Source organism: Arthrobacter sp. MYb227, from assembly GCF_002975435.1.
In the GTDB taxonomy this organism is placed as follows: domain Bacteria; phylum Actinomycetota; class Actinomycetes; order Actinomycetales; family Micrococcaceae; genus Paeniglutamicibacter.
The window spans coordinates 1-47,467 of the sequence record NZ_PCPT01000019.1; the positions used below are offsets into that span (position 1 = coordinate 1).

General features: G+C 56.0%; 44 protein-coding genes and 3 tRNA genes. 28 read left to right on the forward strand and 19 right to left on the reverse strand.

Going from position 1 to position 47,467, the window contains the following annotated elements; translation table 11 throughout:
• The first annotated feature begins 381 nt into the window (after positions 1-381).
• From CQ018_RS19290 to CQ018_RS19300, 3 genes are all read left to right on the forward strand, one after another.
• A complete protein-coding gene (locus CQ018_RS19290; protein WP_105551684.1) occupies positions 382-2,211 on the forward strand; it encodes a phosphoenolpyruvate carboxykinase (GTP) in 1,830 nt (609 codons plus the stop codon).
• A 210-nt stretch (positions 2,212-2,421) separates the two neighbouring features.
• Entirely contained in the window at positions 2,422-2,949 is a 528-nt protein-coding gene (locus CQ018_RS19295) for a PadR family transcriptional regulator (RefSeq protein ID WP_105551641.1), read from the forward strand.
• Positions 2,946-4,070 (forward strand): alpha/beta fold hydrolase, encoded by a 1,125-nt coding sequence (locus tag CQ018_RS19300; RefSeq protein WP_105551642.1) that lies wholly within the window; start codon positions 2,946-2,948, stop codon positions 4,068-4,070. The genes CQ018_RS19295 and CQ018_RS19300 overlap by 4 nt, the downstream gene beginning before the upstream one ends.
• Before the next feature lie 155 nt (positions 4,071-4,225).
• On the opposite strand, the gene CQ018_RS19305 is transcribed toward CQ018_RS19300, so the two are convergent.
• From CQ018_RS19305 to CQ018_RS19320, 4 genes are all read right to left on the reverse strand, one after another.
• Positions 4,226-5,407, reverse strand: a complete 1,182-nt coding sequence (locus tag CQ018_RS19305) for a globin domain-containing protein (protein ID WP_105551643.1) — start codon at positions 5,405-5,407, stop codon at positions 4,226-4,228.
• 224 nt (positions 5,408-5,631) lie between these two features.
• Positions 5,632-6,078, reverse strand: coding sequence for an Rrf2 family transcriptional regulator (locus CQ018_RS19310; RefSeq protein WP_308729282.1), 447 nt, complete (start codon positions 6,076-6,078; stop codon positions 5,632-5,634).
• A 189-nt stretch (positions 6,079-6,267) separates the two neighbouring features.
• A complete protein-coding gene (locus tag CQ018_RS19315; protein WP_105551645.1) occupies positions 6,268-6,750 on the reverse strand; it encodes a hypothetical protein in 483 nt (160 codons plus the stop codon).
• The gene (locus CQ018_RS19320; protein ID WP_105551646.1) at positions 6,747-8,168 is read right to left on the reverse strand and encodes a phosphomannomutase/phosphoglucomutase; all 1,422 of its coding nucleotides are present in this window, start codon (positions 8,166-8,168) and stop codon (positions 6,747-6,749) included. Before CQ018_RS19320 ends, CQ018_RS19315 begins: the two co-directional genes overlap by 4 nt.
• A gap of 126 nt (positions 8,169-8,294) precedes the next feature.
• Between CQ018_RS19320 and CQ018_RS19325 the strand changes: the two genes are divergently transcribed.
• Positions 8,295-10,430 carry a RecQ family ATP-dependent DNA helicase gene (locus tag CQ018_RS19325; RefSeq protein WP_105551647.1) on the forward strand — a complete coding sequence of 712 codons (2,136 nt, stop codon included), beginning with the start codon at positions 8,295-8,297 and terminating at the stop codon, positions 10,428-10,430.
• An 82-nt stretch (positions 10,431-10,512) separates the two neighbouring features.
• Positions 10,513-11,517, forward strand: a complete 1,005-nt coding sequence (locus CQ018_RS19330; protein WP_105551648.1) for a hypothetical protein — start codon at positions 10,513-10,515, stop codon at positions 11,515-11,517.
• Between the two features lie 204 nt (positions 11,518-11,721).
• Here CQ018_RS19330 and CQ018_RS19335 read toward each other — a convergent pair.
• Together CQ018_RS19335 and CQ018_RS19340 are read right to left on the reverse strand one after the other, a co-directional pair.
• A tRNA-Ser gene (locus tag CQ018_RS19335) sits at positions 11,722-11,813 on the reverse strand.
• A 107-nt stretch (positions 11,814-11,920) separates the two neighbouring features.
• Complete coding sequence (locus CQ018_RS19340; protein WP_105551649.1) at positions 11,921-14,083, reverse strand: prolyl oligopeptidase family protein; 2,163 nt, start codon at positions 14,081-14,083, stop codon at positions 11,921-11,923.
• 125 nt (positions 14,084-14,208) lie between these two features.
• Here CQ018_RS19340 and CQ018_RS19345 point away from each other — a divergent pair, with 125 nt between their 5' ends.
• Together CQ018_RS19345 and CQ018_RS19350 are read left to right on the forward strand one after the other, a co-directional pair.
• Positions 14,209-15,306: a type I restriction endonuclease gene (locus tag CQ018_RS19345; RefSeq protein ID WP_374954224.1), complete on the forward strand. Its 1,098-nt coding sequence runs from the start codon at positions 14,209-14,211 to the stop codon at positions 15,304-15,306.
• A 103-nt stretch (positions 15,307-15,409) separates the two neighbouring features.
• Entirely contained in the window at positions 15,410-17,422 is a 2,013-nt protein-coding gene (locus CQ018_RS19350) for an FAD/NAD(P)-binding domain-containing protein (protein ID WP_105551651.1), read from the forward strand.
• Between the two features lie 167 nt (positions 17,423-17,589).
• On the opposite strand, the gene CQ018_RS19355 is transcribed toward CQ018_RS19350, so the two are convergent.
• Positions 17,590-17,677, reverse strand: a tRNA-Ser gene (locus CQ018_RS19355).
• A 156-nt stretch (positions 17,678-17,833) separates the two neighbouring features.
• Between CQ018_RS19355 and CQ018_RS19360 the strand changes: the two genes are divergently transcribed.
• The 5 genes from CQ018_RS19360 (at position 17,834) to CQ018_RS19380 (ending at position 22,853) form a co-directional block, all read left to right on the forward strand.
• Positions 17,834-18,811 (forward strand): NAD(P)H-quinone oxidoreductase, encoded by a 978-nt coding sequence (locus tag CQ018_RS19360; RefSeq protein WP_105551652.1) that lies wholly within the window; start codon positions 17,834-17,836, stop codon positions 18,809-18,811.
• Positions 18,812-18,929: 118 nt separating this feature from the next.
• Entirely contained in the window at positions 18,930-21,173 is a 2,244-nt protein-coding gene (locus tag CQ018_RS19365; RefSeq protein ID WP_105551653.1) for a carbon starvation CstA family protein, read from the forward strand.
• Positions 21,174-21,175: 2 nt separating this feature from the next.
• Entirely contained in the window at positions 21,176-21,424 is a 249-nt protein-coding gene (locus tag CQ018_RS19370; RefSeq protein ID WP_105551654.1) for a YbdD/YjiX family protein, read from the forward strand.
• 155 nt (positions 21,425-21,579) lie between these two features.
• Positions 21,580-22,296, forward strand: a complete 717-nt coding sequence (locus tag CQ018_RS19375) for a proteasome activator (protein ID WP_105551655.1) — start codon at positions 21,580-21,582, stop codon at positions 22,294-22,296.
• Between the two features lie 89 nt (positions 22,297-22,385).
• Positions 22,386-22,853: a hypothetical protein gene (locus CQ018_RS19380; protein ID WP_105551656.1), complete on the forward strand. Its 468-nt coding sequence runs from the start codon at positions 22,386-22,388 to the stop codon at positions 22,851-22,853.
• A gap of 71 nt (positions 22,854-22,924) precedes the next feature.
• Here CQ018_RS19380 and CQ018_RS19385 read toward each other — a convergent pair whose 3' ends face one another.
• Both CQ018_RS19385 and CQ018_RS19390 read right to left on the reverse strand, forming a co-directional pair.
• The gene (locus tag CQ018_RS19385; RefSeq protein WP_105551657.1) at positions 22,925-24,097 is read right to left on the reverse strand and encodes a hypothetical protein; all 1,173 of its coding nucleotides are present in this window, start codon (positions 24,095-24,097) and stop codon (positions 22,925-22,927) included.
• Positions 24,094-24,621, reverse strand: a complete 528-nt coding sequence (locus CQ018_RS19390) for an RNA polymerase sigma factor (protein ID WP_219844093.1) — start codon at positions 24,619-24,621, stop codon at positions 24,094-24,096. The genes CQ018_RS19385 and CQ018_RS19390 overlap by 4 nt, the downstream gene beginning before the upstream one ends.
• Positions 24,622-24,790: 169 nt before the next feature.
• Between CQ018_RS19390 and CQ018_RS19395 the strand changes: the two genes are divergently transcribed.
• Complete coding sequence (locus CQ018_RS19395) at positions 24,791-25,636, forward strand: aldo/keto reductase (protein WP_105551659.1); 846 nt, start codon at positions 24,791-24,793, stop codon at positions 25,634-25,636.
• Between the two features lie 81 nt (positions 25,637-25,717).
• Here the strand turns inward: CQ018_RS19395 and CQ018_RS19400 are convergent, their stop codons facing one another.
• The 4 genes from CQ018_RS19400 to CQ018_RS19415 all read right to left on the reverse strand — a co-directional run bounded on the left by CQ018_RS19400 (position 25,718) and on the right by CQ018_RS19415 (position 28,584).
• The gene (locus tag CQ018_RS19400) at positions 25,718-26,287 is read right to left on the reverse strand and encodes a GNAT family N-acetyltransferase (RefSeq protein WP_105551660.1); all 570 of its coding nucleotides are present in this window, start codon (positions 26,285-26,287) and stop codon (positions 25,718-25,720) included.
• Positions 26,288-26,297: 10 nt separating this feature from the next.
• Positions 26,298-26,801, reverse strand: coding sequence for a MepB family protein (locus CQ018_RS19405; protein ID WP_105551661.1), 504 nt, complete (start codon positions 26,799-26,801; stop codon positions 26,298-26,300).
• 178 nt (positions 26,802-26,979) lie between these two features.
• Positions 26,980-27,052, reverse strand: a tRNA-Thr gene (locus tag CQ018_RS19410).
• Between the two features lie 104 nt (positions 27,053-27,156).
• Complete coding sequence (locus CQ018_RS19415; RefSeq protein ID WP_105551662.1) at positions 27,157-28,584, reverse strand: MFS transporter; 1,428 nt, start codon at positions 28,582-28,584, stop codon at positions 27,157-27,159.
• Positions 28,585-28,671: 87 nt separating this feature from the next.
• On the opposite strand from CQ018_RS19415, the gene CQ018_RS19420 reads away from it, so the two are divergent.
• Entirely contained in the window at positions 28,672-29,346 is a 675-nt protein-coding gene (locus tag CQ018_RS19420) for a TetR/AcrR family transcriptional regulator (protein WP_105551663.1), read from the forward strand.
• A 72-nt stretch (positions 29,347-29,418) separates the two neighbouring features.
• Here the strand turns inward: CQ018_RS19420 and CQ018_RS19425 are convergent, their stop codons facing one another.
• From CQ018_RS19425 to tmk, 3 genes are read right to left on the reverse strand one after another with little or no spacing between them, the layout of a single operon-like run.
• Positions 29,419-30,990 carry an alpha/beta hydrolase gene (locus tag CQ018_RS19425; protein WP_105551664.1) on the reverse strand — a complete coding sequence of 524 codons (1,572 nt, stop codon included), beginning with the start codon at positions 30,988-30,990 and terminating at the stop codon, positions 29,419-29,421.
• Between the two features lie 49 nt (positions 30,991-31,039).
• Complete coding sequence (locus CQ018_RS19430; protein ID WP_105551665.1) at positions 31,040-32,188, reverse strand: DNA polymerase III subunit delta'; 1,149 nt, start codon at positions 32,186-32,188, stop codon at positions 31,040-31,042.
• Complete coding sequence (gene tmk / locus CQ018_RS19435) at positions 32,185-32,865, reverse strand: dTMP kinase (protein WP_258142788.1); 681 nt, start codon at positions 32,863-32,865, stop codon at positions 32,185-32,187. The genes CQ018_RS19430 and tmk overlap by 4 nt, the downstream gene beginning before the upstream one ends.
• Positions 32,866-32,997: 132 nt before the next feature.
• On the opposite strand from tmk, the gene CQ018_RS19440 reads away from it, so the two are divergent.
• Positions 32,998-34,140 carry a PLP-dependent aspartate aminotransferase family protein gene (locus tag CQ018_RS19440; RefSeq protein WP_105551667.1) on the forward strand — a complete coding sequence of 381 codons (1,143 nt, stop codon included), beginning with the start codon at positions 32,998-33,000 and terminating at the stop codon, positions 34,138-34,140.
• Positions 34,141-34,178: 38 nt separating this feature from the next.
• Positions 34,179-34,487, forward strand: coding sequence for a DUF2516 family protein (locus tag CQ018_RS19445; protein WP_105551668.1), 309 nt, complete (start codon positions 34,179-34,181; stop codon positions 34,485-34,487).
• Positions 34,488-34,611: 124 nt separating this feature from the next.
• Here CQ018_RS19445 and CQ018_RS19450 read toward each other — a convergent pair whose 3' ends face one another.
• Positions 34,612-35,463 (reverse strand): SAM-dependent methyltransferase, encoded by an 852-nt coding sequence (locus CQ018_RS19450; RefSeq protein ID WP_105551669.1) that lies wholly within the window; start codon positions 35,461-35,463, stop codon positions 34,612-34,614.
• 86 nt (positions 35,464-35,549) lie between these two features.
• Between CQ018_RS19450 and CQ018_RS19455 the strand changes: the two genes are divergently transcribed.
• From CQ018_RS19455 to CQ018_RS19475, 5 genes are all read left to right on the forward strand, one after another.
• The gene (locus CQ018_RS19455) at positions 35,550-36,296 is read left to right on the forward strand and encodes a phosphoglyceromutase (protein WP_105551670.1); all 747 of its coding nucleotides are present in this window, start codon (positions 35,550-35,552) and stop codon (positions 36,294-36,296) included.
• A 190-nt stretch (positions 36,297-36,486) separates the two neighbouring features.
• A complete protein-coding gene (locus CQ018_RS19460) occupies positions 36,487-36,762 on the forward strand; it encodes a hypothetical protein (protein WP_105551671.1) in 276 nt (91 codons plus the stop codon).
• 2 nt (positions 36,763-36,764) lie between these two features.
• Positions 36,765-36,974 (forward strand): hypothetical protein, encoded by a 210-nt coding sequence (locus CQ018_RS19465; protein WP_105551672.1) that lies wholly within the window; start codon positions 36,765-36,767, stop codon positions 36,972-36,974.
• Positions 36,974-37,273: an ArsR family transcriptional regulator gene (locus tag CQ018_RS19470; RefSeq protein WP_105551673.1), complete on the forward strand. Its 300-nt coding sequence runs from the start codon at positions 36,974-36,976 to the stop codon at positions 37,271-37,273. The genes CQ018_RS19465 and CQ018_RS19470 overlap by 1 nt, the downstream gene beginning before the upstream one ends.
• A 187-nt stretch (positions 37,274-37,460) precedes the next feature.
• A complete protein-coding gene (locus tag CQ018_RS19475) occupies positions 37,461-37,763 on the forward strand; it encodes a DUF4193 domain-containing protein (protein ID WP_105551674.1) in 303 nt (100 codons plus the stop codon).
• A gap of 102 nt (positions 37,764-37,865) precedes the next feature.
• Here CQ018_RS19475 and phoU read toward each other — a convergent pair whose 3' ends face one another.
• On the reverse strand, positions 37,866-38,525 hold the full coding sequence (gene phoU / locus CQ018_RS19480; RefSeq protein ID WP_105551675.1) for a phosphate signaling complex protein PhoU: 660 nt from the start codon (positions 38,523-38,525) through the stop codon (positions 37,866-37,868).
• A gap of 182 nt (positions 38,526-38,707) precedes the next feature.
• Here phoU and CQ018_RS19485 point away from each other — a divergent pair, with 182 nt between their 5' ends.
• Both CQ018_RS19485 and CQ018_RS19490 read left to right on the forward strand, forming a co-directional pair.
• Positions 38,708-39,928 carry a cell wall metabolism sensor histidine kinase WalK gene (locus tag CQ018_RS19485; RefSeq protein WP_105551676.1) on the forward strand — a complete coding sequence of 407 codons (1,221 nt, stop codon included), beginning with the start codon at positions 38,708-38,710 and terminating at the stop codon, positions 39,926-39,928.
• Positions 39,925-40,605, forward strand: a complete 681-nt coding sequence (locus CQ018_RS19490) for a response regulator transcription factor (protein WP_105551677.1) — start codon at positions 39,925-39,927, stop codon at positions 40,603-40,605. The genes CQ018_RS19485 and CQ018_RS19490 overlap by 4 nt, the downstream gene beginning before the upstream one ends.
• A gap of 198 nt (positions 40,606-40,803) precedes the next feature.
• Here the strand turns inward: CQ018_RS19490 and CQ018_RS19495 are convergent, their stop codons facing one another.
• Entirely contained in the window at positions 40,804-41,334 is a 531-nt protein-coding gene (locus CQ018_RS19495; RefSeq protein WP_146111962.1) for a hypothetical protein, read from the reverse strand.
• Positions 41,335-41,642: 308 nt separating this feature from the next.
• Here CQ018_RS19495 and CQ018_RS19500 point away from each other — a divergent pair, with 308 nt between their 5' ends.
• The 5 genes from CQ018_RS19500 to CQ018_RS19520 all read left to right on the forward strand — a co-directional run bounded on the left by CQ018_RS19500 (position 41,643) and on the right by CQ018_RS19520 (position 47,236).
• Entirely contained in the window at positions 41,643-42,125 is a 483-nt protein-coding gene (locus CQ018_RS19500; protein ID WP_105551679.1) for a CarD family transcriptional regulator, read from the forward strand.
• Positions 42,126-42,267: 142 nt separating this feature from the next.
• Positions 42,268-43,581, forward strand: coding sequence for a 2-C-methyl-D-erythritol 4-phosphate cytidylyltransferase (gene ispD, locus CQ018_RS19505; protein ID WP_105551680.1), 1,314 nt, complete (start codon positions 42,268-42,270; stop codon positions 43,579-43,581).
• A gap of 59 nt (positions 43,582-43,640) precedes the next feature.
• On the forward strand, positions 43,641-45,110 hold the full coding sequence (gene cysS / locus CQ018_RS19510) for a cysteine--tRNA ligase (RefSeq protein WP_105551681.1): 1,470 nt from the start codon (positions 43,641-43,643) through the stop codon (positions 45,108-45,110).
• Positions 45,111-45,214: 104 nt separating this feature from the next.
• Positions 45,215-46,216 (forward strand): 23S rRNA (guanosine(2251)-2'-O)-methyltransferase RlmB, encoded by a 1,002-nt coding sequence (gene rlmB, locus CQ018_RS19515; RefSeq protein WP_105551682.1) that lies wholly within the window; start codon positions 45,215-45,217, stop codon positions 46,214-46,216.
• 249 nt (positions 46,217-46,465) lie between these two features.
• Positions 46,466-47,236: a hypothetical protein gene (locus tag CQ018_RS19520; protein ID WP_105551683.1), complete on the forward strand. Its 771-nt coding sequence runs from the start codon at positions 46,466-46,468 to the stop codon at positions 47,234-47,236.
• Positions 47,237-47,467: the final 231 nt, after the last annotated feature.

The following is a 47,467-nucleotide window of genomic DNA, read 5'->3' on the forward strand; positions in this document are numbered from 1 at the left end:
CGCCCAAAGGGATTCGAACCCCTGACCTTCTGTTCCGTAGACAGACGCTCTATCCAGCTGAGCTATGGGCGCATATTTATTTAGGTTCTTACCTTGCGGCTCGACCTCGAATAACTATACAGAGAAAATTGGTACACGCAAAATCGCAGGGTGGGTCCCTGTGGCCTCATTCTGGCGTCTCAAATATTGAAGTATACCGGTACACGTGTCCTTCGTCACATTATAATCGAGTTAGGTGAAGCGAAAACCCCTGCAACTCAATGTTTTCAGGAACCGTTCATCTGTTATTAGCCAATTCGGGCGATCTGAGTCACAGGAAGCGTCGCGGTTCGGAACCTAGCATCGAACTATTGCAAATTCAGCCCAATGGAGGGAATGGACATGAGCGAGAGCTCGGACCAGAAGGTCATCGACGCAGCACCGACCACGCACGCAAAGCTAGCAGCTTGGGTGCAGGAAATCGCGGAACTGACGAAACCTGACCATGTCTATTGGGTAGATGGTACGCAGGAGGAGAACGATCGCCTCACCGCCGAACTGGTTGCCACCGGCACCCTGAAGAAGCTTACGGATCCTTCGTTCCCTAATTCCTTTGCTGCCTTCTCGGACCCCAAAGACGTGGCCCGTGTAGAAGAGCGCACCTTCATCTGCTCGGAAAACGAGAAGGATGCCGGCTTCACCAATAACTGGATGGACCCGGCCGAGATGAAGGAAAAGCTCAATGGGCTTTTCGACGGCTCAATGCGCGGACGCACCATGTACGTGATCCCATTCGTGATGGGACCGCTCGATGCAGAACAGCCACAGTACGGTGTTGAGCTCTCCGACTCGGCCTACGTTGTTGCCTCGATGCGCATCATGGCCAAGATCGGTAATGAAGTATTGCGCAAGATGGAGGCCGAAGATGCGTTCTTCGTTCCGGCGCTGCACACGGTAGGCGCCCCGCTGGTAGCTGGCCAGCAGGACGTGGCTTGGCCGTGCAACGAAGACAAGTGGATCGTGCACTTCCCCGAAGAGCGCTCCATTTGGTCCTACGGCTCGGGCTACGGTGGAAACGCCCTGCTGGGCAAGAAGTGCTACGCACTGCGTATCGCCTCGGTGATGGCCCGCGACGAGGGGTGGCTTGCCGAGCATATGCTCATCCTCAAGCTGACCAACCCGGAAGGCAAGAGCTACAACGTTGCAGCTGCCTTCCCTTCGGCCTGTGGCAAGACCAACCTGGCCTTGCTGGATCCAACCATTGATGGTTGGAAGGCCGAGACCCTGGGCGATGACATCAACTGGATGCGTATCGGTAAGGAAGGCGAGCTTCGCGGCGTCAACCCGGAATACGGCCTGTTCGGCGTGGCACCGGGCACCGGTTGGTCAAATAACCCCAATGCGATGAACGCCATCACCAAGGGCAACTCGATCTTCACTAACGTTGCGCTCACCGATGACGGTGGCGTGTGGTGGGAAGGCATGACGGATGAGGTTCCGGCACACCTGATCGACTGGCTTGGAAATGACTGGACCCCGGATTCCGGCCGCGTTGCAGCCCACCCGAACTCCCGTTTCTGCACTCCGATCGATCAGGTCGACATGCTTTCGCCCGAGTACTACAACCCGGATGGTGTGGAAATCCACGCAATCCTCTTCGGCGGACGTCGCAAGACCACCATCCCGTTGGTCACCGAGGCGCGCAGCTGGGCCCACGGCATCTTCATGGGTTCAACACTTTCCTCGGAAACCACAGCAGCAGCAGCCGGTGCCGTGGGCGTTGTGCGCCGCGATCCTATGGCAATGCTGCCGTTCATTGGCTACAACGCCGGTGACTACCTGAACCACTGGGATTCGATCGAGTCCAAGGCCAACCCGGAGCGTCTGCCCAAGATTTTCTTGGTCAACTGGTTCCGCCGCACCGCCGACGGCGGCTTCGCATGGCCTGGCTTTGGGGATAACTCCCGGGTGCTGAAGTGGGCCATCGATCGCATCGAAGGCAAGGCAGATGCTGTTGAGACTCCGATCGGCTTTGTGCCAACCGGAGAATCTGTGGATCTGACCGGTCTGGACATGACTGCCGCCGATGTTGAAGCAGCCGTCAAGGTTGATGAGGCAGAGTGGGCCACCGAGTTGGAAAGCATTGAAGAATGGTACGCCAAGTTCGGCGAAGCTCTTCCGGATTCATTGCGTGCGGAACTTGATGGAGTCAAGGAACGCTTCAACGCCTAAGAGCCGCGAACTCAAAGTACGACCCCCTAACGGTGGGCCGGGTATGGATCTTGATCCGCACCCGGCCCACCGTTAGTTAACATGGCTTATGCCATGTGGGGCTATATATAACACCCAAATAACACCAATGTAACGGCCGCCGAACCGCAGTACAGTTGCAATTGCGTGGCTAGTCGATCAATCAACCGAGAAATGTGTCAGGATAAAAGCATGATTCTCGCGCGTTTGATCCTCGGGCTGCTGAGTTTATCGCCCATGACCGGATACGAGCTGAAGAAGCACTTTGATTCTTCAATCAACCATTTCTGGAATGCGGATAAGGCCCAGATCTACCGCACCCTAACCAAGCTGGTGCAAGACGGCCATGCAACGGTGACGGTAATCCGGCAAAGCAACTACCCCGACCGCCAAGAACACCACATCACCGAGCTCGGCCGCGAAATGCTTGTGCAATGGCTACAAACGGATGTCACGGCACATATTCCCCGTGAACCGTTTATGGCCCGGCTCTTCTTCGCTGCCGAGCTGGACCGCACGGGAGTTGTTGACTTGGTTGAGGCCAGACGTGTAGCCACCCAGGACCTGTTGGATGATTACCTCTCACAGCGTGAGGATATTGATATGCGCGCAGCAGCAGATAGGCGCAGCTTCCTCATGGCCGCCACCTTGGATAACAGCATTCGCCACCAGGAAGCCGAACTCCAGTGGCTTGAGGCAGTTGCGGAGCACCTGCCATGAGCCAGCCCAGCGCAGCTACACCCAAGGAGCCGGCACTCGCCAAGGAGCCTACGGCCCCGGTGAACGCGGCAGCAGCCCAGCGGACAATCCCGGACGCCACTACCCCGGTCACGCAGCCGCAGGCTAAGCCCGCCAAGCCCGCAAGGCCACCGCGCGCCCCAAAATCGGTGAGGGAGAAGGCCGTTGCCCCAGTCTCCGGGCCGGACGAAAAGGCACACACAAACACCGTCGAGTCGAAGCAGCAAGATCCTGCGCGGAGTTCGGCCCCGCAGAATACCGAGAAGCCAAGCCCGAGCGCGGTGCGTGACCCCGGGGGATACCCGGAATTTCATGCACCCACCCGTGTCCGCAACGATGGTAAAGCAACACAAACGATTGTGTTCTTGCACGGCGGTAATGTGGCTAACTGGAGCTGGGATCCGCAGGTGCGTGCCTTTAGCGATTATGAGGTACTCACTCCTCACCTGCCAGGGTTTGGGGCTCGTGCGGCAGAAGACTGGGCGGGGTTGGACTCCGCCGCTGATGATGTTGCTGCAATCATTGCCGATGAGGTCTCAAGCGGTGGCGTACACCTTGTAGGACTCTCGCTCGGCGGCGTGGTTGCCTTGCGTGTCGTGGCCAGGCACCCGGAACTTATTGATTCACTGATGCTCTCTGGGGTGCCCGCCATTGGGGTCTCCAGTTCAATGCGCAAGCTCAGCCGCATGCAACTCAAGCTCTTTAGCAGTGAATGGTTCTGGCGCTTCCAAGCCGGTGCCTACGGCATGATTGCCGATGAAAAGGAACTCTTCACGGACCATGGAACCAAGCTGCGGGCAGATAATATGCGCGCAATCATGGACGAGGTAGACCCCGGTGGTCTTCCGGCCAAGCTTGGAGACTACAAGGGTCCGGTCATGGTGGTTGCCGGAGGTAAGGAGCCCAAGCTGGTCTCCAAGTCCTTTCCGACGCTGGGCAAGGTTTTACCCCAGGCCCAATTCCGTACCGCTGTGGGACGGCATCATCAATGGAACATTGAAGATCCGATCCTCTTTAACGCAACGGTGCGCTCCTGGATTGAAAAAGGTATCGCGCATCCGCGGCTTCAGGAAACCGGTGTTTTAGAAACCGACGAATTCTAAGCTCGGAACGAGTCGGTGTGGAATCGCCGAGACCGATTCTAAAAAGGTAAGGTCCGTGAACCGTTACAACAGTTCACGGACCTTACCTTTATTCACCCGCCGCTAGATGCCTATCTTTTGGCGAGTCCCCCAATTTACTAGGTCCTCGGTGGGACTTAGGCCGCGAGCCAGAGATCCGGGCCGAAGACTTCGTAGTGAATGTTGGTTGCCGGGATGCCGGCGTCGATTGCCTGCGAACGCACCGCGCGCATGAACGGCAGCGGGCCGCAAAGGTACAGACGAGCATCCGCCGGAAGCTCAATGCCCTTCAATGACATGTAGCCCTCGGTGGCCTCGGTGTCAGCGGCCTTGGCGTTGATGTCTTCAAGCCAGAGCTTCAATTCGGCGTTGGGCAGTGCCTCGATTGATTCGCGCATCTGCTCCTTGAGCGCCCAAGCCTCCTCGGTTGCTTCGGCGTGCAGCACCATGACCTGGCGATCCGAGCCGGCCGCGGCAAGAGTTGCCAGTGCCGAGGCGCTCGGGGTGCAGCCAATGCCTGCTGTGGCAAGGATGATTGGTGCGCCGGTGGTGTCGATGGTCAAATCGCCATACGGGTTGGAAAGTTCAATGACGTCTCCAACGTTCAGGTGCCCATGCATGAAGGGGGAGACTTCGCCGCCCTCGTCAAACTTGGTGGTGATGATGCGCTCGGTGGTGGAGGTTACCGAGTCGCTCAGAGTGTACTGGCGGCACTGGCGCACACCGTCAAGCAATGGCACGCGGACCGAGACAAACTGGCCGGCCTCGGCGACGGTCACCGGGGTGTCATCTGCGGGCTCAAAGCGGAAAGTGATCGAACCGGTTCCGGCTGCTTCCTTGGACACGAGCTTCCAGTCAGTCCAGATCTTGTTGTTTGCCTGCTTGGCGTACAGGCCCTTTTCGATCTTAATCAGGGCATCTGCCATGAGCCAGTAAACCTCGGTCCAGGCATCGGCAACTTCTGGGGTGACCGCATCGCCAAGATCCTCGACGATGGCTGCGAAGAGGTGTTCGTACACGATCGGGTACTGTTCCTCCGCGATGCCCAATGAGGTGTGCTTGTGAGCGATGCGTGCCAAAACGGCCTCCGGAAGAGTTCCCGGGTTGTTCAGCAAGTGTGTAGCGAAGGCGGCGATGGAGCCGGCAAGGGCCTGCTGCTGGGTGCCGTTCTTCTGGTTTGCCCGCGAGAAAAGCCCGTCAAGGAGCTGTGGGTGAGCAGCAAACAGCCGCGCGTAGAAGTTCGGCGTGATGTGCGAGATACGCTCACCGATGATTGGAAGGGTGGCTTCAATGACCGGGCGGGACTTCTCGGAAAGCATGGTGTGGCTCCTTGACGAAGATATTGGCTCTTATCTTGCATTTGAAATGCAAGATTGATACTTAAGTTCTACGGCATGTAGAAGTTGGATGCAAATCGTGGCGTGTTAGCCGGCGAAATGAAATGGCGTTTGGAGTCGGGGCATGGCCGGGGCGTTGCCCTGAGTGCTCTCGGCGCGCACGGTCAAGTGACACTTGACTAGGTGAAGTATACAACTTTTGGGACTTAGCGGAAAATCGGGAAGGGGAGTAGTCGAGTGCTCGAAGCTCCGGTGAGATCCTCGACACGCAAGGTGTCAAGTTCGGCGTAAAAGGCCTCTCGAGCGCGGCGCAGCGCCGACCGCAGGGTGCACATTCCAATTAGTGGGCAAGGTACTCCGGACTCGGAAACGCAGTCGACAACGTCATCTCGGGTGTCGAGCTCGCGCAAAAGAGCGCCCACTGCGAGCTGCAATCCATGGGATGTAATTTGTGAGCCGCCATAGCGGCCGCGGGTAACCTCAATGGCCTGACGATTGCGCAGCTCCAGAACTGCCTTTGCCACATGGTTGTAGGGTACGCCAATCTCCTCGGCGATATCCCGTGTGGTGATTTGATCATCGCGACGAGACCCGAGCAGCATCAAGACGCGTAGGCACACATCGGCAAAGGAACTGAGTTTCACGTATTTCATTCTCGCAGGTATAAACCGACATAGCCTGTGAAATGTCCGATGGGAAGCAAAGGTTGGCTTCCTGGCTAGTGCGCGCTACCCGTATTTCAGGAGATAATTTGCCCGCATGACGGACAAGAGGGCCCGGATATCGAAGCTTTTGCTTGGATACCTGGGCCCTCCGGTAAGCGTTTCTCAAGAAGTGGGGTGTTAGACCCAAACCTGGATTTCGCCGGACTCGGCGCTGGGCTCGGTAAAGTCCCATACACCTGTCTCCGGGTCCGGAGCGACATATGGCTGCACGATAGCAACGGCGCCACCATCACGGTGTTCGGCAACCACATGGATTGCATCCTTGGCCTCATCGAGCAAGGTGACATCGGAGACGAAGGCAACGGCGGTGAAAGAATCTCGCTGGGATTGCAAGAGTTCCACCAGCTCATTCATCATGGCTTCTGCATCAATATCGGCTTCCGGGTCTTCCATATCCTCGGTGGGCTGGACCGCCAGCAAGCGCAGCTCCGGCTCGGCATTTTCTTCGGTGGCCGGCTCAACAGCGATGGCGAAAGGCAGGAATACGCCCTGCTCCTCGAGCTGTTCGCGGGCAACACCCAGGGCGGTGCCCAGCACGCGGTTTAGATCAAGCTGGGCAGCTTCGCCGAGCTCGGTGAGTTTGTTTTCGGGAGTGCTCATGCGTTGTTCCTTACGATATTGAGGACTGAGTCACGGATAGATTCCATGGTCTTTTGATCTACTGCCTCACCGTTGAAGCGCAGGAAAGGCTCGGTATTTGAAGGGCGCAGGTTGAACCAGAACGAACCATCGGTTGCTTTAACGGTAGTTCCATCCATATGGGAGACCTCAACAGGTTCCCCATCATAGGAGGCAAGCACGCGATCGACCGCACCGGCCTTATCCTCAACCTCGGAGTTGATTTCACCGGAGGAAACATAAGGCTCGTACTCTGCAGCGAATTCACTGAGCGGGGTTTCCTGCTGGCCCAGGGCAGCAAGTACATGCATTGCAGCAAGCATTCCGGTATCGGCATTGTAGAAGTCACGGAAGTAGTAGTGAGCCGAGTGTTCCCCACCAAAGACCGCGCCTTCGTCGGCCATAACTGCCTTGATGAATGAGTGACCCACGCGGGTCACCACCGGATGGCCACCGGCCGCGCTAACAGCCTCGGGCACCGCACGGGAGGTGATCAAGTTGTGGATGATCACAGGGGTTGTTTCACCAGCGGCCTGGGCACGAGCGATCTCGCGCACAGCCACAAGTGCGGTGATTGCCGAGGGAGACACCGGATCCCCCAATTCATCGATGACGAAGCAACGGTCGGCATCCCCGTCAAAGGCCAAACCAATATCGGCACCATGTTTGATGACAGCCGCCTGCAGGTCGCGCAGGTTTTCTGGTTCCAGCGGGTTGGCCGGGTGGTTGGGGAAGGTGCCATCAAGCTCAAAGTACAGGTCAATGATTTCCAAGGGTAGCCCGGGCAAAATTGAATCGCCCAACACCGCGGGGGTGGTCAGTCCGCCCATGCCATTACCGGCATCAACAACAACCTTCAGCGGGCGGATGCCCGAAAGATCTACAAGTGAGCGCAGGTAGGCCGAGTAATCGGCAAGTACATCGAGTTCGCTGATGGCTCCCTCGGGAGCCTCGGTGGATACGGGAAGGCCTTCGTCTAGGTAAGACTGGGCAAGATCACGAATATCGTACAGACCGGTGTCCGAGGACACCGGCACAGCACCAGCCTTGGCCATCTTGATGCCGTTGTAGGCTGCCGGGTTGTGACTGGCGGTAAAGACAACACCCGCACAATTTAACGAGCCAGCGGCAAAATACAGCTCATCGGTGGAGATAAGACCCAACATTTTGGGGTTAGCGCCGCGGTAGGCGGCACCGCGGGCAAAAGCCGCGGAAAATTCGGGGGAAGAAGGACGCATATCGCCACCCACCAAGACGTCTTGGCCAGCAAGGCCTAAAACGTCTACAAAGGCGGCGCCGATTGCCTCGACGGCCTCGGCGGTAATGGTGGCCCCGACGATGCCGCGCACATCGTAGGCCTTGAAGGACTCTGAAAGATCGATTTCCACACTCACAATCAAGAGCTTAGCGGTTGAGCCAGTCCAAGCGCCCGATTGCTACAGCGAAGGTGAGGAGCGCCATAGCTAGCTACGTGTTTGTGTCCAGCGAACATCGAATCATGGGGGATCACTGGAATACTGGGGCTCATGGAAGCAAACCTTGCAAGCACTCATACGGATCTTCGCGCCCGTGCCACCACGATCCTGCGTGCCCTGGTGGGACGCGAGGACGCAGACTTCCATGAGGGCCAATTTGAGGCAATTGAGGCACTGGTTGCAGGTGGACGCCGAGCACTGGTGGTCCAACGCACCGGTTGGGGAAAGTCAGCGGTGTACTTTGTTGCCTCACTACTTTTGCGTGCCCAAGGTTCCGGTCCAACACTTATTGTTTCCCCGCTGCTAGCGCTAATGCGTGATCAGGTTTCAGCTGCCAGTCGTGCCGGGGTACGCGCCGAAGCAATCAACTCGGCAAATGCCATGGACTGGGAACAGATCGCCAGCAAACTGGCCAACGATGAGCTGGATGTGCTGTTGGTTTCCCCGGAACGACTGAACAACCCGGTATTCCGCGACACCCAGCTTCCCGCATTGTTACAACGCATGGGTTTGCTGGTGATCGATGAGGCGCACTGTATTTCCGACTGGGGGCATGATTTCCGTCCCGATTACCGCCGGATCAAGGATCTCATCTCCGCATTACCAAACAGCATTCCGGTGCTCGCCACCACCGCAACCGCCAACGAGCGCGTGGTCCATGATGTTCAAGAACAGCTGGCCGTCGGCGGTGCCGATGTTTTCACGCTTCGTGGGTCTTTGGCTCGCGATTCCCTGCGCTTGGGAGTGCTTCGCTTAGCGTCCCCACGCTCGCAATTCGCATGGTTACTTTCCCACCTCAATGATTTTCATGGTTCGGGGATCATTTACACACTTACTGTTTCCGCGGCCGAGGACATTACCCGGCTGCTGGCCGAGGCGGGACATAAGGTGCTCGCCTACTCCGGGCGTACCGATACCGAAGAGCGCCACCGGGCCGAAACGGCACTGAAAAACAATGAGGTGAAGGCGCTGGTTGCCACCAGCGCCCTAGGGATGGGCTTTGATAAGCCGGATTTGGGGTTTGTGATTCACGTCGGTGCTCCCAGCTCCCCGGTTGCTTATTACCAGCAGGTTGGTCGTGCCGGACGTGGCAGCATCAACGCAGATGTGCTCTTGCTGCCGGGCCCCGAAGACCGAGAAATCTGGCGTTACTTTGCTACAAGCAGCATGCCGGATCAGGAACGCGCCAACGCTGTGCTCCAAGAACTTGGCGCCGCCGGGGGGCCGCTCTCGGTCCCGGCTCTGGAATCAAGGGTCAATATTCGTCGCACACCGCTGGAACTATTGCTCAAGGTCTTAGCCGTTGATGGCGCAGTAGAACGTGTTTCGGGTGGTTGGATTCGCACATCCCAACAGTGGTTCTACGACGCAGAACGTTACACCCGGGTGGCGGCCGCACGTGTTGCAGAGCAAAACTCAATGATTGATTATGAGAACTCGCAGGCTTGCCGCATGGAATTTCTGGCCAAGGCGCTGGACGATCCGGCGGCGGCACCGTGCGGGAAATGCGATAACTGTGCCGGAGTGTGGTTTAGCGCCACCATCGAAGAAACAGCCAAGGATTCGGCACAAACAGCACTGGGTCGGGTTGGTGCGTTGCTTGAAGCCAGACGCATGTACCCCGGAGGTATGGAAAAATTGGGTGTTCCGCTCAAGGGAAGAATTAAACCCGAATTCCAGGCCAGTGATGGCCGTGCCCTGGCACGCCTGACCGATTTGGGCTGGGGCGGACGGCTGCGCGCATTATTGGAAAACAGCACAGAACCCGACGCTCCCATCAGCCAAGCGATGCTCGATGCCTGCGTCAAGGTACTCAGCGAATGGAAATGGGAGACTCGCCCCGTGGCAGTCATCTCCATGCCCTCACGCAAACGAGCCCAGCTGGTTGGATCATTTGCCCAAGGAATTTCGCAGATCGGCCGGCTCCCCTACCTGGGTCAGCTTGAATACAAACATGGCGGACCACGCGGAGAATCCGGTGGTAACTCCGCGTTCCGCTTGGCAGCGGTGTGGGACCAATTTGTGGTTCCAGAAGACATGGCTCAAGCTCTGACGGGTGCTCCGGGTCCGGTCCTGCTCCTCGACGATTTAGCAGATAGCCGCTGGTCATTGACCGAGGCCGCCAGGGTGCTTCGTGAGGCCGGTGCACCCGGGGTGCTTCCCTTTGTTTTGGCGCAGGCAGGCTAAAGCAGTCACGGCTGTGCCACATGGTGGAAGTTCACACGTCGCCGGCTTCGTCCTGTGCGTCTAAGCGCCGTAGTCTAGAGGTATGGAAACACTGCTCTGGGTCGTCATTCCGCTGCTCGTTCTTGGCCTTGGTTGGCTCTGGATACGTCAGTTGCGCATTAAGAACTCGGCAGATGTTGCTGCCTCAATTACCCCTGAGACAGCTGCGCGCGCGGCAGCACAACTCACCGGCGAGGGACACCGAGCCGTCTATAAGTCCTTGGCGCAGGGCGATCTGATGGCTGCGGTGCAAAATTACAAGGCCATGACCGGTGAAGGATTCAAGGCAAGCATTATTGCCGTGCGTAGCCTTGAACGATTCCCGCAGGTGCGTACCGAACCCACTAACGCAACAACAATCGCCCAGCAGTTAGAAGCCGAACGTCAAGGCGAACAGTCCGCCGCTCCCGGTGCCGAGCACCAGCAGGCGGATCAAGCACAGAATGCTGCCGCCAAGCTACCTTCACTTGCGGATTCACCTGCCGTGGTACCTGCCGAGGTCTCCCCGCAAGAAGCACTTTCGATTCCGAGCGCACCTTCAATTAGTGATGATGAAGCGTGGGTAGTACCCACCGAATGGGCCGAAGAATTTGGAAGTGACGCCGAGAAAACCTCGACTCAGTTCAAGGTCTCCTACCTGGTTGATGGAGTTCCACACGAATTTGCCAGCGAGGATCTTCCGCCCGCCGAATACGATCAGTTTATGTCGCTGGTTCGTGACAAGGACTTGCCCGGTGCTGCCAACTTGATCTCCAAGCATTCGGGGCTTGAGCAAGAAGAAATCCTACGCATGCTTGTTGCATCCCCGCTCAGCGGTGCCGGGGGAGCAAACGCAAACATCGCTGATTTTAGCTTTGAGGGTCAGGGCCCGGACGGCGCAGTTCACTTCAGCATCGACGATCTGGTTGAGCCCGAACGCACCGAATTCCTAGCTCACCTTCGTCTCGGTGAGCTAGACGAAGCCACCACCATCGTTGCGCGAGCAACGGGACTGCCCACCGATATGGTCAGAACCTTGCTCAATGCGTTTGGGGATGGAGATAACTAAGCTCCTGCTGGCCTAGGCCAGGTCCAAAGAAACCGCGTAGTCTCATTCCCTGCTTTGGCCGGGTTGGGAACTGCGCGGTTTTCTTATTTCAGGGCGCATTCTGGCGCCACACACTGTTCATACCTATAAGCCGTATTCCCACGTGGGAGGGGGCCGGGAGAGGCTCTAAGACGCAAAAAGCCCCCTACCGAAGTAGGGGGCATCTGGCGGACGCGGAGGGATTTGAACCCTCGGTCGAGTTTAACCCCGACACTTCATTAGCAGTGAAGCCCATTCGGCCGCTCTGGCACGCATCCATTTTGCTGTTTCCAGCTCCCCTAGACTACCCAAAGCTGGCCCCGCATACAAAACGAGGTCAAACTCCGGACGGGAATCCTTGAATTCTAGGGGAAAATGTACGTTTTTAGGATGCGATATGGCGCCATAAAAACTCGTAACTGGTGGCCAGCATCGTTGCAGAAGCCGAATTATCAGATGCACCAGCATGCCCGCCATCTAATGATTCGTGATATCTCACCGAGGAAACACCCATGTCCATCATTTTGGCAGCCATCTTCCGAGCCTGAACCGGACCGACCCGGTCATCGCTGGTGGCACTCCAAATGAGTGAAACCGGGTATTTGATACCTTCCGGAAGTGAATCGTCGAGGCGGTGGTACGGAGAAAACGTGCGTACAAACTCCCAGTCTGAGGGAACATCAGGATCCCCATACTCCGCAATCCACGAGTGTCCCGCCGAAAGCTGGGTGTAGCGACGCATATCCAAGAGCGGAACACCACATGAGATAGCACCGAAGAGCTCCGGGTAGCCAGTAATCATATTGCCAACCAACAAGCCACCATTTGACCGTCCGGTAGCCGCAAGATGCTGTGCCGAGGTGACTCCACGAGTGATCAAGTCACGTGCGATAGCCGCGAAGTCCTCATAGGCGCGGTGCCGGTTCTCGCGTAGTGCTGCGCGGTGCCAGCGCGGACCGTATTCACCACCACCACGAATATTTGCCACGACGTAGCTGGCCTTGCGTCCGTCGGAGCTGGTGCGAGCCAACCAGCCAGGACCCAACGCACCAAGATAGCCGGGGGTCAGGCTGGTTTGGAAACCTCCGTAGCCGTTCATGAGCACCGGGTTGGCACCATCGAGCTGCAGATCTTTCGGCGAGACCTGGAAATAGGGCACCTTGGTTCCATCATCCGAGGTAGCAAAATGTTGGGAGACTTCGAAGCCATCTGCATCGAATCGCGCAGGGGGACTTTTGACGGTGCTTGGGGCAGTATTCGAAGCATTGAGGGTGCCGCGTGCGAGTGTCGTTGGCGTGAGGAAACCGGTAAGGGTCAGCCAGTAGTCGTCTTCGCAGGCAGGGTCCAGATCATCAACTGCCGAGATGCTAAAACTATGTAGTGGGGCACCTGCCTCCAAGGCAGTGAGCGCGAAGTCTTGGGACGGGTCACAGATGAGAATCTGTGAGGATACGTCTTCGAGGATGTTCAACAGCAGGTAGTTAGCGGTGAAATCTATTGATTGCAACGAATTATTCTCGGTGGGAACAAATATTTTGCGAAGCGAAGCTGTGCCACGCATAAATTCTTCGAGATCCGCAAGCAACAACGATCCCGGAATGTAAGTTGTATCCCGATAAGTCCAAGGAGTTTGCGGAGAGAAAATAACCCATTGCTTGTGCAATGAAACGCCGACATCGGTAGGGACATCAATGTGTACCCAGTCCCCGCCTCGGCGAAGGAACGTTTTGGAATTGTAGAAATCGATAACATCGTGTGCCAGATCGCGTTCAAAACCGGGTGTTGGATCGTGTGACACGTAAGCCAAAACATGTGATTCGTCGATGGCAAAAATTTCTTTGGCATCACAGAGCTGTTGGTTACGCGAAAGGGAACGCACGGTGCGCGCGTAAGAAGAACGCGTTAAGGAACCACCATCCACGCCTGTTGCCACATGCAAGGTATCTTCACCTGCCCACGAGACATTCGTTTTAGCCACAGGAATATCAAAGCCACCGGGAACAAAGACGCGAGTCACTAGATCAAACTCGCGTATCCGTACTTGATCACCGCCATCAGGTGAGAGCTTGATCAATGCTCGGACATGCGGTTGTTGCGGTGCAGGACGCAGCATCTGAGCACCGGAGAATACCCAGTCAATTCCGTCCTGTGCGGCAAGCGCATCAATGTCTAGGAGTACATCCCAGTCCGGTTCCTCACTTTGGTACGATTCCCAGCTGGTACGGCGCCATAGACCCTTGGGGTGTTGGGCATCGCGCCAGAAGTTGTAATAGTGTTCCCCGCGCTTGGTCACCATGGGGATGCGGTCGGTGGCATCGAGTACCTGGAGAATTGCCGCACGGTTTTCTTCATAGCGGGTATCGAAGAGCTCGGCTTCGGTGCGTTTATTTTGGGCAAGAACCCATTCCATGGCTTTCGGAGAATCAATATCTTCTAGCCAAAGCAGCGGATCGGTAGGTTCGGCAGGTACTGTGCCAATACCTACTCCCTGAGTGCTAATTGGGGTTTCTGTGGTTGCGGAAGCATGCTGTGAAGAATTGGGGCTCATGGCTTCAGTCTAGGGAACTGTGCGAGACACGGCTCAAGATTTCACGTAATAACTTGTGAGAGCGTCAAATTGGGTGCGCCGATGGATATGTTAGTGAGTACGAACACATTCAAAGGGGGATTATTGTGCAGTTTGGAGAACGAATCGCTGCTTTGGCAGTAAAGGTTCAGCAGCAGCGCGGAATTATCGAGACAGAAGAAGCTACGAAGAACGCGTTTATTATGCCGTTCATTTCCACGATTCTCGGATATGACGTATTCAATCCGATGGAAGTGGTTCCCGAGTTCACCGCAGACATAGGAATCAAAAAGGGCGAAAAAATTGATTATGCGATCGTCCGAGATGGCGAAGTCCAGATTCTGATTGAGTGCAAAAAATCTCCTGCTGGTCTGAAATTCGAGCATGCTTCACAGCTGTATCGTTACTTTGCTGCGACGAATGCCAGAATTGCCATTTTGACCAATGGCGAGGTCTACCAGTTCTACACGGATCTGGATGCACCAAATAAAATGGACTCGAAGCCGTTCCTAATTTTGGATATGAACGATATCGACGAAACCCTGATCCCAGAACTTAGAAAACTCTCAAGAGACGCCTTCGATCTGGAGTCCATCGTTAGCGCTGCTGAAGAGCTCAGATATATCGGTGAGATCAAACGCGTAATTGCGTCAAACTTCCAAGAACCAACTTCAGAGTGGGTCAGGTTCTTGTCGGCAGGAGTCTACGAAGGACAATTTACTCAACGGGTACGAGACCAATTCACCGGGTTGGTGGCCAAAGCCTCCAAACAATTCCTTACTGATCAAGTAAACGATCGGATCAAGGCAGCCTTGGGCGAACCGAACGTGCCTTCGATCCCACGGCAAGAACTGGTTGCAAGCGTAACGAGCGAACCCGTTGTCGAAGCCGATCTGGAACCAGATGATGGGATTGACACGACGTTGGAAGAGCTAGAAGGTTTCCATATTGTGCGAGCCATCGTATGTAAAGAGGTCAAGGCCAATCGTGTGGTTTATCGTGATGCTAAGTCATACTTCGCGATTCTTCTTGATGACAATAATCGAAAGCCGATAGCTCGTCTGCACTTTAACCGTGCACAAAAATACCTTGGACTGTTTGACGCAAACAAGGTGGAAACTCGTATCCCTATTCAAACCCTGGATGAAATTTACGAGCACGCTGAACAAATGCGTGCAACAGTTCAGTTGCAGATGGCTGCCTGATCTCTGAGTCAGAAATATAGGGCGTGCCCGGGGCTTTGAATGTTTTTTGTCAGATACTAACAATCACCCCGGGCGCGGCTTCAAGTCGTACTAGGCTAAAAGCGTGAGTGAGCAGCAGAATTTCGGTAAAGACCCCTACACTATCGCTGTAGTTGGTGCGGGCCCGCGCGGCACATCGGTCCTTGAACGGATCGAAGCTGTCCTCAAGGATTCCCAGCACAGGGGTCGAATGCTACGGGTTCTGATCTTTGAACCTTTTGAACCGGGTGCAGGCAGGGTTTGGTCTACCGCACAATCGCGCCTGTTTTTGATGAATACCCCCGCGTTGTTCCCAACGGTTGCCCCCGAGCGTGTGCAGGATGGTGAACCTGGTTTGAGCTTTGAACAATGGCGCGCTTTGGGTGGCGATGGTGCCCTGTTAAGCAGCGTTGAATCCGAAGAACTAGCTGGCCTGAGCCGTGGCTCCTATCCACCTCGTGCCTTGTACGGACGATACCTGCGCCACGTCTTTGACACGGTAATTTCAGCGCTGAAAGTGCTTCCACAAATTGCTGAGGTACAAATTTTGCGCGCCGAGGTGCGCCACCTCGAGCAAACCGACTTAGGGTATGAGCTTCGTGCCCAACCCATGAGCACGCAATACCCGCATCCAGCCGTTGAAGGCGAAGTCGAGAACTTCACTGTGGATGCCGTGGTGTTGGCGCTGGGTCATGTCCCTGCTCATCTCAATCCGGCGCAGAGCGTTATTGCTGCTGCTGCGCAAGATGCCAACCTTAGCTATCAAGGCCCAAATGTTCCTAGCGATGTTGCGTGGGAACGGATTCGTCCGGGACAACGCGTTCTAGTACGTGGGCTTGGGCTGAATTTCTTTGACGTCATGGTCGCGTTGACTGTCGGGCGTGGGGGAGAATTCCGGCAGGTCAATGGTGGACCCGGGCGCGAGCTTGAGTACTGGTCCTCGGGAAACGAACCCAAAATCATGGCTGCTTCCCGCCGGGGGACACCCTACCGGGCCAAATCTTGTATTGATGATTTCATTGCCCCCTCGGTGAAACTTGAATACTTTGACAGCGAAGTGATAATTCAAAAGATCGCTGAGCAACGTGCAATAAACCCCGATGCTGCAGCTAGCTTTGAAGCCCATGTGTGGCCTTTGCTCCACCGTGATGTGTTACTTGCTTACTATCGAACTGCAGCAGAACGAGTTCCGGGTCGGTTCCTTATTGACCCTCAAGAATTTGTCAGCAGACTCATTGCCGTACTGGACGCCGAACATCAGGAAGGCTCCAAGGTTTGGGTTTCCAAGGCCCAACGGTTGGTCACGGAATTTGCACCGGAGCTTGGGTTCCTTGATGTGCAGGGACTTGGCCACCCATTTGCAGGCCGCGGGTTTACCTCTGCCAAGGAGTATCAGAGGTCCGTCCGGGAATATCTCGAGGCGGATGCACTGGCCTCTGCCGGAGGCGAGAAGGACCCGCTGAAGTTGGCCATTGGTACGTTGAACGCCGGCCGTATGGTGCTCAAAAACATGATTGCCGAGGGATTGATCAGCGACGCCTCGCGCTTGAGCGAAGTACAAGGATGGTTTGAACCGTTGGTTGAGGGACTGGCCTCTGGGCCTCCTGTACAGCGTATCGAAGAACTCGCGGCTTTAGCGCGTGCAGGGATCGTTGAATTTATAGGCCCGGACCCAGAGTTTGGAATTGACCCGGTTTCACAGGTGTTCACTGCGGCATCCCCTTGGGTTGATGCGCCGAACTACACGGCTCCAGCCTTAGTTGAAGCGATGATGCCAGCCAATCGCGTGCTACAGACGGCATCGCCGCTGCTTCGCCAGCTGCTGGATGATGAGTTGGCATCCCCGTTGATCATGCGTAGCACCGAAGGCGAACCAATCCAGGGGCAGGGTCTGGACGTGGTGGGAACTCCCTACCGGATGGTCGATGCTCATGGTTTAGCACATCGAGCGATCTTCGTGATTGGTTTGCAGCTTTCCTCGGCCCAATGGGGAACGGCAATTGCCGCGCAGGCGGGAGCCGCATTTGATGATGCGGCACGTACCTTGGGTGACGCCCAAGATATTGCTCATGAACTGGTAAGGCTGAGCCAAATCTAGGGTCAGATAGGGTTTTGGTGCGGTGCACTGTTCGCACCAAAACCCTCCGTGATGCTTGTAGGCCATTGAATTTTGTGTGTTCAAGATGTGCCCAAACATCACTACCTGTTAAACAAGAAAAGCCTTGCTTCCCTTTATTTAAAGGGAAGCAAGGCTTTTATCTTGAGCGGATGGTAAGAGATTTGAACTCTTGGTACGGGGTTACCGCACACTGGTTTTCAAGACCAGCTCCTTAGGCCGCTCGGACAACCATCCAGACCTGAAAAGTATACTCCAGCAAAAGCATGCTTGCAGACCAGATGCTGCTTTTTGGCTCTCAGCGTGTCGTAAATCGCGATTCGGTGAGTCAAAATTGCGAAGATGCAATCATGGGAGTTGCTATGCGGTGCATTCAAACGAAAGAGGACAAACATGCGTGCCATTGAGTACCAGGGTGCCGGTGGAGTTGACGTCTTGATGGAAGTTGAGCGGCCCATGCCGATCCCTGGACCCGGTGAGGTGCTGGTTAAGGTCGCGGGTTTCGGACTGAATCGCGCCGATATCCAACAACGGCTTGGTGTTTACCCGCCACCTCCCGGCGCTAGTGACATTCCCGGGCTTGAAGTTGCAGGAATTGTGGAAGCTGTGGGCCAAGGTACTGATGAAAGTCTGATTGGGCAGCGGGTTTGCGCGCTACTTGCCGGCGGCGGCTACGCCCAGTACGTTGCGGTCCCTGCCGGACACACCCTGCAAATCCCAAAGCACATCGATGTGGTGGACGCTGCCGGATTTATGGAAGTAGCTGCAACTGTCGTTTCGAATCTTTTCCTTGAAGCAAAGCTTGTTGCGGGTCAAAATGTGCTGATCCACGGAGGGGCTGGAGGCATTGGATCCATGGCGATTCAGTTATGTGTCGCAGCTGGAGCAAACGTTATTATCACCGCCTCAAGCCCCGAGAAGATTGCTCATTGCCTCGCGCTGGGGGCACACCACGGAATCAACTATCGTGAAGAAGATTTTGTTTCCAGTGCTAAGGCGCTAACCGGAGGCAATGGCATTGACGTCATTCTTGATGTTGTTGGAGCCAAATACCTTGATTCAAATATCAAGGCCCTGGCGCTGGATGGAACCTTGGTGATCATCGGGCTCATTGGCGGCGCGCGAGCAGAGCTGAATATCGGATTGTTGATGGGCAAACGTGCTCGCGTTATTGGGACAACGCTTCGAGCGCGTCCGGCAGCTCAAAAGAGCGCCATTGTTGCCGAAGTAGCGGCACGAGCAGTGCCCCTACTTGAAGATGGAACGTTAGATTTGGCAATAGATCGTCGTTTTTCCTTCACGGATATCCGCTTGGCGCACGAATACTTCGATTCGGGGACTCATACGGGAAAAATCGTCGTAATGACCTGATCTTGGTTTTCTCATGGGTTAGCGTGGGCAGTGAGCGCTTGATATCACACGTTGTTGCATGCGATGCTGGCGCTCACAACTCGCGCCACCCTGAACCGTCATCGTGAGAGGAACCCCCATGAGTCAGCACAGAGCCGAGGTACCTCAATTACCTCCAGCGGGTGTAGCCCCGGATGTTATTGAGGCCGAAGAGAATAAGTGGACCCCGATCAAGATCGCCATTTGGGCTGCGATCGCATTGCTCGGTGGAGTTGCTTGGGCATTCCTCGCGTTTTCCCGTGGTGAAACCATCAACGCCATTTGGTTTGTTTTCGCGGCTGTCTGTACCTATCTGATCGCCTACAGGTTCTACGCGAAATTCATTGAACGTAAGCTTGCCAAGCCCAATGATTTCCGTGCGACCCCGGCCGAATACAACAACAATGGCCGCGACTTCATGCCCACCGACCGCCGGGTGCTCTTTGGCCATCACTTTGCGGCGATCGCTGGTGCCGGACCGTTGGTGGGCCCGATTCTGGCGGCCCAGATGGGCTACCTGCCGGGAACCATTTGGATCATTATTGGCGTGGTGCTTGCCGGTGCTGTCCAAGACTACTTGGTCATGTTCTTCTCGATGCGCCGTGGGGGACGCTCGCTGGGCCAGATGGCCCGGGAAGAACTCGGTGTCATTGGCGGTACCGCAGCACTTATTGCAACGCTGGCCATCATGGTCATTATTGTTGCCATCCTGGCCTTGGTCGTTGTCAATGCGCTGGGTGAATCTGCCTGGGGTGTGTACTCGGTAGGCCTGACCATCCCGATTGCCTTGTTCATGGGTATCTACCTGCGCTTTATTCGCCCGGGTAAGGTCATGGAAATTTCTGTCATCGGTTTTGTTCTGCTGATGTTCGCAATCATTTCGGGTCGATGGGTTGCCGAATCCGCATGGGGAGCCGAGTTCTTCCACATGGATCGCACCACTCTTGCATGGTTCATTATCATTTACGGCTTTATTGCGGCTGTGCTTCCGGTATGGCTCTTGCTGGCCCCACGCGACTACCTTTCAACATTCATGAAGATTGGCGTCATTGGTTTGTTGGCAGTTGCCATTATCGTGGTCCGCCCGGAAATTTCTGTTCCTGCGATTTCCGAATTTGCTAACACCGATAAGGGGCCGGTTGTTGCCGGGCACCTGTTCCCGTTCCTTTTTGTCACCATTGCCTGTGGAGCGCTCTCCGGCTTCCACGCGCTGATCTCTTCGGGAACCACACCAAAGATGGTTGAGAAGGAACGCCAGACCCGCTTCTTGGGTTATGGCGGCATGCTCATGGAATCCTTCGTGGCGATCATGGCATTGGTTGCAGCGATCTCGATTGACCGGGGCATCTACTTTGCGATGAACTCCTCCGCAGCTGCAACCGGCGGTACCGTCGAGGGCGCGGTGGCGTTTGTGAACTCACTGGGCCTGACCGGGGTAAACCTAACCCCAAGCATGCTGACCGATTTGGCAGCTGGTGTTGGTGAAGAATCGGTTGTTTCACGTACCGGTGGGGCGCCCACCTTGGCCGTGGGCATTGCACACATTATGCAGCAGTGGTTTGGTGGAGCGGCGATGATGAGCTTCTGGTACCACTTCGCCATCATGTTCGAGGCACTATTCATTCTCACGGCCGTTGATGCAGGTACCCGTGTTGCACGCTTCATGCTCCAAGACACTATTGGCAACTTCATTCCTAAATTCAAGGACACCTCATGGCGTCCCGGGGCCTGGGCATGTACGGCGATCATGGTCGCTGGGTGGGGGTACATCCTGATACTTGGCGTTACAGACCCGCTGGGCGGAATTAACACCTTCTTCCCACTCTTTGGTATTTCCAACCAGTTGCTTGCGGCAATTGCGCTGGCAGTTGTCATGACGATCGTTGCCAAGCGTGGAAATTTCAAGTACTTGTGGATCGTGGTTCTACCCTTGGCCTTTGCCACAGTGGTCACCGTATACGCATCATTCTTGAAGATTTTCTCCCCGGTTCCTGCCGTTGGGTACTTCGCTCAGCACAATCTCTACAGGGACGCATTGGCACGCGGGGAAACCAGCTTCGGGTCCGCCAAGAACGTTGAGGCCATGGAAGCAGTGGTGCGCAACACCGGTGTCCAGGGCTGGCTCTCGGTCATCTTCCTGGTACTTTCGGTCATCGTGATCTTCACCGCCGTGGTGGCAACCATCAAGGCATACCCCAATGGTGGGAACAACACCGAAGATCCGGAAGTTCCATCTAAGTTCTTTGCGCCGAGTGGAATTATCACCTCGCCCGCGGAAAAGGAGCTTGAGGCGGCTTGGAAGCAAGTTCCCGTGGAACACCAAGTGATTAGGGGTGGACACTAGCCATGAGCTCAACGCCAAAGCAGGCTGCACAGGTTCGAACTTCCTCGTTTCTGCGGGGCAACCTGAAGCTGTGGAGCTGTGCCAAATCCTTGGTGCGATACTTCGAGGCTGTGCTTGGCGCTGATAAATATCGTGTGTATTTAGAGCATCAGGCGCGCACTTATCCCGGTGTTGCTCCGATGAATGAACGGGACTTTTGGCGCGACTACAACGACTGGCAGGAGATGAACCCGCAGGGTCGTTGCTGCTAGGCATGATAGGTACATAATTAGGAGGTTCCCTTCTCGAGATATTGGGTAGATGCATTCGATCCCATATCTCGGGGAGGGCCTTTTCCTCCTCCTTCCAAAACAACTCTGGGGTAATGCTCTGTCCGCTGAGCAGATGAACATGGCAGGATGGTGCCATGAGTGAGCACAGCGAAAAGGTTCCCGGTGACCGAGGGGCAACAAACTCGTCATCAACATCGAATAATCCACCGTGGCCGCAGGCTCCCGGGATTGATAGTGAGAGCATCTTGGCTGCCAATGCGGGATTGCCACGACAAGGTACACCTAAGTCCGAGGGTCAACCTGCCCCGGCACCCGGGGCACCCAGCGAAGCGGTGCAAATTATGGGTGTTGGCGAACCGGGGAAGCTGATGCGTATTGGCGGGATGATCAAGCAGCTGCTTGACGAGGTTCGTTCGGCACCGCTTGATGAGGAAGCTCGTGCGCTCATGGCAGATATTCATGAACGCTCGGTTCACGAACTAGAAACCGGTCTGTCCCCGGAACTCGCGGCCGAATTGCACAGGATCCGCTTGCCATTTGCGGACGGAGAAACTCCCAGCGCAGCAGAGCTCCGTGTGGCACAGGCGCAACTAGTGGGCTGGCTAGAAGGCGTCTTCCACGGCTTGCAGGCAGCAATGGCGGCCCAGCAATTAGCTAACCAACAGATGGCGCAGCGTTTGGCCATGCGTCAGCTGCCACCGGGCACCCAGGTAGCCCCGGGAATTGTCATCAACGAACAAGGCGAACCCGAACGCATGAGTGGACCAGGTCCACAAAACGCGCCTAATGCAGAGGGTTCTGAAACTCAACAGACCTCCGATGGAAATAATGGATTCGGCCAATACCTCTAATACACTTGGATTGCTAATGAAAGCGGTCGACTAACCGCCAAGGCATGGCGCCTTGAAGCCTAAGGTAAGAAGCAAGGGTAAAGACGCAGATGGGGTTGTTCTCCACCGCACGTGCAGCACGCCGTGATGCCAAGGAACTTGGTGACGGGGTTTGGCGTCGCGCCCACGACAGGTTTGGGCGTTCGCTGGACCGTGTCCACCAAGTTCTTGAGGGCATTGAAGATGATGATCTGCACAACGCATTGATCATGATTGCCAACCACTTAGCCGAGCTACAAGACCGCGTCCGGGCCGTGTGTGTTGCCGCGCAAGCGACGAGCCCCAGCACCGGGGACAACGTTCCACACGAGCTCTATGCGGTACACCGCTACCTATCCAAGGCCGCAAACGATCTAGCAACAACCTCGCAGGTCGCCGCCATGGCTCGACTCGATGGTGAACGTTGGGGATACGCCTCCGCTGGGCTAGAAAATGTTGCGATGCGTGCAGACCTTGTAGCCACAGGGATCAGCGCTGCCGAAGCCGAGATGGCTAAGCACCAGCAAATGCACGACTAATTCACGTACCGAGTAGTGGTGCTGTTCGAAGGATTTTCCCCCGAACAGCACCACTACTGATTGTTTGATAACTACTTGCTTCGCCCAGCGAAGTTGATGATTTCACCTGTCAATCCACCGCAGGCACCGGCCTCCCCAGTGGGCCAGGCCTTGAACATTGCATCAGATTTTGTTCCGGTGTCTAGGATGAACGTCGACTCATCGCCCTCGATGAACCAGCCATGCTTGGGCATGATGCGTAGTGGACTGTGCGCTACCAGATCCTTATCCAACCATTCTGTTTCGATAGATGCTGCTGCAGTGGCACCCACGGGAAAAGCCAGAATCTTAGTTTGTGAGCCAATTGTTGCTGCGATACACGATTGAGCATCCGAACCAGTGTACGAATCGAATTCTTGTGCCGTGAAAACAATTGGTTTGGATGCGGGAATTGAAACGAAGGTATCGCTGAGCCCGAACCTCGCAAATTGAGCAAGTATTGCTCCGTTGAATGGTGTATCGATATTTTCAAGGGGGTTTCCCTCCAACGTCGTAAGGCTCGATGAATCTCCAAGAGTGCTTGTAGCTAATTTTTGTGGATCCGAGACCATAATTCCGTACGGTCCAGCAAGTGGTACAACTACACTCAAATCCGATTGCTTCGTCAAAACAACTACGAGATCGGTAGCATCGGGGCCCCCGCCCAACCTTGAAATATCACGCCCGGATAAATCAATGGGAGCCCAAGGCCCCGCGGCGTGATCAACTGTCTTACCCGTCCCAGCCACAGTGAAAGTGTTTATCAACCACCCGGTGTGTCTAAGCTCGGGGGGATCGGTGGGAAGCACAGCTCGCACAAATCCCGTGATGCGCTTACCCCCAGTTGCTTGGAATGCCGCTAGTTGGGCGGGGTCATTGATATTGAATTCACTACTGCTTGGGGTGCCGCCCACCTGCGGCCGTGAGGATGCAGATGGGGCCCCATCACCCCAGGGGACAAACACGGACAGGCTCATAATGATTGCTGCGGATGCGGCCAAAGCAAAGACGGTTCCCCAGACACGTGCCTTGGGCGCCGATTTGTGCGTGTGTGTGAGTTGAGAGATTGGCGGTACATAAGACCCTCGTGGAATCGTCGAACTTTGTAAACGGCTGTGTTCCATGAAGTTGTTCTGCAGCGCATCAAAGGGATCTGCAGACTTCAGCAGCTTTTCGACCACTGGATCGAGTTCGTTAGTTGGGGGTTGCTGCGAACGTGTACTCATGATTGGGTCGCCTCTCCTAAAGAACTGTTGCGCAGTGGATATGAACCAATGTGCTCGGCAAATGATCTGCGGGCCCGGTGCAGGCGCACTCGAACAGCCCCGGGGCTGGATCCAAGGATCACGGCGATCTCTTCGGAGCTGAAGCTATCCCAGTAGCTAAGCAAGAGAAGCTCCCGCTCGTTCTCCTTCAGAGCCGTCAACGCGCTGGCCACCAGGGGATTGTCAACCGTTGGCCGTAGATGTTCTTGGGCAAGTGCCAACCGTAGCTTTGACGCCTTGGCTGACGCCTTGTAGGCGTTACGCAGCAAATTCCTTGCAATGCCCACCACATAGGCGATTTCAGGTTCAGAACCTGCCCGTACCTTTTCCCACACGATCATGAATACTTCGCCGGTAAGGTCTTCGGCAAGATGCGCCGGAATGATCCGCCGGGCCAGGTACCTGTAAACGGTGTCATGGCATGCGGCATGCACCGCGGCAAAACGTTCCTCGGGCGCCAACCCTGGAGACGGAGGCATCATCATTTGATCCATACTCCCTCTATGGTCAAAAAGTGCACGAGTGTTACACGAAGGAGAAAGATTTATTCATCAAACTCAAAACAACCCTGAAATGGTTGCTCAATATTTCGCCTACCGCTGATAGCTGCCCAAACGTGCCAGCGCTCACAGTTAGCGGTGGCAGGATAAAAGCATGACCAACCTTGTTTCCCCAACACTGACATTCCACGACGGCAATACCATCCCGCAGCTGGGCTACGGCGTATGGAAAGTCGAAGACACCGTGGCAGCCGATGTCGTCCAGCAGGCCTTTGCCGCAGGATACCGTCACATCGATACGGCACGCATTTACGGCAACGAAGAAGGCGTAGGTCGCGCCATTGCCGCAAGCGATGTCCCACGCGAAGACATGTTCATCACCACCAAGGTCTGGAACGCGGACCAGGGCTACGACGCAACACTCGCAGCCTTCGATGCCTCCATGGAACGTCTGGGACTCGAATACCTAGACCTCTACCTGATCCACTGGCTTCAGCCCAAGCAGGGCAAATACGTGGATACTTGGAAAGCCCTGATTGAGCTGCAGAAATCCGGTCGTGTAAAGTCCATCGGCGTCTGCAACTTCACCATCGAAGCGCTCGCCGAACTCGAAGAGGCCACCGGTGTGCTTCCAGTGATTAATCAGGTTGAGACTCACCCGTACTTCCCGCAGACAGCGCTGCGCGAATTTGAAGCATCCAAGGGCATCTTGCACCAGTCGTGGTCCCCGTTGGGCCAAGGTAGTGAATTGCTTTCTGATCCGGCGCTCGTGACAATTGCCGAAAAGCACAGTGCTTCGGTTGCGCAAGTTGTTATCGCCTGGCATCTGGCAGTTGGCAACGTGGTGATTCCTAAATCGGTAACCCCATCGCGCATCGTTGAGAACTACGCGGGTCTCGGCGTGAAGCTGGAGGCTACAGATGTTGAAGCAATCAATGCGTTGGATAAGGGCGTAGAAGGCCGCATTGCCGCGGATCCGGCAGTGAGTGACTTCGCCTAAATTCTTTGCTTAAGAAATGTAGTGGCAGTGCAAGTTCCGGGTAAGGGAACTTGCACTGCCACTACATTTTGTTCGAGGGCATTAAGCGAGAATCGGCCAATGGCTTTCGCTACGTTCATCACTTGCCAACAGGCTTGCACCCCAGTCATCACGTAGTTCTCCGCGCAATGCTGAACCCAGTCGTGCGGTTCCCTCAAAATGGAAGCCAAGTTTCTGGGCGACTCTGGCCGAACCAAAGTTTCCGGCGTACGCGTTCCAGCCAAGACGCACAATTCCCAGCCCCTGCGGTGCCTTGCTGAAAGCGAATTCAATTACTGCGTTGCAGGCCTCGGTAAGCAAGCCCTTGCCACGAAAATCGGGAACCATCCAGAACCCCAGATCTGCCGAACCATTGGCCACTCGGTAAAGTCCCACGATGCCGGCCAACGTACCGTCGGCCCGAATGGTCCAGGTGTACTCGGTATCCTCTTCCCACGTTGTGATGCTGTGCGTGGTGACTGATTCATGAGCGTGTTCACGAAGATAGGGGGATGGGATCGGAACCCAGTTTTGGGTTTCCGGATCCTGGCAAGCAGCGAAGACAGCGTCTTCATCTTCCGGGGTTGGCGGTATTAGTTCAAGATTCGCTGTGCACAGGGAAATTCGTTCCATGAGCTACAGACTATCGTTCCAAGACCGTGAAGAATTTGTGCTGCCATGCCCACGCTTTGGTGGCGCTCGAATTTAGATTTTCATCCCACGGTGTGTAGAGCCGAAAACCCCGTTTGCCGGGCTTCTTAGTTGATCTTAGAACGCCAAAGTTCTCCAATGCGTCAGCAGCGAACCTGAAAACCCCGTAGCCACGTTCGGTTTCGGCGCTGATCCAGAATTCATCGATGGAGTCCGCAGCGGTGTACGGACGCGTCACCCCGGCTGAGTCCCGTTTCCAGAGCGTGACGAATAATCCGGCCTTGGTTGGAGTCACCTTGGCTGACCGAAATACGATTCGTGCGATGCTGCCCGAATCGTTGGTCAGCGAGAATTCGCAGCCCGTGTAGGCCCTGGCCTCAGGGTTAGGATCGAGAGCAAAATCTGAAACCGTGCGTCCAGCAGCAAGCTGGCTTGAACCGAGGACTTCGGCAAGGACGCGAGGCATTCCTACACTGAAAGGATAATTCTGGTGCATGAGGATTCCTTGAACTGGTCGTAGCCGAACGTCATTGGCTACCAACCGCGAGCTTCATTTGGATCATTCCGTGATGTGGAAGGTCGGACCTTAAGCTGGGCAGCGGTTATGGCTACAGTTACGCCGCCGTTGGCGCCCTTAGGCACGAAAAAGCCCCGGTTTCCCGGGGCTAGATCCGAGCCCCCTGCCAGAATCGAACTGGCGACCTTTTCATTACGAGTGAAACGCTCTACCAACTGAGCTAAGGAGGCACCGCAGTGTAATAACACCACAAGCGTCTACTTTATAGGAACGAGAGGGAAGCGGTCAAAACGGAGTGTTGAAACCCAACCCAGGAACGTCCTTTATCTTGCAGTTAGCGACGGGAACTAATGCGCAAGGTAAGAGCCAGTACCGTGCCGAGGATACTTGTTGCCACGGAAACCATGAAAAGTACCGAATAGGAGTTCAAGGTGGCGGCCCCGGAATTCGAAAGTGCAACCGAAGCCAAGATGGTGGTAGCGACGGGTGTTCCCAGTGCCGAGCCAACGGTTCGTACAACACTGTTCACACCCATAGCGGCCGCAATTTCTTCTTGCGGAGCCATTAGCGCTACAAGGTTGGCCAACACGGTAAAGCCAAATCCGTTTCCTAGGCCAAAGATTGCAAAGAAGCCAATGATCATTGCCAGGTTGTTCGGGGCGAGGGCAATGCCCAGGCTTCCGATTGCCATGATGAGAAGCGCAATACAAGCTGTTGCCTTAACACCTAACCGAGTGATGAGCGCCGGGGCGAAACGCCCACCGAAAAAGACCAAAAGTGCACCGGGCAATAGCGCCAGACCGGTTTGTGTCACGGTGAATCCGTGGCCGATGCCAGGAGTTGCGGGAGACTGCAGGAGTACTGGCAGGCCGATGTAGAAGGTGTAGGGGATGAAGCCAATAAATAGCGAGATTCCATGGGTGATCGCTAGTGCTGGTCGAGCCAGTGTTCGCATGTCGATAAGTGGTGACTCGGTGCGCAACTCAACGAACACCAAGCAAAGAAGCGCGATGGCACCTAGGAGGAAAAGGCCGAGGATTTCAAGCGAAGCCCAGCCCCATTTTCCGCCCTGGGAGATGGCTAGTAGGAAGGACACTAGCCCGACGACCAGAAGTGCGGTACCAGCCCAGTCGGTGCGACCTGGCTTTCCGCGTCCGGAAGTGGGAACAGCAATGATTACCAAAATCAGGGCCAGCGCGCCCATGAACGCACCGGTGACAAATAGCCACTGCCATGAAGATGCTTCAAGAACTAGGCCGCCAACCACCAGCGCCACACCTGCTCCCAAGCCAACGACTCCGCTGAGCCAACCGAATGCTGCGCGTTGTGGTGCGCCAGAGAGGTTCAGGCGCACGATAGCTAGTGCGAGTGGGAAAGTTGCGGTACTAGCGCCCTGCAACACCCGGCCAATCAGTAGCACCATGAAGCTATTGGTCAGGATCGTGATAACGCTGCCTGCCAAGAAAATGGCCAAGGTTAAAATCAGCATCTTTCGGTGCCCAAAGCGGTCACCCAATGAGCCCAGAATAGGTGCGGCTACGGCGCCGCAGAGTAGGAAGCTTGTCAAGATCCAGCCGGCAAGCGCCGAATCGATATCAAATTCCACCATGAAGCTCGGCAATGCTGGCACCAACAAGGTTTGCATCATGGAGAAGGCCAGGACAGCCAGTGCTAGGGCGGGAACCAGCAGGCGACTCGTTGCTGGCGGTAGTGCGGGCGCATCACCTTGCGGACGGGCGGACTGGGATATCGAGGTGGACATCGGGGACCTTGTTTCTAAAAAGTTTGAATCGGAACGGAATGGTTCGTTCCGATAGGAGTGTACAGGAAACGCCGGTAACGTGTAGCTGTGACCACTTCCAATCCCGCCACATCCCCATTGCGTGGACGTGAACGCGAAGCCCAAAGTAACGACGTTTCAATCTTGCGCGCAGCTCGAGAAATATTCTTCGAGTATGGGTGGGGTGCCCCAATGTCGCAGATCGCCACCCGCGCCGGAATTGGCGTGGCGAGCATATACAGGCGCTATCCCAGCAAGATGGCCTTGGTTGATGAACTCCGTGTGAGATCCCTTGAACACGTGATTGAGCTCGCGGATGCCTGTGCACGGGCGGCAGGGGAGCGCGGGAAACGTGAATCGGCCATGGAGCTATTTCTGCGTCGTATGATCGTGGAAGCTTCAGTACCCTTGGCTCCCACGGTTGGCAGGCATGTGGAAACCACCCCGGAAATCGATGCGCTTTCGGTCCAGCTGGCGACCGCCCTAGAAAGAGTGCTTGAAATCGACCGCCAGCTAGGGCTAATCCCTAGCTACTATGGTCCGGCTGACCTTCTACTAACGCTCACTCACCTGCGTCCAAACCTCGCGATAAGCAGAGAGCGCGCAAACGAGATCCACTTGCGCGAGCTTCATTACGTGCTGATCGGACTTCGCGCGGTGGCCACCATTGGAATAGAGCCCGAAGGTAAAAAGTCGAGCTGGCAGGAGTGGTTGCAGATTAACAGCACCAATGCTGGAAGATAGAGCTCGGTAGCGTGGGTGCCCGCAGAAAAGAATGCAGCCCCTAAATATCCTTCTAAACGTTTGGCAACGGACCTAGCAGGTCAGGCCATCGCTGGGAACCGTGCCTTCAAGGAAATAGGATTCCACCGCATTGGAGACACATTCATTGGACCGGCCATACGCCGTATGGCCGTGTCCCTCAAAGGTCACCAGGGAAGCAGATTCAAGCTGCTCTGCGAGCGCTTCGCTCCACTCGTAAGGTGTTGCCGGATCGCCCGTGGTACCAATAACCACGATTGGTTGCGCCCCTGCTGCCGTGATGACTCCGGGCTTACCAGTCGGGGGGAACTTCCAGCTTTCACAAGTCACGGCACCGTAGGCCAAATATTTGCCAAGCGTTGGCGAAGCCTTGAGAAGCTCCTCGGCATTGGCGCGCATAACACCGACGCTTGCATCCATTGGATAATCCAAGCAGTTAATGGAAACGAATGCTGCTGGAGTATTTCCGGTGTAGGTTCCATCGTCCTCACGGCCCGCGGAAATATCGGAGAAGAACTGGATGTTGTCGACGTCTCCGGCGATAACATCACTTAGCGCGCTACTGAGCATTGGCCACATGGCGTCATCGTAGAGCGGCAGGATGAACCCATTGACAAAGTCGATGATCGGTACCGTACGTCCATCAGAAGCTACCAGTGGCTCCTTCTCAACCTGGGACAGCAAATCACGTAGCTGGCTCAAACCATCGTCAAGAGTTCCGGTAAACGGACAGTCACCGGAAGCGAGGCAATTTTGCATGTAGGCGCGAACCTCACCCTCAAAACCTGCTGCCTGGCCCAAAGTAATTTCGTCGTTGCTCAGCGAAGGATCTATTGCGCCATCAAGCACTAAACGCCCAACATTCTGTGGGAATAGCTGGGCATAGTGTGCCCCTAGCGAGGTGCCGTAGGAATATCCAAGGTAGTTCAGCTGCAGATCTCCAAGTGCTGCGCGCATGACATCGATATCGCGTGCCGCGGACTTGGTATCAATGAAACCTAGCGAATCTCCCGTACGCTCGGCACACTGCGCGGCAAACTCGGCGCTGAGCTTTCGGGCCTGAGCAAGGCCGGCATCGGTGCTGGTATCTACGGGTAGTTGGCGGCTGGCGTCTTGTTGCTCGGCAGTTTCACACTTCACAGGGGTTGAAGACCCAACACCACGGGGGTCAAACCCAATGATGTCGAAGTTGCGCTGCAGATTGCGGCCAAGAATTACTGTCGCGGAGTCCTTGACAAACTCAAGACCGGAGGCACCAGGCCCCCCGGGGTTAAGCAGTAGCGATCCCTTGACGTTCTTTCCGGGACGTTTGTTCATGGAAATGCTAATGCTTGGACCCTCGGGGTGGGAGTAATCCATCGGAACCGAGAGTTCTGCGCACTGAAGAACCCCACCACAGGCCGACCATTTAAGTTCTTGAGCGTAGAACTTTTCAAGACCTTTAGGCACGCCACCGGGTTTCGGCAAGGAACCCGAAGCTGATGGGCTGGTACTTGGTACGTTGGCGCTTTCTTGGGTGACGGTAACCGAAGGCTCTGCCGGCGCCTGGACCGAGCATGCACCAAGCAGCAGGACCGCGCCAGCCAGGGCAGCAATCAAGGACATCGGGCGGCGGAAAGCTCTCATCTGCTCGGGGGTCTCCTAGCGAGGTGGTATGTGGGTTTTGAGGAAATATTTATTTTATTGGTCGCAAGGCGACCATCATCGCTTCTATTGCCAAGAGTGGGGCAACGTTTGCACCAATTCGGGTGCGGGCCTCGGCAATTGCATCAATCTTGGCAATGGTTGCCTCTGGACGCGAGGCCGCAGCATAGGAACGCAACTCTTCGGATAAGTAGTCATTGACTAATTCGGTGCCAGAGTCTAGCTGGAGCACCAAAACATCACGGAAAAACGTTGTGAGATCAATCAGTGAGCGATCAAGCGCATCGTGGGTTGAGCGCCGTGCACGGCGCTTAGCGTTTTCTTCGAGTGCCTTGAACTGGCTGCGCTGCTGAGACGGAACTGGAGCATCTTGTGCAATGCCCAGTGTTGCTCGCAATGCGGTTGCCTCGGCCTCTGCTCGTTCGGTGGATGCGGCTGTTGCCTCTGCCGTGGAAAGCTCAACGAGGTCTCCGGCCGCCATCACGGCAGCGGTGACACCCTGAACGCGCAAGGGCAGACGAACTATGCGATCCCGACGAACCCTGGCATCCTCATCACGAGCCAAACGACGTGCAATCCCAATATGAGATTGGGAAACCCGTGAAGCAAACTCCGCTAATGCCTCGGAAAGACCATCGCGGCGGACCAAAAGTTTTGCAACCGATTCCCGGGTTGGCACCGAAAGAGAGACCGAACGACACCGCGAACGAATAGTCACCAAAACATCTGCAGGCGAAGGCGCACACAAGATCCAAATGGTGTGCGGGGGAGGCTCCTCGATGGACTTGAGCAGCACATTGGTGGTGCGCTCGGTCATCCGGTCGGCGTCCTCCACGATGATCACCCGCCACGGGGCGGTGGACGGTCGATCCTGAGCCTTGGTAATGAGCTCACGAACATCTTCGATCTGATAATTGACCTTCTCCGTTGCTATCAGCGCAACATCTGGGTGCGTGCCGGCAAGCACCGTCACACAGGCCTTGCACACCCCACAACCGCGAGCGCCCGGATCCTTTACCTGGCATTGCAGCGCCGCGGCGAAGGCGCGCGCCGCATTGGTGCGCCCGGAGCCTGGGGGGCCGGTGAAGAGCCAGGCATGTGAGGGGTTGCCCTCGGTGACCGCGCGCGTGAGCGCGGCAATGGTTTTGTCTTGACCCGGCAGGTCATCCCAAACACTCACGGGGTTTCCGTAACTGGTACAAGCAAGGGGCCGAGCGCTGAGGCAATGGCTCGAGCAAGTTCTTCGATGCTTTGTGAGGCATCGAGGACTAGATAGCGTGCGGGTTCACGCTTGGCAAAGTGCAAGAACGCGTCGCGAATGCGTGAATGGAATTCATCGGGTTCGGATTCCAGCCTGTCTTCGGCAACGGATGCCCCATCGGCACCGACGGTACGGCGCGAACGTCCGGCGATCGGGGTGACATCAAGCAGGACCGTAAGATCGGGGCGCAGCCCACCTGTAGCAAACTCATTAATGGAACGCACAGCATCTTCGCCAAGTGCACGCCCCACTCCCTGATAAGCAAGGGAGGAGTCGACGAAGCGGTCGCAGATGACCATGGTTCCGCCATCAAGGGCAGGACGGATGACCTGTTCCACGTGGGCCGCGCGTGCCGCTGCATACATCAGCGCCTCGGTACGCGCATCGACGGTTCCTTGGCCATGGTCGAGGACCAATGAGCGTAACTTCTCACCAATCTCGGTGCCCCCGGGTTCGCGGGTTTGCAGCACTTGGTGGCCATTTTTGCGCAGCGCCTCGCACAATAGTGCTGCCTGGGTAGATTTACCGGCACCATCACCGCCTTCAAATACGATGAAGCGGCCTGCTGTTTTGGGGTTCTGCTGCGTCAAACTCACGTTCCCTAGCCTATCGTCAAAGCAGGTACACGCGGGGGAGTCCCCACCACGACGGCATCGGGGGTCGTCATAAGAGAGCCCCGATCGTCATCCAGCTTCGGAGCCGTGAGGGCGCGGAGTAACCTGAAAAACATGACTGCTGGCAATAACTCTTCTTGGGCTCCGGAGACCATTGTGGTGGCCTCCGGGCGACCACCGCACAAAACCGATGAACCCGTAAACCCACCTATAGTGCTTTCCTCAACGTTCTATTCATTGGGTGAATCAACGGCCGGTGAAAAAGTTTATGGGCGTTTCACGAATCCCACCTGGGACCCGCTGGAAGAAACAATTGCAAAGCTTGAAGATAGCCAGCTTCCGGCCCTGGCCTATGCCTCGGGCATGGCAGCGGTAGCGGCCGGGCTTTCATTGATACCGGTCGGTGGGACCATTGTGATTCCACGCCACGCCTATAACGGCTCGCTCGCGTTAGTTGCAGAACTAGAAAAGACGCTGAATCTCACGGTGCGCCGGGTCGAATTGGCAGATACCCACGCGACACTCAAAGCCTTTGACGGTGCGGATGTGGCTTGGTTGGAATCTCCCACCAACCCCATGCTCGAAGTAGCCGACCTTCCGGCACTGTTGGCCGGTGCCAAGGAACAGGGCGTGCTCAGCATCGTGGATAACACTTTCTCCACTCCGCTGCTCCAGCGCCCTTTGCAACACGGCGCAGATGTTGTTGTGCATTCGGCAACAAAATATATGGGTGGACACTCGGATGTGGTGCTCGGCGCAGTGGTGACCCGCAGCCCGGATTTACGAGCCAAACTTCACGGTATGCGCACTCTGCACGGTGCGGTCCCCGGCCCCTTTGAGGCCTGGCTGACGTTACGTGGCATCCGTACCATGGCGTTACGACTCGAAAAGGCCGAGGCCAATGCGCGAGAGCTTGCCCGGCGCCTGAGTGAACATCCCGCAATATCAAAGGTTCGATACCCAGGTCTTGAAACCGACCCCGGGTATCAGCGGGCCAAATCCCAGATGGATGGCTTTGGCTCAATCTTGTGCATCGAAATCACAGGTGGTGCGCAAGCCGCGGATGAGATGTTGGCTCGCTTAGAACTGTGGACCCCAGCTACCAGCCTGGGTGGAGTCGAATCGTTGGCCGAACGACGTCGCCGGCACACCGGGGAACCGGAGAGCGTGCCAGAAAACCTTGTACGCCTAAGCGTTGGCATTGAAAACGTCAATGATCTCTTCGCCGATCTTGATTTGGCCCTGAAGAGTTCTTAATACAGCGTGTGGGGTGCTGCTGACGCTAAGCTAAACATATGGGATTCGCATTGCTGTTTGAGGTCTACTTGTTTCGAGCGCTGAGCCTTGTTGCTGCGGTCATTGCCGTAATGGCATTGGTTGATGCTGTTCGCCGTCCTGCGGCGAATTTTGTACGCGAAGGCAAACGGACCAAGCCGTTCTGGATGGCATTGACCGCTGCCGCAACCTTAGTCTGCGGACTGACGGCGCTCTCGGGCAGCGGTGGCGGCGGAATTTTTCAGCTGGTTGCTGCCTGCGTTGCCTGCGTATATCTCGCAGATGTAAAACCTGCGGTATCCGGCAAGGGCGGATACTACCCGTACTAAAAACTAGGCAGTGAAGCCATAAGGCTCGGTGCTGGCACTAAATTTGATGGTGGTGGCCGAGGAAATCCTACACAGGGAATTCCTCGGCCACCACCGATTTTTAACACAACAAAAGGCTAAGGGATCAGTTCGGATGCGCGAGATCACCGCTGCGCGGGGCAACTGCTTGCCATCGCACGGTCATTTCACCTAGGCGCCAACGCGAGGCAGAATCACAAATGGGCCATCCATTAGAGCGTAGGGATCGGCACATGGCAACAAAACGTTGTTTATTGCCAAAGGAGGCAAGCGGGGCGGCGGCAAGCCATGCGGCGTCGGCGGCCTGCAAAAATTCGTGGATACGCTCACCTGCCACATTTCGATGAATCAAGGCCTTGGGTAAGCTCTCAGCAACATCGGAGGGGAGCTCAAAAGCTCCAAAACGTAAAGAAATACTGAGGGTTTGCGGTCCATCTTTGGTCACCGCAACCCAGGAGCTGCGCCTGCCAACCTCATCACAGGTGCCTTCGATGAGTACACCAGTATCGGTGAGGCGTGAGCACATGGTTGACCAGATGCCTGCAACGTCTGCCTCGTCGTATTGACGTAGTACGTTGAAGGCGCGAATCACTGTTACCGGGGATTCGACCGGGATTTCAAAGCCACCCAGACGGAACTCGAGACCATTGACGTCTAGAGCGGTTCCGCGAGCCACACGTTCGGGTTCAATCTCAACGCCAAAAACGCGTGCCTGTGGGGAAACGGCGCGTACGCGTTCAAAGAATTCGACAGCGGTTCTGGGGGATGCACCATATCCAAGATCCACGGCTATGGGTGGGGCTCCGGTGGTGGATGGCCTGAGCCGCCAGCCTTGGGGACCGGTCAACCAGCGGTCAACCCGCCGCATCCGGTTCGGATTAGTAGTGCCACGGGTGGTATGCCCCAGCGGGCGACCGGTACGCGACCGTCCGCCAAGCCGAGTCGCTTTCTGAACCATTGCTTTAATCCTAAAGTGTCCAACACCGCCTCTAGCGCACGTCATGAAGGAAAGTAAGGCACTTCACGCGTCCTAGAATGGGATGTATGACTTACACCCTGATCCTGCTGCGCCATGGGCAAAGCGAGTGGAACGAAAAGAACTTGTTCACCGGTTGGTACGATGTCACGCTCACCGAGCAGGGCCGTGCCGAAGCTACCCGCGGCGGCACGCTGCTCACCGAGGCCGGTCTGGCTCCGGCAGTACTGCACACCTCACTGCTCAAGCGCGCAATCATCACCGCGAACCTGGCTCTAGAGTCCGCAGACCTGTCCTGGATCCCGGTCAAGCGCAGCTGGCGTTTGAACGAGCGCCACTACGGGGCCCTGCAGGGCAAGGATAAGGCACAGACCCTGGCCGAATACGGTGAAGAGCAGTTCATGGAATGGCGCCGTAGCTACGACACCCCGCCACCTGCATTGTCCGACGATTCGGAATTCAGCCAGATCAATGATCCGCGCTATGCGGACCTAGGTGACACTGCCCCGCGTACCGAGTGCCTCAAGGATGTTCTTGAGCGCATGCTCCCGTACTGGGAAGGCGAGATCAAGCCGGACCTTGCCGCAGGCAAGACGGTTCTTGTCACCGCACACGGCAACTCACTGCGCGCACTGGTCAAGCACCTCGACGGCATTAGCGATGAGGCAATCGCGGGCCTGAACATCCCTACGGGTATCCCGCTGGTCTACGAACTCAATGAGGATTTCACCCCGGTCACCCCGGGCGGCAAGTACCTTGATGAGGCGGCTGCAGCCGATGCCATCAAGGCAGTTGCAAACCAGGGCCGCCACTAAGTGTTTCTCATTTCTCGGTGATTGCGCCGAGAAACTCTCAGGAGGTTTGGGGCTTTCCAGCCATGGAAAGCTTCAGGCCTCCTTTTTGGCTTTGATTGCTAGATTGCTCAGCGAAGATGCACATGGAATATTTTTATTACATGTGCGATGCTTGTGACTACCCACCACTGATAATCAGCAGGAGCAATCGATGAATCCGCTTCACATACTTGCCCAAGGAGCCGGTACAAACCCGTTGCTTCCCAACGGCTGGGAAATTACCGTTACGGTGGTAGGAATTTTGTTCTACGCGGCGTTGGTAGTTGCGGTGATCATGCTGACCTTCAAGCTGTTGACCGGAACCAAAACGCGCACAGCCACCTCTGCCAGCCGGGAAAGTCTTCAAGATGAGATAGCCCGCCGTACGGACTCGATCGAAAATCGCCTAGGCAATATCGAACGCACCTTCCAGAACGTGGGGGAGTAATCGTGGATTCCTCAATTTTGGTTCCGTTCCTGCTGCTACTTTCGTTTGCGGGAATTTGCGTCGCGGTGCTCTTACTGCGCAAGGGTAAGCGAAATGCCCCGGCAATTCTCGATGAGGCCCTGGTCCGGGACCGGGAGCAGCTTGAGCGCCTCGAAGAAATTGACCAGCGCTTGGAACGTCTGGAAAAGACGCTTCACGACCTACCCTCCTGATGAGCCTCGCAGAAGGCCCCGCGGTATCGCTTGCCAGCAGACTTGCCGCATTGGGTAGTGAGCCGCGATTACGTATTTTGGCGGAACTTTCCCGGGGCGAATTGCACGTTTCCGAGCTGGCGCGACGCGTGGGGATGAGTCGACAGTTACTGTACCTGCACCTGGCAAAGCTTGAGGAAGCCGGATTTATCTCCGGTGTCGCAGACGTTGCCCCCGATGGGAAAGCCCTCAAGCTGTATTCGCTCAAAGAATTTGATCTGCGTATCAATATGGCAAGGATCTTGCAGGATGTGTCCTAGGCGCCGTCGGCGAAACTTCTATTGAGGTTCACTCATAAGAGCAACACCGGGTGCATATTTCCTAGACGCAAACGGGAATGGTTTATGCGCTGGTAAAGAAACTTTCAAAATATGGTTGTACTCACATCCATATGCGGTACTCTGCTGTCTCGACGCACGTAACTGAATGACGTAAGGAATGCTTTTCGTGGCAACTGATTATGATGAAGTTCGGCCGGACGTAGCCGAGGCTCGCAAGGCCTCACTAGACGCGGTGAAATCCGCAAATGCACCAGACGCACGCAGCGTCGCGGCAGACCTCGACGAGGCCGATACCTCAGATGGGGTAAACCTGCCGGGCGCAGATCTAATAGAAGAAGACCTCACGGTCACGGTTCTTCCACAGGAAGATGATGAATTTATTTGCGGATCTTGTTTCCTGATCCGACACCGCTCCCTACTAGCTAGAGAAGCCAACGGTGTTGCTTATTGCAGGGACTGCGAGAGCTAGAAACGCCACAGAGAATAGAACAACGCCGATGCTCGAATCGCCACACACATAATATCGTGGCACTTCGGGCACCGGCGTCTAGTTTTTAAGTGCCGTGTGGTGCTAGAAACCCTCGGTTGCCGGCTCCCACTCACCGGTGACAAGGTAGGAGACCTTGCGCGCCACAGATACCCCATGATCACCGAAGCGTTCCAGGTAGCGGCTGGTCAAGGTGACATCGGCGGTTGTCGGTGCCGATTCATTCCATTCTTCGGTGGCAACAATCTTGAAGATCGAGGCGTGCAGCTTATCGATCTGGGTGTTAAGCTCGATGATCTCGCGCGCAACCGTGAGATCGCGCGTATCAAGCAGTCCTCCCAATTTCTTGGCGATGGCAATATCAAGATGGGCCATCTGGGCAAAAATTGGTGCCACTGAGGCCGGAACTACCTGCTGCGGGAAACGCAGACGTGCCAACTGGGCAACGTGGCGAGCCAAATCGCCCATGCGTTCCAGTGAGGCACTCATGCGCAACGAACCAACGATCATGCGCAGATCCGAGGCGACGGGACCCTGCAACGCCAAAACATCGATCGCACGCTCATCGAGCTGAGTTTGCAAGAAATCTATCTTGGCGTCCTCGGCGATGACTTCCTGGGCCAGCTCTATATCAGCGTTGCTGAAAGACTCATATGCCCGTTCCATGGCCGCGGCCACTAGCTGCGACATCTGGATCAGCTCTTCACCGATTTGCTGCAAGTCGGCCTGGAAAACCTTACGCACGCGGGCGTCCTTTCGTGAGGTAACACCGTAACCCTCAATTAAAAGGACGACGGAACTTTCATGTCTATTCTTACAGCACCAGGTGAACCAACCGGGGAATCAAGATGAACGTTAGGTGAATGAGTCGCCCAAGGGTAAGGAACCGCGCTTTCCAAGAACCGGCTACCGATAGGCTAGGGAACGTGAATGATGTCTTGATTTCCGTGATTGCGGGCCTGGCCGGCTTGGCCCTGGGTGTAGTGGGCATCATGGCGTATCGAGGATCGGTGCGAAGCCGACGCGGACTGCCCATGGTGGGTGAACCAACGTTGCCCGAAGGGGCAGCCGCGGTACTCTCGGTGATTGGTCGCGCCTTTGTCATCCTCGATGAAGTTGACGGGGTAGTGCGCGCCAACCCGGCTTCCTATGCCTACGGGCTGGTACGCGGTCATACACTTGTCCACGAGGAATTACGCCTGCTGGCACGGAAGGTTCGTGCCGACGGTGTGATCGCCGAACGCGAATTTGAGTTACCGCGCGGTACCCTAGGGTCTTCAAGCCTGATTGTTCATGTGCGAGTTGCCCCGCTGGGTGACGAATACATCCTTCTACTTGCCGATGACCGCACCGAAATCACTAGAACCGAAGCGGTGCGCAATGATTTTGTTGCAAATGTTTCCCACGAGCTAAAAACCCCGGTGGGGGCAATCTCGCTGCTTGCCGAAGCCATCGATAATGCTGCTGACGACGAGGTAGCAGTACAACGCTTCACCGCTCGGCTTCACAAGGAATCGGCCAGACTGGCAGCCCTGGTTCAAGACATAATTGAGCTCTCCCGATTGCAGGGCACCAACGTGATGTCACAGGGAGAAAGCGTTGACATCAACGATGTGCTTGCCGAGGCAGTTGATAGAAACAAGCTTCCCGCCGAGGAGAAACGCATCAAAATCTTGGTCGGTGGTGAAGCTGATCAGCCAATCTTTGGAGACCGAGATCTATTGATGACAGCGCTACGCAACCTCATTGATAATGCGATCCGCTATTCACCGGAAGACACAACTGTCGGAGTGGGCTTGCGACATCGCGACGGGCTGATCCAGATCTCGGTCACCGATCAGGGCCCAGGTATTTCGGCAGATGAACAAGAACGAATCTTTGAGCGCTTCTACCGGGTAGATGCTGCTCGCTCACGGCAAACCGGTGGCACCGGGCTCGGCCTGAGCATCGTCAAGCATGTGGTGGCAAACCACGGGGGAGAAATTACCTTGTGGTCCCAGCCTGGGCAGGGATCGACCTTCACCGTACGACTACCAATTCTTGATGAAACACCAGACAACAGCGAGGTGGCCCCCCAACGGGGAACGCATCTTGCGCACAATACGGTAGCGAAACCCAAGACGCTGCCGGAAGGAGGCCAGGAATGACCCGTATTTTGTTGGTTGAGGACGAAGAATCACTCTCAGATCCACTCTCTTACCTGCTTGAAAAGGAAGGGTTTGAGGTTCGCATTGCCGATAACGGGCTCAGCGCCGTCACCGAATTTGAGCGTCACGGCGCCGATTTGGTGCTGCTGGATTTGATGTTGCCGGGCCAGCCCGGAACCGAGGTCTTCAAACAGATCCGCACCACCTCGCAGGTTCCTGTGATCATGTTGACAGCCAAGGATTCGGAAATTGACAAGGTCGTGGGTCTCGAACTCGGGGCCGATGACTATGTCACCAAGCCATATTCGTCCCGCGAACTTGTAGCGCGAATCCGTGCGGTACTGCGTAGGCAGGGCGAAGCCGAGGAACTTGTCAGCAATATTGTTGCCGCAGGTCCGGTGCGCATGGATGTTGAACGGCATGTGGTCTCGGTGCGCAGCACACCGGTACAGATGCCATTGAAAGAATTTGAATTATTAGAGATCTTGTTGCGTAATACGGGCCGAGTCCTCACCCGTGGGCAACTCATTGACCGTGTCTGGGGTTCAGACTATGTCGGGGATACCAAGACCCTAGATGTTCACGTCAAGCGCCTACGTTCCAAGATTGAAACAGATCCAGCGGTCCCGGTTCATCTGGTGACGGTGCGCGGATTGGGTTACAAGTTTGAGGCCTAGGTCCACAAGGTAGGAATAGAGCGTTGCCGTAGGACTCCAGCCTGACCTAGCCAAATGCCAGGTTGGGCTAGAGTCCTGCGGCCGTTTAGGTCTGTAGCAGGTAAAAGAAAATCCTCGTGGGTGGGGTACCTTTCGGTACCCCACCCACGAGGATTAACGTTTCTCACCCTCCATGAAATGTCGGGGGAGATAAAAGCCTTAGTGGCCTTCGGCCTTCGGGGAAGGCGTCAGGTGAGCCATTTCGCTCGGGTCAAAACCACCGGGTACGTACTGACGGTATTCCTTCAACGTTCCATCAATTACCGGAACCAGGGCTTGGTCCGAAGAAGTTGAAACGCTCAGCGTGGTTTTAGCCTGCTCGCCCGGGATTACACCGGTGGAAGACAGCACTGTTTTGTTGGCTGCGTCTTCGAGCTTTACAACGCTCTTTGCTGCAACCGGGATAGTGACAGAGCCTGTAGCAAGCTTCAGTTCCAGGGTCTGCGCGGAAGCGGTGTTGTTCACGACGGAGCCAAGGACACGGGCCTCGTCAGTAGCGCTCTTGGTGACAAACATCAGGTTGCGCACTTCAAGGTCGGCAACGTTCAAGACGATGCCATCGGAGGCGGCGTACTGGAAAGTCGTCGCCTGTTCGTTGATAGCGCCACAGCTGGTAACGCCAAGGGCCAAAACTGCCAGTGCAGCTGCCGCAACGGCGCGGCGTGCACGGTTCTTCTGTGCGGTCATCACGGCACAAACTCCTCAATCAGGTTCGAGTTCGGGTGAGCTAGCGGGCACACAGGATGCACCCAAGGCAGCCACTCTCCCTCTTAGAGTAGTCGTTTTTGTGGTGAAAGCACGATTTTGCCCGGGGAAGAGGTGTCATCAGCGTGCTCATCGGGGGTAACTTGCGACGAAATGTTAACTACCTGCCTACCATTATTTTGACCGTTTGTGAAGAGGTAAAACCGCGCCATTACTAGGGAGTAGGGGAGTCCATCGAATCGATTTGCCCAATTCCCGTGATAAACTAGTTAACGGGAAAGGGGTTTATCCACATGGTTTTTGAGGTTGGCGAGACAGTTGTCTACCCGCACCACGGTGCCGCAATGATCGAAGAGATCAAGATGCGCACCATCAAGGGTGAAGAGAAGATGTATCTCAAGCTTAAGGTTGCCCAAGGTGACCTCACCATCGAAGTTCCGGCAGAAAATGTCGACCTCGTTGGTGTGCGCGATGTAGTTGGCCAAGAAGGTCTGGATCACGTCTTTGACGTGTTGCGGGCCGAGTTTACGGAGGAACCAACTAACTGGTCCCGCCGTTACAAGGCTAACTTGGAGAAACTTGCTTCCGGCGACGTTATCAAGGTTGCAGAGGTCGTACGTGACCTCTGGCGCCGCGACAACGACCGCGGCCTTTCCGCAGGCGAAAAGCGAATGCTCGCAAAGGCACGTCAGATCCTGATCAGTGAACTAGCACTGGCCAAGAAGCTTGACGAAGAAAAGGCCGAAAGCGTGCTTGACGAGGTTCTTGCCTCGTAAGCATTTTACGAATTACTAAAGGTTTGACCCGATGGGGGTCCGGAACACCACTTGGTGTACCGGACCCCCATCGACGTTTTACCGCTGATCGTAGACGCTCCGCTGATTCGAGGCCGGGCGCCGGCACAGATACTCTGGTGAAATGAAAGAGTATGTGCGCAGCAGCAACAAGTCATTACGGCACACCGCGGTCATCGTGGTGGCTGCCGGTGCCGGCACCCGGCTGGGCTACGGCATCCCCAAGGCTCTTGTACAACTAAACGGTAGGTCGTTGCTGGAGCACGCACTGGATAACATTGCCGAAAGCTCAAACATCGATCAGGTCATCGTGGTGCTCCCACCCGATGACACGGAACTGACCCGACGCTGTAAAGCGCACCGCGTAAACCCACACATCGTCGACGGTGGGGCAACCCGAAATGACTCGGTACAGGCCGGGCTTTCGTGCCTTGCCCCCCAGACGCAAGCGGTACTCATTCACGATGCTGCCCGCTGTTTGACTCCGGGCACTGTCTTTGATGCCGTTGCGCAGACTCTTGCCAGTGGGGCCAAGGCAGTGATCCCCGTACTTCCGGTCATCGACACCATCAAGAGTGTTGCACGCGAGCCGATCGGCGACTATTTCTACGTCAATGGAACACCAGCACGCGAATCCCTGCGAGCGGTACAAACCCCGCAGGGATTCCACGCACCAACACTGATTTCCGCACATGAGCAAGCAACCGGGTGGGATGCGGAGCGGGCCGGGAGGATCACCGACGACGCGATGCTTTTAGAAATGCTTGGTGAGCGAGTAACAACAATCCGGGGGTGCGACGAGGCACTAAAAATTACCACCCCCATGGACCTGATCATTGCCCAAGCAATCCTGGCTCAAACACCCATGAGCCAATCTGAGACCGAGACAACGGAGCACGAGGACTTCATGAGCCAGCCACAGAAGCAAAGCAATACCGCGGCATCCCCCGTACTGATCCCGCGCATCGGCATTGGAATAGATATCCACGCTGTTGCCGATCGCAGCGAACCACGCGAAATGTGGTTGGCCGGGCTGCACTTCCCCGAAGACCACGGCCTGTCCGGGCACTCGGATGGTGATGCCGTAGCGCATGCTGCCTGCGATGCGCTCTTCTCAGCGGCCGGTATTGGAGATCTTGGCACACACTTTGGGACAGATCGTCCCGAATATGCAGGGGCCTCCGGTATCACCCTGCTGGCCGAGGCAGCACGCTTGGTACGCGCCGCAGGGTTCGAAATTGGAAACGTTGCAGTGCAATTTGTGGGTAGACGTCCCAAATTCGCTGCCCGCCGGCTAGAAGCCGACGCTGTCTTGAGCAAGGCCGCCGGCGCACCGATCACCGTTACTGCAACAACTTCCGATGGGCTTGGCTACGAAGGCACTGGAGACGGCGTGACGGCGTACGCAACTGCGCTTGTCTATTCGGTAGCCAAGTAAACGAGGGTCATTGAGACAAAATCGGTGGCTTCTTGTATTGGTCGGATAACCTAGGGTGTGTGAGCATCCGTTTTTATGACACCAAGCAGGCAACCACCCGGGACTTTGTCCCCCTGATCGAGGGAAAGGTCGGGCTGTACTACTGCGGTGCCACGGTGCAGGGCATGCCGCACGTGGGCCACGTGCGCAGCGCCATTGCCTTTGACATCCTCACTCGCTGGTTGGAAAACCGCGGTTTTGAGGTCACAGTGGTCCGCAACGTGACGGATATCGACGACAAGATCCTGGAAAAGTCTGCGGCTTCCTTCTCCGCGGACTTTGAAGGCGACGCGGACTACTTCGCCAACGAAGCCTGGTTCGCTCTGGCCTACCGCTTCGAGCAGGAATTTGCTTCGGCCTATGACACCCTTGGCGTGCGCCGGCCCACCTATGAGCCGCGCGCCACCGGGCACATCACCGAGATGCACCAGTTGATTGCCACACTCATCGAGCGCGGCCACGCCTACCCGGCTCTTGATGATTCGGGGGATGTGTACTTCGACGTGCGTTCCTTCCCGGCCTACGGCTCGCTGACCCATCAAAACGTTGCTGACATGCAGGGCGCCCCGGATGCAGATCCGCGCGGCAAAAAAGACCCCCGCGACTTCGCGCTGTGGAAGGGCCACAAGGACAGCGACCCAGAAACCGCCTCCTGGCCAAGCCCCTGGGGAGCGGGCCGACCGGGCTGGCACCTTGAATGCTCCGCTATGGTCACCAAATACCTGGGCACCGCCTTTGATATCCACGGTGGTGGCCTCGATTTGCGCTTCCCGCACCACGAGAACGAGATGGCCCAGTCCATGGCCGCGGGTCACGACTTCGCCAATTTCTGGATGCACAATGGCATGGTGACCTACCAAGGCGAAAAAATGTCCAAGTCCATAGGTAACACCATTTCTCCGGCGCAAATGCTGGAACTGGCAACCCCTCGCGTGGTTCGCTATTTCTTGGGGCAGGCACACTACCGATCCCAGCTGGACTACCGTCCGGATTCCCTGGCCGAGGCAACTGCCGCCGTGGAACGCATCGATACCTTCGTTGCAAACGCATTAGCCCGGATCCACAATGTTGGCCCCAACGATGATTTCTCTATCGACATGCACCACTTTGCGGTGACCGAGGCCTTCGAAAACGCAATGAACGATGATTTGAACGTGCCGCAGGCACTTGCCGCGCTGCATGAAACAGTGCGCCGCGGTAATACTGCATTGGCGACCGGCGATCTGGATACTGCAGGTGAGGCAATGCAACGAGTCATGGCCATGACCTACACACTGGGTCTTGACGACACCATTGAACCCGGTGGTGCTTCCGACGCCGCTCAAAGTGCTGCGCTCGATGTGCTGGTTGCAGCTCAACTTGCCGACCGTGCCGCGGCCCGTGAAGCAAAGGATTGGGCTCGCTCGGATGCCATCCGGGACACGTTAGCCGCCGCAGGAATCGTTGTAGAGGACTCTGCAGACGGTGCCCGTTGGAGCCTCAAAGCGTAAGTTGCCCCACAAAGGGCAATGTTTTTGCGCTCTGTATCGCTAAAATGGGTAGGCGGCGAGTGAAATCGCCGTGCAATCCGCCCCGAACCAAGGAATTAACCATCATGTCTGCTGCACAGAAGCGCTCCGGCGCCGTACGCAAGAGCAAGAAGGGCCCCTCCGTCGGAACCGGCGGATACGGCCGCAAGTCACTAGAAGGCAAGGGCCCCACTCCCAAGGCCGAAGACCGCCCGTACCACAAGGCGTTCAAAAACAAGGAGCTTGCCGAACGCTCGGCAGCCAAGCGCGGCAACACCAAGGGTGGCTCTGCCCCCCGCGGACGTAGCACCGGCGGACGCTCCAAGAACAGCGAAGAACTGGTTACGGGTCGTAACTCGGTTGTTGAATCGTTGCGCGCCGGTATTCCGGCCAAGGCACTGTACGTTGCCATCCGCATCGAAGTTGATGATCGTGTGCGCGAATCGCTTAAGATTGCCGCAGAACGTGGTATTCCTGTGTTGGAAGCCAGCAAGCCCGAGCTTGACCGGATGACCGATGAGGCAATCCACCAGGGTCTGGTTCTGCAGATCCCTCCTTACAACTATGCCGATGCACTGGAAACGGTGAAGGCAACTATCTCCAAGTTCAAGAAGGGGCATATTAAGAACGCTCCGCTCTTTGTTGCCTTGGATGGCATCACCGATCCACGCAACCTTGGCGCGATCATTCGTTCGGCTTCCGCTTTTAGCGCTCACGCCGTCATCGTTCCGGAGCGCCGCTCCGTTGGCCTGACCGCCTCGGCCTGGAAGACCAGCGCCGGCGCCGCGGTTCGTGTACCGGTGACTCGTGCACCAAACCTGACCGCAACGCTTAAGAGCATGAAGGAAGCCGGAGTCTTCGTCATTGGTCTTGACGGCGAAGGCGATGTTTCCCTTCCGGAGCTGGGACTTGCTACCGAGCCACTGTGCATCGTTGTTGGTTCCGAAGGCAAGGGCCTATCCCGCCTGGTCCGTGAAAACTGCGATTCGATAGTCTCGATCCCGATCAACTCGGGCATGGAATCCCTCAACGCCTCGATGGCAGTGGGCATCACGCTGTATGAGGTCTCGCGAAAGCGTAGCGGCTAAAGCTAAGCCAAGAAAAAACTTCGGGCGGTTCCCCACAATCCAGATCATGGATTGTGGGGAACCGCTTCACGTTTAAGCGGAGTATTGCCACCTCTAGTCGTGGACCAAGAATCTGGGTAGCGTTGGGAGCACTAGGTGGTTCGGTGAACTAACCAGTATGGCGGCCTTGCACAAAACATAAGGTGAGCCTTCTGCGGGGATAATAACTCGTCCGCCGAAGAGACACAGTTGAAGGGAGAGTTGGGTTTGATGGCTCTGGATCAATTGGAGACAGATTCGCAAGACTTTGCTCCGCAACAACGTGACCAAGCACTTGGGGCCCTGCTTCATGTACAACCTTCAGTCCTTGAAGCAGTTGAACGTGGCGAGTATCGGGCACCGCATGCTGTGCTCGGCCCGCACCTGAACCTGGTGGGTCATGTAGGGGTGCGAACTTTGCAACGCGGAGTCGACTCGGTAAATATCATCAGCTTCGCCGGTGCTACTCCGATGCAACGCGAACGTGGAGATATCTGGGTTGCCTTACTTGAGGCCCAGGATATTGGACGGGTTCCTGACTATCGCATTGAACGCGTGGAATCCGCAGGCCTTTCGCAGGTCATCGATGACCCGTACCGTCATACCCCTCGGTTGGGGGAGCTTGAGCTGTATAAGATCCGGACCGGTGGTCAAGAAATTCAGCAACGTTTACTCGGCGCGCATCAACAGCACTACACCTCACCCATGGGGGAAGTTGAAGGAACAGGCTTTGTTGTTCGCTGCGAGGATGCCGTTGCCGTGCGGGTATGCGGTGACTTCAATATTTGGAATGGGTCATCCCATGCGATGCGCAGACTTGGTAATAGTTGGATCTGGGAGATTTTTATTCCGGGGGTCGGGCTCGGGGCAAAATACCGTTTTGAATATCTGGAGCCCACCGGAACCTGGGTGGAATATGCGGATCCACTGGGACACTACTCAACACAAGACCCCGATACGATCTGCGAGGTTCAAGCCGAGGGCTTCGAAACGGGCGAGTAGAGAGCAAATTTACGACGCCGCATCACGAAACTTCATGCGTGCGACAGCTCACATATATGCATTTGGTGCGCCGGGAGCTGCTTTTCCTTGCCGGAGGGGCTGTTGTCGTTGAGTTCTAGGGGTTTTTTGTGCGCAAGGATGCAAAGAACTAGCGGTTTGGACTTTTGGTCTGGTTCTGCGTATAGTTATATCTCGCGCCGGACACCGAAGCGTAGCCCGAGAGGGTGAAGC

Excerpts from the sequence above, each read along its gene's own strand:
- CQ018_RS19290 (WP_105551684.1), top strand. The coding sequence starts at position 382 with ATGAGCGAGAGCTCGGACCAGAAGGTCATCGACGCAGCACCGACCACG.
- CQ018_RS19295 (WP_105551641.1), top strand. The coding sequence starts at position 2,422 with ATGATTCTCGCGCGTTTGATCCTCGGGCTGCTGAGTTTATCGCCCATG.
- CQ018_RS19300 (WP_105551642.1), top strand. The coding sequence starts at position 2,946 with ATGAGCCAGCCCAGCGCAGCTACACCCAAGGAGCCGGCACTCGCCAAG.
- CQ018_RS19305 (WP_105551643.1), bottom strand. The coding sequence starts at position 5,407 with ATGCTTTCCGAGAAGTCCCGCCCGGTCATTGAAGCCACCCTTCCAATC.
- CQ018_RS19310 (WP_308729282.1), bottom strand. The coding sequence starts at position 6,078 with ATGAAATACGTGAAACTCAGTTCCTTTGCCGATGTGTGCCTACGCGTC.
- CQ018_RS19315 (WP_105551645.1), bottom strand. The coding sequence starts at position 6,750 with ATGAGCACTCCCGAAAACAAACTCACCGAGCTCGGCGAAGCTGCCCAG.
- CQ018_RS19325 (WP_105551647.1), top strand. The coding sequence starts at position 8,295 with ATGGAAGCAAACCTTGCAAGCACTCATACGGATCTTCGCGCCCGTGCC.
- CQ018_RS19330 (WP_105551648.1), top strand. The coding sequence starts at position 10,513 with ATGGAAACACTGCTCTGGGTCGTCATTCCGCTGCTCGTTCTTGGCCTT.
- CQ018_RS19340 (WP_105551649.1), bottom strand. The coding sequence starts at position 14,083 with ATGAGCCCCAATTCTTCACAGCATGCTTCCGCAACCACAGAAACCCCA.
- CQ018_RS19360 (WP_105551652.1), top strand. The coding sequence starts at position 17,834 with ATGCGTGCCATTGAGTACCAGGGTGCCGGTGGAGTTGACGTCTTGATG.
- CQ018_RS19365 (WP_105551653.1), top strand. The coding sequence starts at position 18,930 with ATGAGTCAGCACAGAGCCGAGGTACCTCAATTACCTCCAGCGGGTGTA.
- CQ018_RS19370 (WP_105551654.1), top strand. The coding sequence starts at position 21,176 with ATGAGCTCAACGCCAAAGCAGGCTGCACAGGTTCGAACTTCCTCGTTT.
- CQ018_RS19375 (WP_105551655.1), top strand. The coding sequence starts at position 21,580 with ATGAGTGAGCACAGCGAAAAGGTTCCCGGTGACCGAGGGGCAACAAAC.
- CQ018_RS19380 (WP_105551656.1), top strand. The coding sequence starts at position 22,386 with ATGGGGTTGTTCTCCACCGCACGTGCAGCACGCCGTGATGCCAAGGAA.
- CQ018_RS19385 (WP_105551657.1), bottom strand. The coding sequence starts at position 24,097 with ATGAGTACACGTTCGCAGCAACCCCCAACTAACGAACTCGATCCAGTG.
- CQ018_RS19390 (WP_219844093.1), bottom strand. The coding sequence starts at position 24,621 with ATGATGATGCCTCCGTCTCCAGGGTTGGCGCCCGAGGAACGTTTTGCC.
- CQ018_RS19395 (WP_105551659.1), top strand. The coding sequence starts at position 24,791 with ATGACCAACCTTGTTTCCCCAACACTGACATTCCACGACGGCAATACC.
- CQ018_RS19400 (WP_105551660.1), bottom strand. The coding sequence starts at position 26,287 with ATGGAACGAATTTCCCTGTGCACAGCGAATCTTGAACTAATACCGCCA.
- CQ018_RS19405 (WP_105551661.1), bottom strand. The coding sequence starts at position 26,801 with ATGCACCAGAATTATCCTTTCAGTGTAGGAATGCCTCGCGTCCTTGCC.
- CQ018_RS19415 (WP_105551662.1), bottom strand. The coding sequence starts at position 28,584 with ATGTCCACCTCGATATCCCAGTCCGCCCGTCCGCAAGGTGATGCGCCC.
- CQ018_RS19425 (WP_105551664.1), bottom strand. The coding sequence starts at position 30,990 with ATGAGAGCTTTCCGCCGCCCGATGTCCTTGATTGCTGCCCTGGCTGGC.
- CQ018_RS19440 (WP_105551667.1), top strand. The coding sequence starts at position 32,998 with ATGACTGCTGGCAATAACTCTTCTTGGGCTCCGGAGACCATTGTGGTG.
- CQ018_RS19445 (WP_105551668.1), top strand. The coding sequence starts at position 34,179 with ATGGGATTCGCATTGCTGTTTGAGGTCTACTTGTTTCGAGCGCTGAGC.
- CQ018_RS19450 (WP_105551669.1), bottom strand. The coding sequence starts at position 35,463 with ATGGTTCAGAAAGCGACTCGGCTTGGCGGACGGTCGCGTACCGGTCGC.
- CQ018_RS19455 (WP_105551670.1), top strand. The coding sequence starts at position 35,550 with ATGACTTACACCCTGATCCTGCTGCGCCATGGGCAAAGCGAGTGGAAC.
- CQ018_RS19460 (WP_105551671.1), top strand. The coding sequence starts at position 36,487 with ATGAATCCGCTTCACATACTTGCCCAAGGAGCCGGTACAAACCCGTTG.
- CQ018_RS19470 (WP_105551673.1), top strand. The coding sequence starts at position 36,974 with ATGAGCCTCGCAGAAGGCCCCGCGGTATCGCTTGCCAGCAGACTTGCC.
- CQ018_RS19490 (WP_105551677.1), top strand. The coding sequence starts at position 39,925 with ATGACCCGTATTTTGTTGGTTGAGGACGAAGAATCACTCTCAGATCCA.
- CQ018_RS19500 (WP_105551679.1), top strand. The coding sequence starts at position 41,643 with ATGGTTTTTGAGGTTGGCGAGACAGTTGTCTACCCGCACCACGGTGCC.
- ispD (WP_105551680.1), top strand. The coding sequence starts at position 42,268 with ATGAAAGAGTATGTGCGCAGCAGCAACAAGTCATTACGGCACACCGCG.
- rlmB (WP_105551682.1), top strand. The coding sequence starts at position 45,215 with ATGTCTGCTGCACAGAAGCGCTCCGGCGCCGTACGCAAGAGCAAGAAG.
- CQ018_RS19520 (WP_105551683.1), top strand. The coding sequence starts at position 46,466 with ATGGCTCTGGATCAATTGGAGACAGATTCGCAAGACTTTGCTCCGCAA.